The sequence below is a fragment of the Prosthecobacter sp. genome, from assembly GCF_046154365.1.
Lineage (GTDB): Bacteria > Verrucomicrobiota > Verrucomicrobiia > Verrucomicrobiales > Verrucomicrobiaceae > Prosthecobacter.
The window spans coordinates 1-42,466 of the sequence record NZ_JBJXFV010000089.1; the positions used below are offsets into that span (position 1 = coordinate 1).

At 60.4% G+C, this 42,466-nt stretch carries 35 protein-coding genes; 16 read left to right on the forward strand and 19 right to left on the reverse strand.

From position 1 onward, the window contains the following. The 3 genes from ACKVY0_RS11455 to ACKVY0_RS11465 all read right to left on the reverse strand — a co-directional run. Positions 1 to 1,291, reverse strand: a 1,291-nt coding sequence (locus ACKVY0_RS11455; RefSeq protein ID WP_409214952.1) for a DUF1552 domain-containing protein, incomplete at its 3' end; no start/stop codon positions are given. Between the two features lie 52 nt (positions 1,292 to 1,343). Continuing rightward, positions 1,344 to 2,279, reverse strand: a complete 936-nt coding sequence (locus ACKVY0_RS11460; protein ID WP_409214953.1) for a DUF6807 family protein — start codon at positions 2,277 to 2,279, stop codon at positions 1,344 to 1,346. Then, on the reverse strand, positions 2,276 to 3,694 hold the full coding sequence (locus tag ACKVY0_RS11465; RefSeq protein ID WP_409214954.1) for a DUF1501 domain-containing protein: 1,419 nt from the start codon (positions 3,692 to 3,694) through the stop codon (positions 2,276 to 2,278). The genes ACKVY0_RS11460 and ACKVY0_RS11465 overlap by 4 nt, the downstream gene beginning before the upstream one ends. Before the next feature lie 57 nt (positions 3,695 to 3,751). Here ACKVY0_RS11465 and ACKVY0_RS11470 point away from each other — a divergent pair, with 57 nt between their 5' ends. Then, positions 3,752 to 4,093 (forward strand): hypothetical protein, encoded by a 342-nt coding sequence (locus ACKVY0_RS11470; RefSeq protein WP_409214956.1) that lies wholly within the window; start codon positions 3,752 to 3,754, stop codon positions 4,091 to 4,093. After that, on the forward strand, positions 4,090 to 4,554 hold the full coding sequence (locus ACKVY0_RS11475) for a type II toxin-antitoxin system VapC family toxin (RefSeq protein WP_409214957.1): 465 nt from the start codon (positions 4,090 to 4,092) through the stop codon (positions 4,552 to 4,554). The genes ACKVY0_RS11470 and ACKVY0_RS11475 overlap by 4 nt, the downstream gene beginning before the upstream one ends. A gap of 67 nt (positions 4,555 to 4,621) precedes the next feature. Here the strand turns inward: ACKVY0_RS11475 and ACKVY0_RS11480 are convergent, their stop codons facing one another. The 5 genes from ACKVY0_RS11480 to ACKVY0_RS11500 all read right to left on the reverse strand — a co-directional run bounded on the left by ACKVY0_RS11480 (position 4,622) and on the right by ACKVY0_RS11500 (position 14,511). Then, positions 4,622 to 7,684: a PSD1 and planctomycete cytochrome C domain-containing protein gene (locus ACKVY0_RS11480; RefSeq protein WP_409214958.1), complete on the reverse strand. Its 3,063-nt coding sequence runs from the start codon at positions 7,682 to 7,684 to the stop codon at positions 4,622 to 4,624. A 75-nt stretch (positions 7,685 to 7,759) separates the two neighbouring features. Next, on the reverse strand, positions 7,760 to 8,845 hold the full coding sequence (locus ACKVY0_RS11485; protein WP_409214959.1) for a serine hydrolase domain-containing protein: 1,086 nt from the start codon (positions 8,843 to 8,845) through the stop codon (positions 7,760 to 7,762). Between the two features lie 6 nt (positions 8,846 to 8,851). Further along, positions 8,852 to 12,214: a PSD1 and planctomycete cytochrome C domain-containing protein gene (locus tag ACKVY0_RS11490; protein ID WP_409214960.1), complete on the reverse strand. Its 3,363-nt coding sequence runs from the start codon at positions 12,212 to 12,214 to the stop codon at positions 8,852 to 8,854. Beyond that, positions 12,189 to 12,974 carry a GxxExxY protein gene (locus ACKVY0_RS11495; RefSeq protein WP_409214961.1) on the reverse strand — a complete coding sequence of 262 codons (786 nt, stop codon included), beginning with the start codon at positions 12,972 to 12,974 and terminating at the stop codon, positions 12,189 to 12,191. Before ACKVY0_RS11495 ends, ACKVY0_RS11490 begins: the two co-directional genes overlap by 26 nt. Before the next feature lie 76 nt (positions 12,975 to 13,050). Then, positions 13,051 to 14,511, reverse strand: a complete 1,461-nt coding sequence (locus ACKVY0_RS11500) for a DUF1501 domain-containing protein (RefSeq protein ID WP_409214962.1) — start codon at positions 14,509 to 14,511, stop codon at positions 13,051 to 13,053. A 100-nt stretch (positions 14,512 to 14,611) separates the two neighbouring features. Between ACKVY0_RS11500 and ACKVY0_RS11505 the strand changes: the two genes are divergently transcribed. After that, positions 14,612 to 15,301 carry a LysR family transcriptional regulator substrate-binding protein gene (locus tag ACKVY0_RS11505; RefSeq protein WP_409214987.1) on the forward strand — a complete coding sequence of 230 codons (690 nt, stop codon included), beginning with the start codon at positions 14,612 to 14,614 and terminating at the stop codon, positions 15,299 to 15,301. Between the two features lie 9 nt (positions 15,302 to 15,310). On the opposite strand, the gene ACKVY0_RS11510 is transcribed toward ACKVY0_RS11505, so the two are convergent. Continuing rightward, positions 15,311 to 17,212, reverse strand: a complete 1,902-nt coding sequence (locus ACKVY0_RS11510; protein ID WP_409214963.1) for an MBL fold metallo-hydrolase — start codon at positions 17,210 to 17,212, stop codon at positions 15,311 to 15,313. 172 nt (positions 17,213 to 17,384) lie between these two features. Between ACKVY0_RS11510 and ACKVY0_RS11515 the strand changes: the two genes are divergently transcribed. Together ACKVY0_RS11515 and ACKVY0_RS11520 are read left to right on the forward strand one after the other, a co-directional pair. After that, on the forward strand, positions 17,385 to 17,606 hold the full coding sequence (locus ACKVY0_RS11515) for a hypothetical protein (RefSeq protein WP_409214964.1): 222 nt from the start codon (positions 17,385 to 17,387) through the stop codon (positions 17,604 to 17,606). Positions 17,607 to 17,610: 4 nt separating this feature from the next. Continuing rightward, positions 17,611 to 18,030, forward strand: coding sequence for an HNH endonuclease (locus ACKVY0_RS11520; protein ID WP_409214965.1), 420 nt, complete (start codon positions 17,611 to 17,613; stop codon positions 18,028 to 18,030). Between the two features lie 47 nt (positions 18,031 to 18,077). Here ACKVY0_RS11520 and ACKVY0_RS11525 read toward each other — a convergent pair whose 3' ends face one another. From ACKVY0_RS11525 to ACKVY0_RS11535, 3 genes are read right to left on the reverse strand one after another with little or no spacing between them, the layout of a single operon-like run. Then, on the reverse strand, positions 18,078 to 19,400 hold the full coding sequence (locus ACKVY0_RS11525; protein WP_409214966.1) for a M20 family metallopeptidase: 1,323 nt from the start codon (positions 19,398 to 19,400) through the stop codon (positions 18,078 to 18,080). Then, positions 19,397 to 20,104, reverse strand: a complete 708-nt coding sequence (locus ACKVY0_RS11530; RefSeq protein WP_409214967.1) for a cation:proton antiporter regulatory subunit — start codon at positions 20,102 to 20,104, stop codon at positions 19,397 to 19,399. Before ACKVY0_RS11530 ends, ACKVY0_RS11525 begins: the two co-directional genes overlap by 4 nt. A gap of 52 nt (positions 20,105 to 20,156) precedes the next feature. Next, the gene (locus ACKVY0_RS11535; RefSeq protein ID WP_409214968.1) at positions 20,157 to 20,534 is read right to left on the reverse strand and encodes a toxin-antitoxin system YwqK family antitoxin; all 378 of its coding nucleotides are present in this window, start codon (positions 20,532 to 20,534) and stop codon (positions 20,157 to 20,159) included. 225 nt (positions 20,535 to 20,759) lie between these two features. Here ACKVY0_RS11535 and ACKVY0_RS11540 point away from each other — a divergent pair, with 225 nt between their 5' ends. Beyond that, a complete protein-coding gene (locus ACKVY0_RS11540; RefSeq protein WP_409214969.1) occupies positions 20,760 to 22,829 on the forward strand; it encodes a hypothetical protein in 2,070 nt (689 codons plus the stop codon). Between the two features lie 228 nt (positions 22,830 to 23,057). Here ACKVY0_RS11540 and ACKVY0_RS11545 read toward each other — a convergent pair whose 3' ends face one another. Further along, positions 23,058 to 23,843: a hypothetical protein gene (locus ACKVY0_RS11545; protein WP_409214970.1), complete on the reverse strand. Its 786-nt coding sequence runs from the start codon at positions 23,841 to 23,843 to the stop codon at positions 23,058 to 23,060. Between the two features lie 313 nt (positions 23,844 to 24,156). Between ACKVY0_RS11545 and ACKVY0_RS11550 the strand changes: the two genes are divergently transcribed. The 4 genes from ACKVY0_RS11550 to ACKVY0_RS11565 all read left to right on the forward strand — a co-directional run bounded on the left by ACKVY0_RS11550 (position 24,157) and on the right by ACKVY0_RS11565 (position 31,028). Next, positions 24,157 to 24,933, forward strand: a complete 777-nt coding sequence (locus ACKVY0_RS11550) for an SDR family oxidoreductase (protein WP_409214971.1) — start codon at positions 24,157 to 24,159, stop codon at positions 24,931 to 24,933. 274 nt (positions 24,934 to 25,207) lie between these two features. Further along, complete coding sequence (locus ACKVY0_RS11555) at positions 25,208 to 25,918, forward strand: FadR/GntR family transcriptional regulator (protein ID WP_409214972.1); 711 nt, start codon at positions 25,208 to 25,210, stop codon at positions 25,916 to 25,918. A gap of 221 nt (positions 25,919 to 26,139) precedes the next feature. Continuing rightward, the gene (locus ACKVY0_RS11560; protein ID WP_409214973.1) at positions 26,140 to 29,568 is read left to right on the forward strand and encodes a DUF1553 domain-containing protein; all 3,429 of its coding nucleotides are present in this window, start codon (positions 26,140 to 26,142) and stop codon (positions 29,566 to 29,568) included. 8 nt (positions 29,569 to 29,576) lie between these two features. Then, positions 29,577 to 31,028: a DUF1501 domain-containing protein gene (locus ACKVY0_RS11565; protein ID WP_409214974.1), complete on the forward strand. Its 1,452-nt coding sequence runs from the start codon at positions 29,577 to 29,579 to the stop codon at positions 31,026 to 31,028. 4 nt (positions 31,029 to 31,032) lie between these two features. Here ACKVY0_RS11565 and ACKVY0_RS11570 read toward each other — a convergent pair whose 3' ends face one another. Then, positions 31,033 to 31,653 carry a response regulator gene (locus tag ACKVY0_RS11570; protein WP_409214975.1) on the reverse strand — a complete coding sequence of 207 codons (621 nt, stop codon included), beginning with the start codon at positions 31,651 to 31,653 and terminating at the stop codon, positions 31,033 to 31,035. After that, positions 31,632 to 33,416 (reverse strand): sensor histidine kinase, encoded by a 1,785-nt coding sequence (locus tag ACKVY0_RS11575; protein WP_409214976.1) that lies wholly within the window; start codon positions 33,414 to 33,416, stop codon positions 31,632 to 31,634. The genes ACKVY0_RS11570 and ACKVY0_RS11575 overlap by 22 nt, the downstream gene beginning before the upstream one ends. A 153-nt stretch (positions 33,417 to 33,569) precedes the next feature. On the opposite strand from ACKVY0_RS11575, the gene ACKVY0_RS11580 reads away from it, so the two are divergent. The 4 genes from ACKVY0_RS11580 (at position 33,570) to ACKVY0_RS11595 (ending at position 38,016) form a co-directional block, all read left to right on the forward strand. Beyond that, on the forward strand, positions 33,570 to 35,888 hold the full coding sequence (locus tag ACKVY0_RS11580; protein ID WP_409214977.1) for a DUF1800 family protein: 2,319 nt from the start codon (positions 33,570 to 33,572) through the stop codon (positions 35,886 to 35,888). 48 nt (positions 35,889 to 35,936) lie between these two features. Continuing rightward, positions 35,937 to 37,298 carry a DUF1501 domain-containing protein gene (locus ACKVY0_RS11585; protein ID WP_409214978.1) on the forward strand — a complete coding sequence of 454 codons (1,362 nt, stop codon included), beginning with the start codon at positions 35,937 to 35,939 and terminating at the stop codon, positions 37,296 to 37,298. Between the two features lie 163 nt (positions 37,299 to 37,461). Then, positions 37,462 to 37,713, forward strand: a complete 252-nt coding sequence (gene rpsP / locus ACKVY0_RS11590) for a 30S ribosomal protein S16 (protein ID WP_409214979.1) — start codon at positions 37,462 to 37,464, stop codon at positions 37,711 to 37,713. Positions 37,714 to 37,719: 6 nt separating this feature from the next. Then, a complete protein-coding gene (locus ACKVY0_RS11595; protein WP_409214980.1) occupies positions 37,720 to 38,016 on the forward strand; it encodes a KH domain-containing protein in 297 nt (98 codons plus the stop codon). Between the two features lie 60 nt (positions 38,017 to 38,076). Here ACKVY0_RS11595 and crcB read toward each other — a convergent pair whose 3' ends face one another. The 3 genes from crcB to ACKVY0_RS11610 are packed head-to-tail and all read right to left on the reverse strand — an operon-like array spanning position 38,077 to position 40,305. Beyond that, complete coding sequence (gene crcB, locus ACKVY0_RS11600) at positions 38,077 to 38,454, reverse strand: fluoride efflux transporter CrcB (protein WP_409214981.1); 378 nt, start codon at positions 38,452 to 38,454, stop codon at positions 38,077 to 38,079. 7 nt (positions 38,455 to 38,461) lie between these two features. Continuing rightward, positions 38,462 to 39,034 (reverse strand): hypothetical protein, encoded by a 573-nt coding sequence (locus tag ACKVY0_RS11605; RefSeq protein ID WP_409214982.1) that lies wholly within the window; start codon positions 39,032 to 39,034, stop codon positions 38,462 to 38,464. Further along, positions 39,028 to 40,305, reverse strand: a complete 1,278-nt coding sequence (locus tag ACKVY0_RS11610) for an AI-2E family transporter (protein WP_409214983.1) — start codon at positions 40,303 to 40,305, stop codon at positions 39,028 to 39,030. The genes ACKVY0_RS11605 and ACKVY0_RS11610 overlap by 7 nt, the downstream gene beginning before the upstream one ends. 83 nt (positions 40,306 to 40,388) lie before the next feature. Between ACKVY0_RS11610 and ACKVY0_RS11615 the strand changes: the two genes are divergently transcribed. Next, positions 40,389 to 40,835 carry a pyridoxamine 5'-phosphate oxidase family protein gene (locus tag ACKVY0_RS11615; RefSeq protein WP_409214984.1) on the forward strand — a complete coding sequence of 149 codons (447 nt, stop codon included), beginning with the start codon at positions 40,389 to 40,391 and terminating at the stop codon, positions 40,833 to 40,835. Positions 40,836 to 40,925: 90 nt separating this feature from the next. On the opposite strand, the gene ACKVY0_RS11620 is transcribed toward ACKVY0_RS11615, so the two are convergent. After that, entirely contained in the window at positions 40,926 to 41,234 is a 309-nt protein-coding gene (locus ACKVY0_RS11620; RefSeq protein WP_409214985.1) for a hypothetical protein, read from the reverse strand. Positions 41,235 to 41,457: 223 nt separating this feature from the next. Between ACKVY0_RS11620 and ACKVY0_RS11625 the strand changes: the two genes are divergently transcribed. Beyond that, positions 41,458 to 42,466, forward strand: a 1,009-nt coding sequence (locus tag ACKVY0_RS11625; RefSeq protein WP_409214986.1) for a serine/threonine-protein kinase, incomplete at its 3' end; no start/stop codon positions are given.

Consider the following 42,466-nt stretch of genomic DNA (forward strand, 5'->3'; position numbering starts at 1 on the left):
TGCCGGCGTCGAACTTCGCCGCCATCTTGTCGCTCAGGTTAAAGCGGTCGCACGGCACGCCGGAAACATTCAGCAGCGTCGAGTAGAGCGCATTGATCGGACGTTTGCCATCGAGCTGGGTGAAGCAGCCAGTTTTGAAAATGCCGCCGCAGTTGCCGAGCAGCATCACCGGCCAGGTCGCGCCGGCGGTGTGTTGTTTGTCGGCGTTGTTGCTGGTGTAAACGATGAGCGTGTTGTCCATCATCGTGCCGCTGCCTTCGGGCACGCTTTCCAACTGCTCCATCAGCTTCACGAGCATGCGGCTGTTGTATTGGCGGATTTTGATCCAGATCGGATTATCCGGCTGCTCCATGTGCCCCAGATTGTGTCCTTGCTCCTCGACGCCGAGCCCTTTCCACGAACCAAAGATCTCGCCGCGGCCTGAGCCGATAGTGAGCACGCTGGTGATGCCAGATTTGAGCGCTGAGATGCCGAGATCCAGCAGCACGTCGTGCCAGTCGGTCTCGAACTGCGGCTTGGTGTAACGATCATCCACTTTCGGCGCAAACTTCCGCAGATGCTCGGAAACGCCGCCGAGACGCCCACGCAGATCATTGATGTCGTGGAAACCCTTCACGTATTGCTCGTAGCGCTGCTGGTCCGCCATCGGCAGGCTTTTGCCATCTGCGGCGGCGAGTTGCTCGATGCGGTCGAACATGCTCGAGCGAGCCTCATGCTGCTTGCGGATGTCCCCATCCGAGATGCCGCCGTAAAGCATCTGGTAGAGGTGATTCGGGTTGGACTGCATGAAGATCGGCTGCCCGGCTCCACTGGCCGACAGGTTCGCGACCGTGGGCTTGGCCTTCATGTTCTCCATCGAGTCCATGCCGATGCAAAGATGAGGCATGAGCGTCTGAGGAAGCACTTTGCTCAATTCATAATCAATCGTGGGTCCGAGGGGCGGCGCACCATCGTCGCCGCGATACCCGCCAAGCGCGCCGAAAAAGGCACTGTGCGACGGGCTGGTGTGGAGACCATGGAGGCCGTTGATGATGTGCAGGCGCTCCTTGAAGGGTTCCAGTGCCTCAATGGGCTCCGGCAGCTTCGCCTTGGCCAGCGAACCGCTGCTCTTCATGCCGGCCGGGATGCAGGTCCTCGGATCAAAGCCCTGATTCTGGAGGAAAAAGATCACCCGCTTCGGCCCACCGGACACCCTGGCAGCCGCCTGGCTGATCCCAGGAAACAACGGTGATCCCAACGCAGCACCCGCCGTGGCCGCGAACTGACGGAGGAGATTTCGACGATTCATCATAGTGGCCCGTAAACGTGGCAAGGTCGGGCATATTTCATCGCAGTGGGTGCTCTCACTTCTTCGGCTTCGCGGCTTTACGTTCGGAGGCGTTGATGCTGACGGCGGGAGTCGGGTCGTTTTTGCCAGCGAAGGCATTCCATGCCTGCTGAAACACGGCGGCATCACGCACGTCACCTTCGGCGATGAGCCACTGGTAGCGGAGTTTGAAGGGAGCTTCAGCGGTGGCTTTGCCTTTCGGAAACATGCCGAAGCGGCCGTAATCGCGGTAGGCGGAGGTGGCGGTGTCCTTTGGGTTGTCGGGATGATTGAGAATCACCACGGTGAAGGTCTTGCCTTCGATGGTGAAGACCTCAGCAACCCAAGGCAGATCTTTGGCTTTGTGGGCGTCGATTTTTTCGCCGGGAAGGATGTAGGTCGTGCTTTGCGTGTCCACGAGTTCACTGGGGCGGAACTGGGCACCAGCGTGCTCGGGATCGCCGCTGATCTCGGCTTCGCCGTTGGCCGTTATGATCGCGCTGTTCATCTCGATGCCGAGGTAGAAGGGCTTTGCGGGAGTGGTGAAGGTGAAACGGCGCTCCTCCGTGAGAAAGGGTGCGGCGGTGTCGCCCTGCCAGTCGATGTGCGCGGTGAAAGTGTTGTCGCCAGGCGAGACCTTCGTCACGACCTGATCGCCGCCCTTCATGTGCCAGCGGTCATACGATTTGCCGGCGTAGGCGATTTTGCTGAAGCCGAGGAAGATGCCGCGATGGTGCGTGAAGCTGAAGCCCGGGCCTTTGGTGAGCCGCGTGGAGCCATCGGCACTGAAGACGTGCAGATACGGCTTGTAGGTGTCGTGGTGCTTCTCCGGCGTGCTGAGGTCATTCGCCATCATGAGCTTGGCGACGACTTTGCCGCCATGGGCAACAGCTACGTGGTCTTTTTCAGCGACTGTGATGTCAAAGGCGAAGGTGGGAAAGGCGAGGGCGAGGAATAGGAGGGTGTTTTTCATGAGAGGATTTTTTTGATGACCTTCGCTCCTTCGACGCCGGTGAGCTTGGCATCAAGTCCTTGGAACTTGAAACTGAAGGCGTCGTGCTGGATGCCGAGTTGATGCAGCATGGTGGCGTGGAGGTCGTGGACGGTGGTGATGTTTTCTTGTGCGGCATAGCCGAGGTCGTCGGTGGCACCGTAGGTGATGCCGCGCTGGATGCCGGCTCCGGCGAGCCACATGGACATGGCTTTGTTGTGATGATCGCGACCAATGGGGCCTTTGTTGCCCTGTGCCATCGGTGTGCGGCCGAATTCGCCGCTGAAGACGATGAGCGTGTCGTCGAACATACCACGCTGTTTGAGATCGGTGATGAGGGCCATGCAGGCGCGATCCACTTCTTTGGCGCGGAGCGGCAGTTCTTCCTTCAACAGGCTGTGGTGGTCCCAATCGCGATGGTAGAGCTGGATGAAGCGTGTGCCGCGTTCGGCAAGACGACGCGCGAGCAGGCAGTTGGATGCGAAGGAGCCGTCGCCGGGCGTGCAGCCGTAGAGTTCGAGCGTTTTGGTACCTTCGGCGCTCACGTCCATCAAATCGGGCACGCTGGCCTGCATCTGGAAGGCCATCTCATACTGCGCGATGCGTGTGGCGATTTCAGGATCGTCGCAGAGTGAGGCATGTTGTTTGTTGAGCGCATTGATCGCGGTCACATCCGCGCCTTGTCGCTCGCGTGTCACGCCATTGGGACTTGTGAGATACAAGACGGGATCGCCCTGCGAGCGGAGCTGCACACCTTGGAACTTCGATGGCAAAAAGCCGCTGCTCCACTGTCGCGCGGAGATGGGCTGCGGGTTGCGGCCTTTGCCGGTGGAGTTGAGCACGACGAAGCCGGGCAGATCCTCCGCCTCGCTGCCGAGGCCATAGGTCACCCATGATCCCATGCTGGGCCGTCCGGCGATTTGTGTGCCGGTGTTCATGAACATGTGCGCAGGATCGTGATTGATCGCGTCCGTGGTCATCGAGCGCACGAGGCAGATGTCGTCCGCGACGCTGCCGATGTGCGGCAGCAACTCGGAAAGCTCCATCTGGCACTTCCCATACTTCTGGAAGCGAAACATCGGCCCTTTGCACACGAGTTTCTGTCCCTGAAGCTGCGCGAGCTGTTGCCCCTTCGTGAACGACTCTGGCATCGGTTTGCCATCCATCTCCGCGAGCTTCGGCTTGTAATCAAACAGCTCCAACTGTGACGGCCCGCCCGCCATCGTGAGCCAGATGACGCGTTTGGCTTTCTGCGGGAACGGCAAGGTACCAAGCACTCCGCGTGATGCTGCGCGAAGAATCCCTGGGTTCAGAAGCGATGCCAGTGCGACTCTGCCCAGCCCCTGTGAGGCACGACCGAGGAAGACGCGGCGGGTGTGGGCGGTGCACGAGTTCATAGCGCGAGGTGGAATTGAAACTTGCCTTGGAAAACGATGTCAGCCATGATGATTGACATGAAAGCCAAAGCCGCAGCCAAGAAAGCCTCCCGACGCCCGGCTGCCAAAGTCGCGGCTCCCCGCCGTGTCTTCACCGTGCGTGACCTCAACCGCCAGCCACAGGCCGTTCTGAATGCCGCACGCAAGTCTGGAGGTGTACACGTGCATTCGCGCAGCGGTGAGAGGTTCATCTTGAAGCTAGATCCAGCGGCCAAATCTGCGGTTTCAGATGTCGAACATCGCCGTGCCTTCCACGAACGGCTCAAGCTTTTGCATGCTCGGATGCGTGAGGCCGGGAGTTCCGGCATCACGGAGGAAGGATGGGGCACATTCAGCAAGATGATTGCCGGAGAATCATGATCTACGCGGACACCAACTTTTTCACGACGCTCTACTGCCCAGGCCCGAGAGCGTCCGAGGCTGCGCAGTTGAATGAACAGGCTGCCGAAAGCGGAGCTGGGGCTTATCCGGTGACTTTGCTCTGCCGATTGGAATTTGTGAATGCACTTCAGCAGGCCGTGTTTGCCACTCGTCACGGTGTGCCCTGCTTCCATATCACTCCTGAACATGCGCTGGTTTTGGAGGCAGAATTCTACGAGCAACTTGCCGACGGAAAGTTGATGTATCATGCGACTCCATCTGAGCACGGGCTTGAACAACAATTTCATACTTTGGTTCACCGCCACACCGCCAAGGAGGGCTTCCGCACCTATGACGTCCTGCATGTCTCGTCCGCGCTGGTGCTGGGATGTGATACGTTTTGGAGCTTCGATGCGAAGGCGAAGAAGCTCGCGAAGCTGGAAGGCTTGGCGGTGAATTAAGTAGATTCGAGTGGCACTCGAATGCTCTGAGGACGCACGGCTTCGATTACCAATCGACGCTACGCAATCAGCTTCGTGTGATGGTTTCATGGAGATTCAGCAATACGCGGGCGACGTGCGTCCAGGCGGCGAGTTCGCTCTTGTTCAGATTCGCGGGCGTTGGCGCTGCGCCGGTTTGGAGCAGAGTTTCTGCGGCGGCTGTGTCCTTTTGATAATCGGCGAGGTGCCTCTCGAACAAGGCGGAGATCGTTTTCATCTCGTCAGCACTCGGCTGGCGCTGCAAGGCCTGCTGGCAGGCCCAGGTGATGCGTTTCGCAGCATCTCCTTCGGTTTGAAGGATGCGGGCGGCGAAGGCGCGGGCGGCTTCGACATAGGTTGGGTCATTCAGCAGCACCAAGGCCTGTTGTGGGATATTGGAGCGGTTGCGCTCGGCGGTGCATTCTTCGCGGCTGGGGGCGTCGAAGGCGACCATCGACGGATGCAGGAAGCTGCGCTGCCACCAGGTGTACATGCCGCGACGATACAGGCTCTCGCCGCTGTCGTTCTGCCATTCGCGAACGGGGAAGTTGAGGTTCTCCCAGTATTTGGCGGGCTGGTAGGGCTTCACGCTGGGGCCGCCGATCTTCGACACCAGCAAGCCGGAAATGGCGAGGGCGTTGTCCCTCACGATTTCGGCGTCCAGGCGGAAGGCGCTCTGGCGGGCGCACTCTCTATTATATGGATCGGCCTGATCCGTCTGATCAGACGGATGGCTGGTCTGTTTGTATGTCTCGCTGCTCACGATGACGCGCACCATGTGCTGGAAGTCCCAGCCGCTGTCCATGAACTCACAGGCGAGCCAGTCGAGCAGCGCGGGATTCACGGGTGGCTCGCCCTGCGCGCCGAGGTCATCGAGAACCTTGCTCAAACCTGTGCCGAAGAGCTGTTTCCACAGGCGGTTCATGACGGTGCGGGCGGTGAGCGGGTTGTCTTTGGAGACAAGCCACTGCGCGAGATCGAGACGTGTGAGATCGCGGCCTTCGATCTTCGGTTTCGGCAAGTAACTGGGCAGCGCGGCCTTCACGACTTCGCCGCTTTCATTCATCCAATCACCCCGCGGCAAGATGCGCACGGTGCGCTTGGCCGTGTCGCTTACGGAGACGATGCACTTGGGCGAGGCGGCCTCGAAGTCGGCTTTTTCTTTCTCGGTGGTGGCGAGCTGGGTGCGGAGGGCGGCGAGTTCGGGCGCGATCTGCTTGTAGGCGGCTTCGAGTTTCTGCTTCTGCGCTGGCGCACGTTTCTCCGGCGTGACTTTGAGGATGTCGGCGATGTCTTTGGCGGGTAGCGAAGTGTTTGGAGCGCGAAGCGGCTTCGGAGAGGTCGTGGTGTTGAGGCGGAGATTGGCGATCTCGTGATTTTCGCCATACGCAAAAGTAAGCGTGAAGGTCACCGACGTGTCGGCGTCCGTAATCGGCTCCGCAAGTTCGAGGTAGAGCGACTGATCCGCGCCCGAGCCGCCGAGCACACCCCAGCCGTTGTCCTTCTTATTCGCGATGCCGTCGATGACACTCGCTGCGGCAAGTTTCGGCTGCGCAAACGTGGCGCTGGCATGTGAGACGGCGAGCTTGGCCGGCTTGTTCTTTCCGCCGGTGGAAAGCGCGACTTCGCTGAGCACGAAATTGCCATTCGAGGCGAGACCGATGCCGGCAGACTTGTCCTTTAGTGCATCAATGCGGAAGCCCGTGACGCCTTGCGGCATCTTGGCCGTGATCGTGTAGGTTTCGGTGCCGTCGTTCTGTTTTCGCTCCGTGCGCTTCGCATCGACGGTGCCGCGCACGATGCCGTCCTTGTCGGCTTTGAGGACGATGTTCTTCTTCGCCGATGTGGCGGTCGCTGGCTTCAAAGGCTGCCATAATCCGCTGGTGACCACGGCTTCTAGCGCCTGCTTTTCCCACACGAGCTGCGCCGGAGCGAGTTCGGGGCGTGGCTTGGCAAAGTCAGCCTGCAAGGCTGCGAGACGCTTCGCGATGTCCGCCTGCTTCTTCTCGCCATCAGCATCAAGCACCGTCATGCCGGCCTCGCGGCGGCCGATGAGCGGTTCCTTGATGTCGGCGAAGAAGGCGCCGAGTTGGTAAAAGTCACGGGAGGTGATGGGATCAAACTTGTGATCGTGGCACTGCGCGCAGCCAGTCGTTTGGCCCATCCACGCGTTGCCGATGGCGCGGACGCGGTCGGTGAGCATGCGCTGCTCGTAGTCCTTCGCCTGTGCGCCGCCTTCCTCGGTGGTGAGGATCAGCCGGTTGAAGGCGGAGCCGACTTTTGTCTCTTGATTCGCGTCCGGCATCAAATCTCCGGCGATTTGCTCGATGGTGAAGCGGTCGAAGCGCTTGTTGGTGTTGAAGGATTTGATGACGTAGTCGCGGTAAGGCCAGACGTTGTGCGAATTGTCGCTGTGGTAGCCGATGGTGTCCGCGAAGCGCACCACATCGAGCCAGGCGATGGCCATGCGCTCGCCGTAGTGCGGGTTTTGGAGGATGCGATCTACCAGGGAGGAATAGGACTCAGAGGACCTATTCGACTTATGGGACTCATGATCGAAGGCGGCGACTTCATCGGGTGTGGGAGGCAGCCCCAAGAGGTCAAAGTAGATCCTGCGGATCAGCGTGCGTGCATCGGCCTGCGGCGCTGGTTTTAGGCCTATCTCCGCGAGACGCTTCTGCACCAACACATCCACCCCATTCTTGCCTGCCGGGATCACCGCTTTGATCGGCTTTTCATACGCCCAGTGCTGCTGATAGCCCGCGCCCTGTTCGATCCACTTTTTCAGAATGTCTTTCTGCCGCTGCGTGAGCTTCTTGTGCGTGTCCGGCGGCGGCATGAGGTCATCCTCATCATCGGTCAGGATGCGTGCCACGAGTTCGCTCTCTTTCACCTTGCCCGGCACGAAAGCCTTCGCCGTGATCGCTTCTTCACGAATATCGAGCCTCAAATCAGCTTCGCGATGCTTGGGGTCGTTGCCGTGGCAGTAGAAGCAGTTGTCGCTCAAAATGGGCCGCACATCGCGATTGAACTCGATTTTGGCCGGGACGGGCGGTTCGGCGGCGCTGACGCTGATAGTGGTGAAAGCCGTGATGAGGAGGGTTTTGTTCATAAAATCCGGGGGCCAAGAATACGAAGGAACTGCCGGTGATATTCTCACAATGGACATGGCATATCCAGCAGTGGCTTAAATGGCCGAAACCACATCCGCAACCGGCTGCAGAACCGTGTCTCCCGACACCCGTGCTGGCAGCGAAGTCAGAATGACGCAGGTCGTGTCTGACTCAGGATCGGCCCAGGCGAGCGTGCCGGTCGATCCATTGTGCCCGAAGGACTTCATCGAGCAGCTTTTGCCAAAAAATTTCGGTCCAAGCGCGAAACCGATGCCGCGACGAGCCTCGAGGCCTTCGGTGTGATTTTGGATCATCAGCCGTGCCGTTTCCTCGCGCAGCACCTTGCCCTCGGGATGCAAAAAACTGCCAAGAAAACGCGCCACATCGCCCGCAGAACCGTGCGCACCGCCCCATGGTGCGGCGAGGTTTCGCCAATAAGTGCTGTTCCAGTCCCACGCGGCAGCCTTGGGATCACCCGCGCCAGATTCAGGCGCGGCGTGCTCGGTTTGGCAGCGGATCGTGTCTTCGAGCTTGAACTTGCCGAGACCGAGGGTGCTGCTCGTCATGCCGAGCGGCGCGAATACTTCTTTGGCGAGAAAATCCGGCAGCTGGGTCTTCGTGAGGCGCTCCACGATCTCCGCCGCCAGCAGGATGCCCATGCTTTGATAGTGATACTCCGTTCCCGGAGTGAACAGCAGCGGTGTGCGGATGGCTCCGCGAATAAAGTCAGCCAGCGGCGCGTGATTCGAGCGCAGTTCGGTGTTGTTCTTGAGCTGGTCGGGCAAGCCGGAGGTGTGCGTGAGCAGTTGCTCGACGGTGATGTCCTTCCGTGCGCCTTCAGAGAAATCGGGAATGAATTTCATCGCCTTGTCGCTCAATCGCAGCTCCCCGCGATCCGCCAGCACCATCACGCCCGCCGCCGTCATCGTCTTCGTGATCGAGGCGAGCAGGAAGATGGCGTCCGCATCCTTGGCGCGGCCAAAGGCTTGTTGAAACGTGTCCTGGCCACGTCGCACATGCAGCACCGCAGATTCGAGCACTCCGGCATCGACTTGTTTCTGGATGATCTGGGCGGCGGTTTGCATGCGGTCGGTGTTCGCGCTGTGGGTTCTCATCGCAGCGAGGCTGGCGAGCAAGGTCATGAGTGAGCGGCGGTTCATGGCACGTCACTCCATCACCGCAAACTCTGGCGAGAGCAACAACGCCTGGCACAACTCCTCCCAGGCGGTGAGTGGCTTGGCGGGCGCGTTGGGATTGGCGAAATCGACGCGGGCGTCCCAGCGCTGATTCATGCCGGGCATCGCGGGCATGTCGGCGGTGGGCATGGTGATGCTGGGGCTCCATTGGTAGGGGCCGGCATCCTTGTCGGTCTGGCTGCTGACGATGAAGTCGAGGGTGTCGCCCTTTTTGACCGGCACCTTCGCGAGGTCGGTGCAGAGAGATTGCGCTTTGGCTTTCCATTCGCCGAGTTCGCCGCTGCGGCTGCTGATGATTCTTGCGATGACGCCTTCGGTCTTCGCGTCGGTATGCGTGAGTTCGGCGGTGATGTTGATCTCGCCATCGAGCGGCGCGATCCAGCGGCGGATGCTGCTCATGGAGGTGGTGAGGCCGGAATCGCCGCCCATGGCATCGACTTTGACTTCGCTGGGTTTGCCGTCGGTGGTTTTGAGCGTGCCTTTGAAGGCTTTGCCATCGAAGGCCGTGAGACTGGCGAACTTCGCGGTCTGCTTCGAGGCGGCATCAAACGTGCCGTAGCCGTATTGCCAATCCTGCGACTCGGGATGCACGAGATCGTTCTTCGGATAGGCGGCGAGGTAGTCGTGCGCGCGCTGCATTTCCTTGTCCGTGGGCTGACGCTGGAACACACGGCGATACAGGTCCTCGATGCGGCTGTTGTCGTCCGGAAGGTCTTTGGTGAGCGAGGCGGCGAGTTGTTTGGCGCTGTCTGTGAGTAGCGGACTGTTCATCAAAATGAGCGCACGCGGTGTCAGCGCGGTGCGGCTGCGTTTCGGCGCGCTGAAGTTCGGATCGGGAAAATCAAAGCTGCGGTAAATCGAGGGCAGTGTTTTGCGATCGACGAAGGCATACACGGTGCGGCGTGTGGTGTCGGCGATCTTCTCGGGCTTGCCGCCGAGATCGGGTTTCAGGCGGCCTGTGACGGCGAGCAAGGTGTCGCGGAAGGGCTCGAGATCGAGCGGGCGTATGGGGAAATCGGCGCGCTGATAGGCTGTGGTGAGCATGAGGTGCTTGTGCAGCTTCTTGAAACTCCAGCCATTCTCCATGAACCACGCAGCGAGGTGATCAAGCAGCGGTTGGTTCGTGGGTTTGTCGCCACGGAAGCCGAAGTCGCTCGGTGTGCCGACGATGGCCTCGCCAAAGTGCCAGCCCCAGACGCGGTTCACGATGACGCGGGCGGTGAGCGGATTGCTTTTGTTCGCAATCGCCTGCGCAAGCTGAAGGCGTCCGCTTTTGTCTTTCGGGAAGGGTTCCGGCGAGATGTGTTTCAGCGCGGTGAGGAACTGGCGTGGTGCTTCGGGGCCTGGCGTCTGCGGATTGCCACGGATGAAGACCTTGCCGTCATACATCTTGTCGGCATCGACAAAGGTCATGGCACGCGCAGGTGCGCCGGGATGGTTTTGCAGTTCGGTGAGTGCCTTGGTGACGTTGCGGCGCAGGCCTTCGGCGACATCACGGTTGGCATAGAGTTTGTTGGAGATGAAGTCTTTGCCAGGGAAGTAAAAGGGCGAACTTTCCTCAGTGAAGATGGCTCGCAGGCTCTGCGCTTCGGCCTCTGGCAGCGGCTTATCTTTCTCCACGGCGCTGAGGCGGTCGATGGCATTGTATTCGAGTTCTTTGAGCGGCAAGCCGAGTTCATTTGCGCTCGGAACACAGGCAGCTTTGAGCTGCTCGCGCCATTTCTCGGCCCACAGGACATCGACCTCGTTTGTGTAGAGATGATTGTAGATGTCGGCGACTTCGCGGAGGTTTTTCGGGGTGGCTTTGGCAAAGCTGCGGGCGACGGCGGGGTGCAGTTTTTTGTCGGCGTTCTTCGCGAAGGTTTCGCACAAGGGTTTGGCCTGCGTGGCGAACTCAGCCTCGGGCAGCGCGGCGAGCTTGATCCATGGCGTGAAGAACTCGGGATGGGTCGGCACCCACTTCTGCCACTTCTGCACGAGTCGATTGTGCACGCCCGTGCTCAGTGAGCGGGGAATGAGGATGTCAGGTCCGACGTTTTTGTCTTCGTAAATGGTCTTCAATTTCGCCTCCTGCGCGGCCTGCAAGTAGTCGCCCACGCGGCACCGCAACGCGGCGAGGGAGCGATCCGCCTCGAAGGCGATGACGCGGATGTATTCGGTGCGGGCCGCTTTGTTTTTCTCGGCGTATTCGCGCACCTGCGGGCTGTCAGGCTGTGGCAGCGCGGGCTGGACGTCAGGCTCCTTGCTGCTCTTGAGCACGGCGATGAGACCGTAGTAATCCTTGGTCGTGATCGGCTCCAGCTTGTGGTCGTGGCAGCGCGCGCAGCCGATGCTCAGGCCCATGAGGCCGCGTCCGATGACATCAAGGGTGTCATCCAAAGTGTCGTCATCCAGCCTGCGATCCTTGCGCCGCCCGAGGCCGAGGAAACCCATGCCGGCGAGCGTGCGCGTGTCCTTCGCGGTGTCGAGTTGATCAGCGGCGATTTGTTCGAGGATGAAGCGGTCGTAGGGCTTGTCGTCGTTGAACGCCTTGATGACATAGTCGCGATAAGTGAAGCCGTTCGGATAGCTGTCATCGCCATTGAAGATGGCTCCCATGTTGTCGGCATAGCGAGCGACATCGAGCCAGTGGCGGCCCCAGCGCTCGCCATAGCGCGGGTCGGTGAGGAGCATGTCGATGAGCTTTTCAAAAGCCTGGGGTGAGTTATCGGCGACAAAGGCATTCACCTCCGCATACGTCGGCGCGATGCCGATGAGGTCGAGGTAGGCGCGGCGGATGAGCGTGCGCTTGTCGGCGAATGGTTTGCCCTTGGTTCCAATCAAATCATCAAGGGACGCAGGCTTTGGAGCGACGACGGGCTGGAAGGACCAGTGCTTCTTCGAGCCTTCGAGGTGCTGCTCGATCTTCGTCAGCGTGCGAGGGCCGCTGCGGGGATCGGGAGCGCCTGCTTTGATCCATGATTCGAGATCGGCGATTTGGGAGTCGCTGAGTTTCTTCTTCGGCGGCATTTGGAGGTCTTTGTCCTCCCACTTCACGGCTTGGAGAAGAAGGGATTTCGATGGATCGCCGGGGGCGATGGCGGGGCCAGTGTCGCCGCCTTTGAGCGTGGCGTCTTTGGTGTCGAGGAGGAGGTTGCCCTTCTGCTTTTTGTCTGCGGAATGGCACTCGTAGCAGTGTTCAACGAGGATGGGGCGGATTTTGGATTCGAAGAGGTCTTCGGAGGGGCCGGCAAAAAGATGGGCGGTGAAAGATAAGAGGATCAGAGTTCCCCATCTTTTACCGCACATCTTTTTGCCGTTTAGAACCTCAGCGGATGGTCGTGAAGGTGACATGCTTGTGAGTGATGTTGGCCCAATGAATGGCTTTGAGATTGGTGTGCTGAAGAAGGCGGCGTGCATGCACCTCGAAAGCCTCCAGCCGGTCAGGGAAGGCAGTGAGCTTGAAGGCCACATCAGGAGCCAACATGCGCATTTTTTGATCATGCAGATGTCCTTTGGCTCCCATCACTGGCACGGGCAGAAGAACATGCTCCTCGCCACCAAGAGAGTGCGTTAGCGCCTCTTCGTAAAGCCCCGTCTCAAGGCCAGAACCCCAGTCGTGAATCATGCTGATCAGTTGGTCATGGAAGAAGTCCGCTGCTGCAACGGTAGGATCAAAATGCGTCGTCTCCACGGATGGATTTCGCAGCTCTTCCAGCCGCAGGTGGCAATTCACAAATTCATCACCGACTCGCTCGGGCCGGACATTGATGATCTTGCCGTGCGGGAGGTCAAAGAGGAGCAGGTAGTTGATGGTTTGACCCCGATGGCGTGGGACGATGGCCTCGGCTGCTTTGAATTCGAAAATGCCGCGTTTGTGGGCGAGGACGTCGAGTTTGTAGAGCTTCGAGAAGGTGCCATGGGAGACAGTCACGGGTAACTCTAACTCCATGCCGGGGATGCGGTCGGCGAGTTCGCGCTTATAAACGGCTTCGTCAAAGAAACGACCAAACTCGTTGTGGATGTCATAGACGCAGTTCATCACGTCATAGGCGATCTGACCGAACTCAGACTGAGTCGGGCGGATGGTTTCGGTGGTTCGGATGATGGGCATAAGCTTGCAGTTGGAAGGCAAAAAGATGGACAGGCAAAAAATGAAAACCATTTTTCTGCCTGAACATCTTTTTGCCTTAACTCAGGACTCCTTTCACGATATGCCCATACACATCGGTCAGCCTGAAATCCCGCCCCGCATACCGATACGTCAGCTTCTCATGATCAAAGCCCAGTAGGTGCAGAATCGTCGCGTGCAGGTCATGCACATCGACTTTATTCTCGACTGCCAGCGCTCCAAAGTCATCCGTGGAGCCGTAAACGGTGCCCGGTTTCGAGCCGCCACCGGCCATCCACATGGTGAAGCCTCCAGCGTTGTGATCGCGACCGATGCCTTTTTTCTTCGCCACGTCGTTGTTGTCACTCGTTGGCGTGCGGCCAAACTCACCGCCCCAGAGGATCAGCGTGTCCTTGAGCATGTCGCGCTGCTTGAGATCGGTGAGCAGCGCATGCAGGGGTTGATCGGCGGCGGAGCAGAGTTCGCGATGACGTTCGTCATTCAAATCATGCGTGTCCCAGTTGTTGTGATAAACCTGCACGAAGCGCACGCCGCGCTCGACGAGACGCCGCGCGAGCATGAGTTGGCGGCCCATTTCGGTATCGCCGTAGAGATCGCGCATGGTTTTCGGCTCGCGGGTGAGATCAAAGGCATCGGTGGCCTCCACCTGCATGCGGAAGGCAGTTTCGAAAGCACTCACGCGACCTTCGAGCAGTGCATCGCCCGGATGCTTCTGCGCAAAGTCCTCGTGCATCTGGCGCATGAGATCGAGTTGGCGGCGTTGCTCACGAAGTGAGGTGGTGCCGCTGCGGATGTGTTCGATCATCTTTGTCACAGATGGGTCTTTGGTCGGAATGCCGGTGCCGCCGCACCACGCGGGCAGGAAGGCATTGCTCCACTGCTTGTCCCCGCTGCTCGTCGTGCCGTTCGGCGACAGCGACACGAACCCCGGCAGGTTTTGATTTTCTGTGCCAAGGCCATACACAGCCCACGATCCCATGCTGGGCCGCACGCTGGCAAACTCGCCGGTGTTCATCACGAGCTGCGCTGGCTCATGCACGCTCGTCTTCGTGTGCATGGAGCGGATCACGCAAAGCTCATCGGCATGCGTTGCCAGCTTCGGGAACAGCTCGCTGATCTCCATGCCGCTCTGGCCGTGCTTCGCGAACTTGAAGGCCGAGCGCTGCAGCTTCCCGCTGAGCCGTCCCATGCCGCTCGCGACTTCACCTGCCGCTTTTTGGTAATCCTTCATCACGTCATCGGCCATTTTGCCGTGATATTTCTCCAGCGCGGGCTTCGGATCAAAGGTGTCCACCTGCGACGGCCCGCCCTCACAGAAGATGTGGATGACGCGCTTCGCCTTGGCCGCGAAAGGCGGCTGCTTCGGTGCCAGCGGAGACAAAGCCGGAGCCTCCGCCGCCATGCCGAGTTCCTGCATCAGCGACGCCAAACCAAGCCCGCCCAGGCCAAAGGCGCTGCGCGTGAGAAAATCACGCCGCGTGGTGATGGGGCGGGTGCTGGAGCAAAGACTGGGATTCATGATCGAACCATACGCGGCGGCGGCCTCTGATTTTCGTGACCTTGTGCCAAAACTTCCTAAAGTGCTTTAGTCTCAGCCACTCGTCGAAAGCTTCGACCGCATCCGCGCACTCTTTGCCGATCAAAACCAAAAACTCGCCCGCCGCATCACCGTGGCCACTACGGCGAGCCTGCTGCTACACGAGCTGCAAAAGCCGCTCGAACTCTACCGCAAGCGCCATCCTGATGTGCAGCTCTCCTTCATCGACCGCCCTTCCGCGATGGCGCGCAAGCACCTCGAAGATGGTGAGGCCGATGTGGCGATTGTCGGTCAGATCGATGCGTTAAAGCATCCACGCATCGAGGTCACACCCGTCACCGCCTATCCCTTCGTGCTCGTGTGTCCTGTGGGGCATCCGTTGCTCAAAGCGAAGACCTTGAAGCTCCCTGACCTCATCAAGCAGCCCCTCGTGCTTCCAGGTCCAGGCGCCAACTCACGCCGCCATGTGCAAGACGTCTTCGAAGCGGCCGCTTTGTGGCAAAAGGCCAACGTCGCGCTCACCGCGAGCACCTTCGACATCGTGGTCGGCTACGTGCGCATGGGCTTCGGCATCAGCGTGACCTCGGTAAGCCCGATGATTCTCAAAGAAGCCACCCAGGGCCACAGCAGTTACCGTGGCGTGGCTTTCCGCGATCTTTCGAAGCTCTTTGGCCGTGAGGAGGTCGTGGTGCTCCATCGCAAAGCGAAGGTCGAGCTGCCGCATCACGTCGCGTTCCGCGAGATCGTGGTGAAGGCGCTGCGCGATGATTGATTCATCAGGTCACTCTCGTGCTTGGATGATGAAATCAAAGATCTGGCCGTAGCGTTTGCCGTCGAGCGTGATGTCCATGGGGACCATCTGCACACCTGTGGGCAGTTTGTCGGCATTAGGGATGAGTTTGACCTTGAAGCTCTGGCGCGATTTCGGGCCGACGGTGCCTTCGAGTACGGCGGGATTGGCTTTGAGGCCGGGCGGAAGTTGGAGAGCGACTCGATGCTGTTGCGGCGTGTCGCGGAAGTTGCGCACGGTGATGTTGACCTCGGCTGGCTGCGCGACATCGACACGATACGGGTAAGCGCTAACCCAATAGGGATCGTAGCCGTATTCATAGTTCGCGTCGGGCAGCAGGGCCTTGTATTTGCGGATCGCTCGGAGCGCCCAGTCATGAAAGCGATCCACAAAGGCGGCAGGCTCGGTCATGAGCACGCCGTGCGCGCCCATGATGATGTCGGGCTGGAGTTTTTGCAGGCACTTTGCCGCCACGAGGTAGCCTTCCTCGATGATGGCGCTGTTGCGGGCGTTGACGCATTCGTGGCCGTTCTGCGCAGGATCGCTGGGATCGCCGAAGAGGTTGTCGCCGGTGAAGACGATCTTCTTGCCGTCGAGTTCGAGCCAGAGCGCGTTTCCAAACTCAGTCTGGCCGGGCATCCAGTCGATGTGCAGCTTGTAGCCTTCCCATTCGATCACGTCGCCCGCTTTGAGGATGCGGTCGATCTTTGCCTTCTCGAAACCGGCGTTGTAAGCGCCGATCATCGCTGGGTAGTCGTAGAAGCGCGGGTTCTCGCATTTGTCGGCGATGGTGTCCATCGTCCAGAACTTCACACCGTGATCTTTGAGCGCGGGGAAGAGCGTGAAGTGATCGCCATGCGAGTGCGAGATCCAGCACGCGTCGATTTGCTTCAGGCCGAGGTGCTCCTTCATGTCGCTGATGATGCGCTCCAGCACGAGCTTTGGGAACAGGCCGCAGTCCAGCAGCAATCCGTGGCCGCTGTCCGCGATGATCATGGCAAAATTCTTCCCTGCCATCTCCGGGCCGAACATGTAAAGGTGCGGCGTCACCTGCACGATGTAGTGCGCCTTGGTCGGTTGCGTGGCCGGATGCGGGCCGCGTTTGGACAATGTATCGACTGGATAGCCGCGAATGTAATCGGGACGAAAACTCACAAGCTTCTGGTGATAGGTCTCCAACTGCTTCGTGGCATCGAGAATGACCGGTCCCTGCGATGGAAGAGCTGTCTCAATGCCCAATGCAGCAAGCTTTTGCACCGATGCGGTGAGCGCATCGAGGCCCTTGGCGAAGCCGTAGTCCCACTCGGTGTCGAACCAGTTCGTCATCTTCGCGCCGTCATGCATCACACCGCCGGTGCAGGCCAGCGTTCGGCCATCGTGTTTGATGACAAAGCTCATGCCGCCGGGGGAATGTCCCGGCGTGCTCACGCAGGTGATGTCGAAGCCGTTCCAGGTGAACACCTCGCCATCCGCAAGCACGCGGTCGATCTTCACCGGCACGGCAGGTGGGCGCACATAGCTCGCGCCATGTACACTGAACTTGTCGCCGAGACGCGGATGCCATTTGCGAAACGAGAGCGGGCTTTCGAGCACTTCCTTCTCATCCGCCGAAGCCGCGACCTTCGTGACCGTACGATCCAGCTTCGGTGCTCCCTGGCACAGTTCGCGATGATGATCCGTGAGCAGCACCCACTCGACTCGCTTCACGCCAATCTCGGTCAGGTGCTTCAAAACGCTACCGTCGCCCAGATTGATGACCAGCGCGGCGTCCTCGTGCTTCAGCACATAGACATTGCAGGTGTCCTGCCAGAGCTGCACGCCCGGCACCGGTTGCTGGAACTCGGCGAGTGCGAGGCTTTGCAGGATGAGGAGTGTAGTGATGAGGCGAATCATGCAGCTACCAACGTCGCGAATGGGTGATTCGCTTCAATCTCACTCCATCACCGCAAACTCTGACGAGAACCGCACGGTCTGGCAGAGTGATCACGGCGATGGGCGGTCATCCGTGAGCGGCTTTCATGAACTTCTTGCCGCCGTGTTGGCGATGGGCTAGCCTCGTTTCATCATGAGCCAGACTGTTCAACTCACCGTGCCAATGCCTGCCAGGCTGGCGAAGCTGCGTTTCCCGAAGGCGCTGGATGACCGGCTGCATCACCTGCTGTATGAGCAGGGACGCAAAGGCCGGCTGACCGCAGCCGAACGCAAAGAGGCCGAGGGGTTGGCGCAGATGGCGAGCATGCTCTCCATCCTGAAACTGGGAGCGCAGGTGAAGGCCGGGAAGGTGTAGCGCCATGGCTGTGCCCGCCAGTCTCCGCCGACGCGTGACGGTGCGTGCGAAGCACCGCTGCGAATACTGCGGTCTCTCACAGTTCGGACAGGCGGCGACCTTTCATCTGGATCATGTGGTGCCCGTCGTTGCCGGAGGTGCGGCGGTGTTGGACAACCTCGCGCTGGCCTGCATCCACTGCTCGCTGAGAAAGGGAGCGCGACAAGTGGCGCTCGATCCCAAGACTGGCCGGACAGTGCGCTTGTTTCATCCACGCGAGCAGCAGTGGAATCATCATTTTCGATGGGCTGGCAATGAACTGGTGGGCATCACCGCCATCGGCAGGGCCACGTTGGAGACGCTGGCGCTCAACAGCCCGGAGCATCGGATCATTCGTTCCTTTGAAAGCCTGCTCGGGAGGCATCCGCCGCCGGGGCATGTGTGAGAGGCCGACTATTACTCCGTTCATGCCACAGAGGCGTCACGATAGCGTCATCGCCTGAGTTCACTCATCACCGCCAGCGTCATCGCTTTGACGCCAAAGGTGATGGAGGGCGCGGCTTCGGGGCGATAGAACGGCGAGTGCAGACTGGGGAGGATTTCGCCGGTCGTCTTGGCCTTCTCGACTTTCTCGGGGGCGACGGTGCCGAGCCAGGCGAGGAACACGGGGATCTTGTCGGGCGTCATCGTGTAGCGGGAGAAGTCTTCGCCGGCCATGGTGGTCTTGCGTTCGATGATGCTGGCCTTGCCAAACGCATCCGCCCAGACTTGGCTCACGCGTGCGGTGAGTGTCGGATCATTGAACAACGATGGTGTGCCGGGGCCGGACAGTGTGATCTCAGGCAGCAGGTTTTCCGGCAGACCGGCGGCGATGCCGAGGCCGCGGCAGATGCGCTTGATTGACGCCAGCACCTTCTCGCGCGTCGCGGCGCTGGTGGTGCGCACGGTGAGGCCGAGTTCGACCTTGTCCGGGATGATGTTGTGCTTGGTGCCGCCGTTGAACTTCCCGACGGTGATCACGACGGGCTCCACGGGCGGCAACTCGCGACTGTCGATGGTTTGCAGCGCCAGTACAATCTGCGATGCGAGCACGATGGGGGCTTTGGTCGTGTCCGGCATCGCGCCATGACCGCCGACGCCTTTCACCACGATGTCCACCGTGTCCGTGCTCGCGGTGGCCGGACCGCTGGTGACACCGAACGTGCCGACCGTCAGCCCCGCATCACAATGCAGCGCCAGACACACGTCGGGCTTCGGGAAGCGCTCGAACAAACCGTCCTTGATCATCGCCAGCGCACCCATGCCGCGCTCCTCGGCGGGTTGCGCGATGAAGACCAGCGTGCCCTGCCACTTGTCCTTCGAAGCTGCGAGCGCCCGCGCCGCGCCGAGCCAGCAGGTCATGTGCATGTCGTGTCCGCACGCGTGCATCACGGAGACATCGTTGCCTGCATCGTCCTTGGTGGTCGTCTTGCTAATGTAAGGCACTGAGCCGATCTCGCGCACTGGCAGACCATCCAAATCCGTGCGCACAAGCACCGTTCTGCCTGGGCCGTTCTGCAACACGGCCACGACGCCAAAGCCGCCGACTTTCTCCGTGACTTCAAAGCCTGCCGCGCGGATCTCCTGCGCCATGCGTGCGCTCGTCTGCTCTTCATGAAACGACAGCTCCGGGTTCGCATGCAGATGCTCGTAGAGTTGAATCAACGACGGCCGCTGTCCTTCGATGAAGGTGTCGATGGGATCTGCGGCATGCAGGCTGACGGTGGCGAGGAGGGCAAGGGCGAGCGGCTTGAGGCGGAGATGGTGAACGTTCATGGTGCTTCGTTCTTGGTTCCTGGTTCTAGCGGCTGCGTCATGGCCTGGAGGGCGGTTTCTTTGCCGTAGGCGGTGACGACATCGCCTGCTTTGATCAAATCATCGCGGCTGGGGATGCCGGGGTGCGTTTCGCCGTCGCGTTTGATGGCGAGGATGACGACACCGCGATCCCATGGGCGAGATTCGCGCAAGGAGCGTCCGGCAAGGAAGGTGTCCGGCAGGATTTCGATCTCGGAGACGACGTAGCCGTGCTGGATGCGCAGCAGCAGCTCGTAATCGAGGGCGCGTACCATGCCTGTGCGTTCCAGCGTGTGCTGGATGACGTGATCGAGCACTTTTTGAAACCAGCTCAGGCGTGAAACGAACAGCAGCAGCAGCAAGCCGCCGATGAGCCAGGCGAGCATGAGCATCGTGTCGCCGCCGGAGCCGCTTTGCAGCAGGGTGACGATGAGCGTGGCAAGCGCGGAGGTGAGGCCGACGTTGCCGGCGAGAATGAGATCGCGGATGATGCGGCGGCGCACCGGGTGGTTCACGACGAGTTCGGCTTCCTTCGTGGTGAAGCCGACGCCGAAGAACGCGGAGTAGGCCTGGAAGCTGGCCGTGTCCCAACTGATGCCGGTCATCATCAGCGCCGTCGATCCCACGCGTACCGCAAGCAACGAGACGAGGGCGATGACGAGCAGGGCGATGACGGGAGCGACCATGAACTTGAGTTTAAAGTTTCAGGTTCAATGTTCAAAGTTCAGCGTTCAATGTTCAAAGATGCTTCTCGCTGATGGATTTGTCGTGGTCGTAGATCTGTTCCTTGGTCTGCTTGCCCTTCATATCCCAGTAGCGGTTGAGGCCGTGACGCTGACCGTGGTCGAAGTTGGTTTCAGCGGACTGCTGGCCGTTGTCCCACCATTCCTTCATCACGCCGTGCATCTTGCCGTTCTGGTAAGGGTATTCGCCCGCCGTCTTGCCGTTGGAGTGCTTGTTGCGCACGAGGCCGGTGTAGGGTTTGCCTTTGTAGTTCGCTTCTTTGCCGTCATTGAGCATCTCGACATCCTTGTCGGCGAAATCGACTTCGGCGGGTTGTTTTTCGCAGGCGGAGAGGCAGAGCGCGCAGAGTAGGAGAGTTAGGAGGTGCTTCATGAGTGCAGCTTGGAGGTGGAGAAGGAGATTTCAACACTGGCACAAAGCACAATGATATACTTTGCCCCCAGCGCATTTTTTCGAGGAGGGCTTCGCTGAAGCCCTCGGCGCGGCAGCCGATGACAGGAGTCTTGCAACAGGTGGATTTGCCCCAGGTTGTTGACACGACAAAGCAGCATTCTGTTATTGCTCAAACAGAGCCTGACATGGCAGCATCAGGGAATGATGAAACGCCTCTCCACGATTCTCGTCCTGACATTGATTTCATGCAGTTCGCTGCTTCACGGCCAGGAGGCGGCAAAGCCGGGTGACTGGTCGGTTCATGTTTATCGCTATCCTGCGACGGGGCTTATAGGTGGCTTTGTCTCCAGCGAGCATGGACAGCTCACTCCACCCTCGCTGACTGACGCCAACGCCAAGGAGGCAGACATCATCGCCTTCATGAAGCGTTCGCACTTTGTACTGGATCAGCATTTGAAGGCCGCAGGCATCACTCTGCCTCCAGGATCACTCGCCGTGTTTGATCCAAAGAACAAAACCCTCGCTTTGCGCAGCACACGTCTGGCACACGAACGCATGGCGGCCCTCGCAGCACAGGCGGAACGCAGCATGCCACGCCATGTGAACTGTGGTGTTCAGATCATTGAGGCCGACGTTTCGTCTGTCCGCGAAGCGGTTAAAAAAATCACTACACAGACCGATCATGCCGCCGCATTGACACTGCTCGAAGCGCTGGCAACGCAAGGAAAGGCCACTCATGTCGGCAGCCTGCGTCTGGAAACCAAGAGCGGCACACGAGCCACGGTGCATCGCGGTGAAGGGCGGCTGTACTTCTCCGAAGTCGATGTGGACGAAGCGAAACGCTCCAACACGGCGATGGAAGAACGCCGTGCTGGCACCATTCTGGAACTTGAACCCGTCATCGGTGCCGATGGCGAAACTTTGGAGCTGACGGTGTCTCTGGAGCATCACCATGGCCCACCGCTGGAGCATTGGGACAAGATCAGCGCCACTGGCGACCGCTTGGTGGAGACACCCAACATCGACTTCCATCTCGCTCATGTGACCACTGGCGTCACGATGCTCAGCGGCATGACCAAGCTGCTCGGCATCTGGCGACCCGAAGGCAACAAAGAGCCGGAGCGTGCGAACCATCTGCAAGCAGCATTCCTCACGGCTCACATCGTCACGCTGCTGCCTGCGCTTGATGCACGCGTGGAGCAGTTGCTCAAACAGCATGGCGAGCAGGTCGAGAAAACGCCCGCGGCACCACCACCAGAGCCGCCGGGTGCCACGAAAGGCATCATCACCCGCAGCTTCCACATCACGGAAGATTTGTTGACGATGCGTAGCGCTGAGCCGGCAGCTCCATCGGATCCGTTTGCCGCTGGCGGTGCCCCCGCACCGATGGCGAATGAATCACGCCTGACCATGCGCATCACCGCGCTGGAGATTTTGAAATCCAAGGGCATTCCCTTCCCCGAAGGCTCCTCCGCCAACTACACGCCGAGCACGGGCGAGTTGCTGGTGCGCAACACTGCGGAAAACATGAAGCTGGTGGAAGCATTCATCGCCTCCATCAAACAGTATGCGCCACGCAATGTCATGATGACCGTTCACGTCATCGAGGCGGACGCCTCAACCATCCGTAAATTGGAGCAAAGCACCGCCGCCACCACGGACCACACGGCAGCATGGCAGGCCATTGAACAAGATGCGGCCCAGAACAAAGTCAAAATACTGCGCTCCGCCTTGATCGAGACCAAATCGGGAACGCGCTGCCAGTTCGTCACCGGCCGTGAGTTTATCTATGTGACGGGTGCGGAAACCGGCACCCTGGAAAACAAGTCCACCAACACTGCCGCGGCCAACGGCAGCGACAAGGATGCCAAAACCACCCATGTCACCAACATCATGGTTGCGAACGGTGGCACCGCGCACTTTTCACCGGCGATGGAAATGCGTCAGGTCGGCCTGCGCTTCGAGATCGAACCAACCTTTAACCATGATGTGTCAACCGTTGAGCTGACCTACAGCCTCGAATACGACTATGCCGAGCCAGTCGTTAATGAAGCCGCCCCGCAGCCGGATGCGAAGACGATTCGCCCGCTGAACCGCAATCTTCAGTTTCATCAGGCCCAGCTGACCACCGCCACCACCATGGCCGATGGCACCAGCCGCTTGCTCGGCATCTGGAAACCCGAAGGCCCCGCCGAACTCGACAAGGCGGATGTCCTGCAAGCCGCGTTTCTGAGCCTCGACGTCGTGCCCGTGGAGCGTTCAAAGAAGCCGTGACAAGCGTGTTGAGCGTCGCACGAGAAGCGTAGGCCGGATGTGTTCGGCGCGTTGCGGCTTATGCACGCATGCAGCTTCCTTCGCCGAACTATCCGGCTGGTTGGGAGACGCGGGAGTCCGCCCACCTCGAAGCCGCCGGATAGTTTGGCGAAGGTAGCCTGGGAGCATGCCGGCCTTCATCCGCCAAACACATCCGGCCAACGGAGCCTTGGTCCGAGCGCTCCTACCTCACATCGCCCCCGGCAGCGGCTCTTGTTCTGGCAGCGTGATCGTTCCAGTCGGAGCCGTGCCGACACCTTTGCCCAGACGACCGCTGTAGAGGTCGATGGCGCGTTTGGCGATGATGTCGATCACCGCCGGTTGCAGCGTGCGGGCGGCGACGTTGGAGACGGCCATGCTGGCCCACATGATGGGGGATTTGAAACGCAGCACTTGCCACACGGGCAGCAGGCGCTTGTACCACTTGTTCGCGGTCTGCATCTTCTCATGCGTGGCGATCTTGTGGGTCATCTCCCACGTTTTGATCGCCGTGCTGGCGCTGACATCGACGAGGCGGCCAATCGAGCGTGTCTGCAAAAAATCCGTCACATCCATCGCCGCGAGATGCACGGCACGCGAGAACTGGCTCAGGCCCGGCGCGAGCAGCGCCTCCTGTTTTCCCGGATGATAGATCGCCGCAATCTCCCGCACGAGCCGCGGCACCTCATCGACCAGCGGCGGCATCCATTCGGGATTGAGGTTCTTCTGCCAGCGCAGGCGTTTTTTGCACTCCTCCACGGCGGCATGCGCTTTTTCATCGGCGATGCCGCATTCGGGAAACACGTAGCTGGCCAGCGCATGCCGTGCGGCGCGCAGATCGGCCACGAAGCGCAGCATCTTCCACAGCACCAGCGTCGCTGCACCGACGAGGATTCCGGCGAGAAAAGTCAGGATGTAGCTCCAAGGCATGCAGACACCGGAGAGCACCGCAGGCGGAGTGTCAAGACAACGAACGGTGAGAACGCACGCACTCATATGTCGATGACCTTGGCCCACCCCTCACCCAGCCTCTCCCCGAAGCATGCTGATGAGCAATGAGAGCATGGGGCGGGGAGAGGAGGAACATCGTGAGGCGGCCTGAAATCGTTATTGAAAGCGAAAGCGCTTCTCCTCTCCCCGTCGAGGACATGGATTGTTTCAGTCGTAGTCTTCGGGGAGAGGCCGGGTGAGGGGCAACGCCCAACGCCGTGACTCGACATCATGGATACAACCGTCCTGAAACTGTGAAACTTGGCGGGAGAGGCGGCTTGCAGCAGCGGAATGACACGCCATAGATGCGCCCCTCACCATGTCCTCCATTTTCGAACTCTTTTCTCTCCAAGGCAAAACCGCCGTCGTCATCGGCGGCACGGGCGAACTCTGTGGCGCGGTCGCGGAAGGCTTTGCCTCCGCCGGCGCGGAAGTCGTGCTCGTCGGCCGTGATCAATCGAAGGCGGACAAACGGCTCGAAACCATCCAAGCCGCCGGTGGACAGGCGTATTTCGTTTCCGCCGATGCGAGCCGCAAAGCCGACTTGCAAATCCTGCTCGATCAGGTGCTGGAGCGTTCCGGCGGCTGCCACATCCTCGTCAACGGTGCCGGCGTGAACTCCGCCACGCCGTTCCTCGACATTGCTGAAGATGAGTACGACCGGATCATGAACATCAACACCAAGGCCGTGTTTCTGGCCTGCCAGGTGTTCGGCAAACATTTCGTCGAGGAGAAAGTCGCCGCTTCCATCATCAATCTCGGCTCCATGTCTGGTCTGCTGCCGCTGAGCCGCGTGTTCACCTACTCGATGAGCAAGGGAGCCGTCCACAATCTCAGCAAGAACCTCGCCCGCGAATGGGCACCGCTCGGCATCCGTGTGAACACGCTCGTTCCGGGCTTCTTCCCCGCCGAGCAGAACAAGAAAGTGCTCACACCTGACCGCGTTGCCAAAATCATGGGCCACACGCCGATGAATCGCTTTGGCGAAGCCAAGGAACTCGTCGCCGCGGCGCTGCTGCTCGCAGGCGCTGGTGGCTCGTTCATCACCGGCCATGAGATGGTCGTGGATGGCGGGTATTCGTCGATGACGATCTGAGGCATGCTTCGCGGAGCCAGGCGCTTCGGTGGAGTTGAAAATGACGAAAACCGAATCACGAATGAAGAAAGAATGACCAAGTTCGAATGACGAACTCGTTCCGCAAAGCGAGCACTTCGGACTTAGGCATTGGGATTTAATTCGTCATTCGGATTTCTGCATTCGTCATTCTGGCCTCCAAACGCTCACTCAGACGATTTCGCGTTTCTTCAGTCCACGACGATAAAAAGCCCCCACGTCGCCCGTTCAGGCCAGTGGTAAGACCTCTAACCACATGACTTTTTCAGCCATCAAGCCGCAGCGCAGCCTCGTCGAGGAGGTGTGTGCGCGCATCGCTGCGGAAATCCGCGATGAGATCACGGTGGGCGACGGCTGGCTGCCGCCGGAGCGTGATCTGGCACTCAAGCTCGGTGTGAGCCGTCCGGTGGTGCGCGAGGCGACGAAGCGGCTGGAACTCCAAGGACTGCTCGAAGTGAAGCACGGCGTGGGCACCAAGGTCGTGGACAAGCTGCACAAGCCGCTGAACGGCTCGCTGGCGCTGCTGATTCCCGATGACAAGGAGCGGCTGCGTCAGCTCATCCAAGTGCGTTTCATGCTGGAGCCGGAAAATGCACGCCTCGCTGCTGAGAACGCCAGTGCGGTGCAGATTCGCAAGCTGCGCACGGCGTTGAAGCAGCTTGAGGACGCAGTTGATTTTGAAACGGCTGTGGCGGCTGACATGACGTTTCATCGCGTGCTGGCGGCGGCCTCGGGCAATCAAATCGCCACGCTGCTGCTGCATTCGCTCTCTGAATTGATTCAAACGAGCCTCAGTCGTGGCTACAGCCGCACTTCGACGGCGAATGCGGTGCGCCAGCATGCCGCTGTGCTCAGCGCCATTGAGAAGCGTGATCCCGCTGCCGCCGCGAAGGCCATGCGCGAGCATTTGATCACCGCCGAGGCCGATCTAGCGCTGCCGAAGCCTAAACAAGCATCCCGAGCATGAATACGTTCCATCACAGCTTTTCCGTTGGCCCCTCACCCCTGCCCTCTCCCCGAATGAGAGCTAGGATGATAACGAATCGCTGTGTCGGGGAGAGGGAGATCAGATTCGAGCCGCCGCTCAGCGGAACTCCTCTCCCCGTCACTGATAAGACTGCGAGCAAGGTTTACTTCGGGGAGAGGTTGGGTGAGGGGGCGGGCCGCAGCCGCAATCTAGGATCGAATGTGCTCGTTCTCTCCTCACTTCTGCTCGCAACCACCAGCACGTTTGCCGTCGAATCCGATGCCTCAAAGCTGTTTCACGAGCAGGTGGCGCCGATCTTGGTGAAGAACTGCATCGAGTGCCACAACGACGTGACGACCAAGGGCAGCCTGAACATGGAGACGCTGGCCGAGGTGCTCAAAGGCGGCGAAGACGGCCCCGCCATCGTTCCAGGCAAGGCGCAGGAGTCGCCGTTGTATTTGATGATCGTGCCGGAATCCCCCGGTGATAAACCGGAGATGCCGAAGAAGAAAGCCGCACTGACCTCTGCTGAAACGGATCTCATCAAACGCTGGATCGACATGGGCGCTGCGTGGCCGCAGGAGATCGTGCTCAAGGAGAAACCGAAGGGTGGCATCACGCACTGGTCGCTTCAGCCGCTCAAGGCGTCGAAGCATGGCTCCATCGACGCATTTATTGCCGAGAAGCTCAAAGTGAAGGGTCTTGCGATGAATCCGCCTGCGGATGCGCGGACTTTCATTCGTCGGGCGAGCTTTGATTTGATCGGACTGCCGCCGACGCCGGAGGAGGTGCGGGAGTTTGTGGGAGAATGTGAGCGGGAGACTCAAGTGCTCAGTGCTCAGTTCTCAGTGCTCAGAAAAGACACCGGAAGCACAGTTGATAAAACTGAGCACTCGGCACTTAGCACTGAGCACTTTCCTCCGACGGCCCCAACCGCAGTCGAACGTCTGATCAACAGACTGCTGGACAGTCCGCGCTACGGCGAGCGCTGGGCGCGGCATTGGCTGGACGTGGTGCGGTTTGCGGAGAGCCACGGCTTTGAAATGAACCGGGCGCGGGCGAATGCGTGGCCGTATCGGGATTATGTCATTCGTTCGCTCAATGCGGACAAGCCGTATGACCAGTTCGTGCGGGAGCAGATTGCCGGAGATCAGCTTGGCGCGGACGAGGGCACGGGATTCCTCGTGGCGGGGGCGTGGGATCAGGTGAAGGGCCAGGACCCGGCGTTGCGGGCAAATCAACGGGCGGATGAGATGCATGATCTCGTGAGCACGACCGGCAGCACGTTTCTCGGACTCACGATTGGCTGTGCCCGCTGTCATGATCACAAGTTCGATCCGGTGTTGCAGACGGATTACTACCGTGTGAGGGCCATCTTTGAGGGCGTGCAGCATGCGGAGCGTGAACTCCGACCGACGGATGCGGAGGAACGGCAAAAGAAGGCGGACGGCGTGAGATTGGAGATCGCAGCGATTGATGCGACGCTGGCGCGATTCCAACCAAAGACGCAGCTCACGAAACGTGTGCTGGTGGACGATGATCTGCCGCCACCGACGAAACCGGACGCGATTGGCTGCGTGCAGATCGAGCAGCCGACGAATGGAAAGCCGATTGAGTATTCGCCGGGCGCGGAGTTCGGGCAGGCATCTGATGCGGGCGACTCGACGCGATTGCCGAATCTCGGCGAGAGCTATCGCTACTGGAAGGCGGAGAAGGATGAAGCGGAGAAGGATTTCTTTTCGTGGAATCCGCGTGTTGTTGGGAAACAACGCCTCTGGCTGTCCTGGGGTGCGTGGACGACGCATGCGAAGGATGCGCGCTACATTCTCGACTTGGATGGCGACGCGAACACGAAGGACGATCAACAGGAGATCGCCGTGGTGGATCAGAGCAAGTTCGCGGATGGTAGCGGAGCGATTCCAGAGCAAAAGCGCTGGAGCGGCTTCAAGTATGCGGGAACGCATGCGCTGGCGGCGGAATCCATCGTCATCCTGCGCAGCGGCAAGCTCGGCGGGCCGACGGTGGCGGATGCGGTGCTGTTTGAGGCAGCGGATGAGGCCAAACCGGCTTCACAGCCGCATTTGCGCGCGCCGGTGACGCATCTGGCGAATCGCGAGAGCTTTGATGCGGTGAATGCGAAGTTCGTGCGCTTCACGATCCACGCGACGATTGGCGGACAGCCGTGCATTGATGAGCTGGAGGTCTTTGCTGGCGGCAAGAACGTCGCGCTGTCGAGTCACGGAGCCAAGGTGACGGCTTCGGATGTTTTTGCCGATGGTGCGAACTCGATTCACCAGATCGCGCACGCGAATGACGGTCTGTATGGCAACGCGAAGAGCTGGATCGCGAGAGGAGCCAAGGGCTGGCTGCAACTCGAACTGCCGCGTGAGGAGATGATCAGCAGCGTGGTTTGGAGCCGAGATCGCGCCGAAAAGGGCAAGGCTTATCAAGATCGTATCCCCACGGATTATCTGGTCGAGGTTTCGATGGATGGGAAAGCATGGCAGGCGGTGGCTTCGTCGGCGGATCGGCTGACGGCGGATTATCGAGAGCGCATTCGTGATGTTCCGACCTTGAGCGGTGTGTCCGGCGACAATGCGGCTGAGGTGAGAAAGCACAGCGAGCGGCGTGCAGTGCTGCAACGTGAGATGAAGGGGTTGACGAGCTTTCCCATGGCTTATCTCGGCAAGTTTGAGCAGCCGGGGGCGACGTTTCGTCTGCATCGCGGCGATCCGATGACGCCGAAGGAGGAGATTGCGCCGGGAGCGCTGTCGCAGCTCGGTGCGAAGCTCGATTTGGCAAAAGACACGCCTGAATCGGAGCGGCGCATGGCGTTGGCGAAGTGGCTGACAGATCCGCAGAATCTGCTGACGGCGCGGGTGATGGTGAATCGTGTCTGGCACTATCATTTCGGCACGGGCATCGTCGATACGCCGAGCGATCTCGGCTTCAATGGCGGCAAGCCGTCGCATCCCGAGCTGCTGGACTGGCTGGCGGCGGAGTTTATGAAGCGCGACTGGAGTTTGAAGGAGATGCATCGGCTCATCATGAACTCGGCGGCGTATCGGCAGTCGAGCACGGCGAATGAGGCCGGGATGAAGGCGGATTCGGGTGCGCGGCTGCTGTGGCGCTTTCCGACGCGGCGCATCGAGGCGGAGCCGTTGCGGGACACGATTCTGGCGGTGAGCGGTGTGCTGGATCTGACGATGGGTGGGCCGGGATTCGATCTGTTTGATGCGAATGACAATTATGTGAAGGTGTACCAGTCGAAGCAGGAGTTCGGCACGGACACGTTCCGGCGCATGATTTATCAGAGCAAGCCACGCGTGCAGCTCGATGACACGTTTGGTGCGTTTGATGTGCCGGACGCGGGTCAGATCGCCCCACGGCGCACGTCGAGCACGACACCGCTGCAGGCGTTGAATTTTCTAAACAGCACGTTTGCGATGCAGCAGGCTGGTTTGTTCGCACAACGGCTCGGAAAAGAGGCGGGGGCGGCGGCGCAAGTGCGGCGGGCGTTTCAACTGGCCTACCAGCGTGAGCCGCGTGCAGATGAGCTGAGCGCGTCCACGAAACTGATTGCCGAGCACGGACTGGCGATGTTTTGCCGGGCGCTGTTCAACACGAGCGAGTTCATGACCCTTTACTGATTCCTGCCATGCAAAATCATCTTCTCTCACGTCGCACTTTTTTGAATCAAAGCGTCAGCGGGCTGGGCAGCATCGCTTTGACCTCGTTGCTGGCGCAGAAGGGGCTGCTGGCGAATGATTCGATTCGTCCGCTGATCGATCCGGCACGGCCGTATGCGCCGCGACCGCCGCATTTTGCGCCACGGGCGAAGAATGTGATCATGGTGTTCTGCTCGGGCGCGATCAGCCATGTGGACACGTTTGATTACAAGCCGGAGCTGGTGAAGCGGCATGGCATGCCGCTGCCGGGCGCGGCGGATTTGATCACGTTTCAAGGAGCGCAGGGGAATCTGGTGAAGCCGTTGTGGGAGTTCAAGCCGCGCGGGCAAAGCGGCAAGATGATCAGCGATTTGGTGCCGAACATTGCCGAGATGGCGGATGAGATGTGTTTCATCCATTCGATGACGGCGAAGTCGAACACGCATGGTCCGGCGGAGAATCAGATGAGCACCGGGTTCATCCTCGATGGCTTTCCGGGCATCGGCTCGTGGGTGACGTATGCGCTGGGCTCGGAGTGCGATGACATGCCGGCGTTTGTGGCGATCCCTGATCCGCGTGGCGTGCCGCAGAGCGGTTCGCGGCATTGGAACTCGGCGTTTTTGCCGGCGGTGTTTCAAGGCACGGCGTTCAATGCGAGCAAGCCGATCCCGAATTTGCTGCGGCCGACGAGCGTGAGTGAAGCGGCGGATCGTGGCACGCGTGATCTCGTGAATCTGCTCAATCGTCGGCAGGCGGAGGAGCATCCGGGCGACAGCGATCTGGCGGCACGCATTGCGTCGTATGAACTGGCAGCGCGGATGCAGATCGCCGCGTCGGAAGTCGGCAACATGTCGAACGAGAGCAAGGCGACGCTGGATCTTTACGGCGTGAACGACAGCAACGAGACCAAGGCCGGGTTTGCGAAGAACTGCCTGCTGGCGCGGCGCTTGATCGAGCGCGGGGTGCGGTTTGTGCAGCTTTTTAACGGCTCCTACGCGATGGGCGAGGGCGTGGGCAACTGGGACGGGCACAAGACGATCGAGAAACAGTATGCGGTGCATGCGCCGATCCTTGACCAGCCGGTGGCGGGACTGCTGCGTGATTTAAAAGCGCGTGGATTGATGCAGGACACGCTGGTGGCGTTTGTGACGGAGTTTGGCCGCATGCCGACGTTTCAGAAGGGCGCGAATGGGCGTGATCACAATCCAAAGGGTTTTACCGTTTGGCTGGCGGGCGCAGGCGTGAAAAAGGCGTTCAGCTATGGGGCGACGGATGAATTTGGCTATCAGGCCGCCGAGAATGTGAGCACGATTTACGATCTGCATGCGACGATTTTGCACCTACTGGGCATCGACCACGAGCGGCTGAGCTACTACAACAACGGCATCGAACGGCGGCTGACGGACGTGCATGGGCACGTGATCAAGGACGTGCTGGGGTGAGTGCTCATGCGGCGCTGAGGGCCTCGCGCGCCACGAGCATGGCGCTGGAGCGGTTTTCGACGCCGAGTTTTTCAAAGATGTGCTGGGCGTGCTTTTTGATGTTGGCCACGCTGGTGTCGAGGATGGTGGCGATTTCGGCGTTGCCTTTGCCTTGTGCGAGCCACAGCATCACTTCGGCTTCTCTGGGCGTGAGGCCGAGGCGCTCCAGGGGTTTGGCGGAATCAAACACGGGCTGGGTGATACTTTGCAGCTCACGCACGCGACGGAGCCGGGTCTCGATGGCGCAGAGCAGCTCCTGCACGGTGAAGGGCTTCGGCAGGTAATCGTCCGCGCCGAGATTCATGCCGGTGCGGATGTCTTCGGCGCTGCCGCGGGCGGTGAGGAAGATGAAGGGTGCGGCGGCGGTGGCGGGATCGCTGCGCAGGCTGCTCAACACGCCATGGCCATTCATGCCGGGCATGGAGACGTCACAGAGAATGATGGTGGGGCGGTGCAGACGCGCTTGGGCGAGACCTTCGGTGCCGTTGGCCGCTTCGAGGACGTGGTAGCCTTTGAGCCGCAGAGCGGTGACGATGCTGCGGCGCATCTGGGCTTCGTCTTCAATCACGAGGAGGGTGGTGAGCATGGAGTGGTGAGGGGGAGGTAGAAGGGAATGCGGCAGACAAATGCAGCGCCGCCCTGGGGCAGATTGTTCACGGTGATGGTGCCACCGAGCGCGTCTGCGCAGCGCTTGACGATGGCGAGGCCGAGGCCGGTGCCAGGGATGCCCTCCGTGCCTGCACCACGATGGAAGGAGGTGAAGAGGCGAGGAAGGTCGTCCGGGTGAATGCCGGGGCCTTCGTCACTGACGGTGAAGATGATGCTGCTACCGTCGCGTGAGAGCTGGAGCGTGACGTGTGAGCCTGCGGGCGAGTATTTCACGGCGTTGCCGAGCAGATTGGTGAGGACGGTGCGCAGCATTAGCTCATCGCTGGTGCCTTGCGTTGCGTCGGCGATATTGTGAAGGCTGATGGTGCAGCGGTGGGCGGTGGCAGAGAGGACTTCATGGATGATGCGGCGGCAGAACATCTCAGCATCGAGCGCAGCAGGGCGGGGACTGGCGGTTTCAGCACGGCCGAGGCTGAGAGCCTGCTCGACGAGGTCATTCATGCGGCCGACGGCGTCGCTGATGGCACGGAGCTGCTCAGCGCGCTCGGCGGGCTGCATTTCCTGCTCAAGGGACTCCAGCATGCTGGCGGAGAAGAGGATCATGCCTAGCGGGGTGCGGAACTCATGGGAGATCATGTTCACGAAGCTGCTCTTGAGGCTGTTGAGTTCACGCTCGTGGTCCAGGGCGGTGCGGAGCTGCTGCTCTAGCGCTGTGAGCGTGGTGAGCGCGTCCCGCAGCTCCTGGGTGCGCTCACGGATGCGCTGCTCGAGTGAGGCGTTCGCCAGCATGATGTCTGCCTGTGCCTGCTCCGCGGTGACACGGGCACGGGCCTGCGCCAGCACGAGCAGGGAGAGCAGGCTGCTGATGATGCCACCGGTGATGAGTGTGATGCCGGAGGTTTTAATGTCTTCGTCAAAAAAGGTGGGCAAGGGGGTGACGGTAAAGCGCCAGCGTAGGCCGGCGCCTTGGATTTCCAGCGGCTCGTACAGCGACTCTTGCGGCGGGAGGGGGACGTCTTCATCGAGCGGTGTGATGCGCACTTGCACCGGTGCCGCCGCGTCACGCACACCTTGCCAAAAACGCTCCTCATGAATGATGGCAGTGAACAACCGATGCCCGTTGTGCGGCCAGGCACTGCCCTGGGGCCAGGAGGCCGCGTTGTTGCTTTCAGGGAGGCTAAAGAGAAAGCGTGTGGGGCCGGGAGAGTTCGGCAGAGGGCGCAGATTCCGCACGGAGGTGATGACACCTTCACGAAGGGTGCGCTGGAGCGCGGCGGACACGCCAGGCAGTGTCAGGGCGTTGATGGTCGGCGTTTCGCCAAAGCCGAGTTCTGGCACAGACGAATTCACGAGTCGCAACTGCGGTGCGCCGGCGGCGTTCGTTTCGCTGAGCACATCCAACCAGCCAAGTGAGGCTACTGATCCAGCCGGAGTGGAGCGGCGGAACTCATTGAGCGTCTCGACGAGATGACGCGAATTGTCCGGTGACTTTTCCAGCAGGATGCGACTGAAGCGGACAGCCTGATCGAGCCGCTGGCTCTCACGCAGCACGGCATCGTGCGCCCGATTGACCTGCGAGGAAAAACGGGTGTCGAGCAGCCAGCGCTCGTCACTTCGATTGAGCAGCCAGAGTGCCAGTGTGGCCAGCAGCGACACCACGAGAGTCCCGCCTGCCATGTAAGCAGGCGGGAGGGCAGCGAAGCGCGTGTGGCGTTTGGCCTGGTTGGTTAGCGGCGGCATGACACACGCGGAAGATGACCGTGCATGGCGCATGCTACAAGCCTGTAGCCCGCCGCATTCTCCCAAAGTGGAAAACCAAGTGCGTGCGTGCGGAGGTCGGCAATGAGAGAACTGCGGGGCTTTCGATACAACCAACAACCCACGAGCATTCACATGAGGACAACGCATTGGAAACACATCACGGCTGGACTTGCGGTCTGGCTTGGAATCGCGGCGCAAACGCTGCCGCTCATGGCGCAAACTGTGACGATCACGGTGACGCCCACGACTTCATCCCAACCTGTCGGTGGCGGGCGCACCCTCACGGCGCAGGTCACCGGAGCCACCAATCCTGCCGTCGCTTGGTCGATCAAAGGCGGGCAGCAGTATGGCATCGGCAGCATCTCGGTCGTGGGAGCCAATAGCTGCGTGTATTGGGCACCGCTGGCCATTCCGGCAGGCGGCACGGTGACGGTGACGGCCACGAGCGTCGAAAGTCCCGCCGTGTCAGCGAGTTGCGTCGTTTCGATACGCAATCAAATCCCCTGGCTCACGGCAGTGACGCCGAATCCCATCACCGCCGGACCGGTGACGCTGACGGTGACGGGCAGCCGCTTTGTGACCGGCGCGGTGGTGTCACTCAATGGTAAGGCGCTGACCACGACCTTTGTCTCGGCCACGCAACTGACCGCGCAAGGCAATGCGACGGCGGCGGATGCCATCAATGGGTCCATCACCGTGGCCAATCCGGGGCCGAGTGCGGTATCAACGCCGTTCAAGCTCACTTCCGCGGTGAACGTGACGGTGAGCCTCACGCCAACGTCCACGACGCTGCAAGCTGGCGGCTCGGCGCAGTTTCAGGGCAGTGCTGCGGGTGCGGCGGACACTTCGGTCACCTATTCAATCGTCGGAGCGACGGATGGATCGCTGGGGACGATCTCGGCAGCGGGTCTTTATACAGCGCCGTCGATTCTGCCGCTGGCTGGAGCGGTGACGGTGCAGGCGACCGCGGTGGCCGATCCAGCGAAGAGTGCGAAGGCGGTGATCAGCTTCCAAGACCCCGAGGCGGTCAAGATCGGCCGCTTTCTGGAGCAGACGAGCACCGCACCCACGCCGCAGACCATCGCGGCGGTGAAGCAGGCGGGCCTGGAGGCTTACCTCGACCAGCAGTTGAGCATGCCTGAGTCCACCTGGGGTGACGCAGCCACTGCCACGCGGCAGAGCGTGACAGCGACGTATTTCTACAACCTGACGAACGGTCAGGACCAGCTCCGCCAGCGCACGCTGTATGCCCTCACGCAGATCTATGTCTGCTCGATGGTGAAAAACACCAACGGCGACCAATGGGTGCCGTGGCTGCAACTGCTGAGCCGCAATGCCTTTGGCAACTTCCGCACGCTCATCAAGGAAGTCACGCTCAGTCCCACCATGGCCATCATGCTCGACCTTGCCAACAGCTCGAAGCAGACCGCCACGAACGCGCCGAATGAAAACTATGCACGCGAACTCATGCAGCTCTTCACCATCGGCCTCGTCATGCTCAATGAGGACGGCACCGTGAAGCTGGATGCACAGGGCCAGACGATCCCGACCTACGACCAGACCACCGTGCGCGAGATGGCACGAGCGTTGACCGGCTGGACCTACCCCACACCGCCCGGCGGCCCGTACAAGCTGATGAATCCGAGCTACTATCCCGGCGTGTTGGAGCCACGCCCCACGCTGCATGACACCGGAGCCAAGACTCTCGTCAACGATGTCGCGGTGCCCGCAGGTCAGAGCACGGAGCAGGACCTGGAGTCCGTGGTGGACGCGGTGTTTCTCCATCCGAACACGCCGCCCTTCATCTGCCAGCGTCTCATCCGCTCCCTCGTCATGAGCCATCCCAGCCCGGCGTATGTGAGTGACATCGTGCAGGTCTTCAAGAATGACGGCAGCGGCACGCGTGGCAACCTGAAGGCCGTCATTCGCGCCATCATCATGCATCCCGCAGCCCGCAATGACAGCTCCCAGGAAGTCACGCAGGGCCGTCTGCGCACACCGGTGCAGCATTGGTTTGGCTTTATGCGCACGCTCGGCTTCCCGCTCGCCACGAACAATGTCTATGGCTACGAGTTTATCGGTATGGGCGAGGCCGCACTCGCGCCGCCCTCGGTCTTCGGCAATTATGCGCAGCTCTACCGCCTGCCTGGCACCGGCATCACTGCGCCGGAGTTCCAAATTTGCAGCGCTGCGGAGATCGTGAACCGCGCGAACAGCCTCTACCAGTTCCTCAACAACTATAACAACGACATCAGTGCCTGGGTCAATCTTGCCGCCGATCCAGCGACGCTCGTCGGTGCGGTGGATCGCACGCTGCTCTTTGGCCGCATGTCGCCAGAACTCCGGGGGACCGTCTTGGAGGCAGTGCAAAAGACTGCTGACCTGCGCACCCGTGCCATCACCGCACTCTACCTCACGCTCATGGATGGCGAATTTCTCATCCAACGCTGAACTCACCCACCGCAGATACTTTTGAACTCAACTTTTACTCACACTGCCATGAACAAACCATTCACACTCAACCGCCGCAGCTTCACCGGCTTCGGCATGTCTGCAGGCGCAGGCTGGCTCGCCGGACTGGGCAACACCACTCGTGCCCACGCCGCCGCCGGAGACTACAAGGCGCTCGTCTGCATCTACCTTGCCGGCGGCAATGATCCGCACAACACCGTGGTGCCGCTGGAAACGACCCAGCGCCAAGCCTACGCCGCCGCACGTCCCGGCCTGGCCATGCCCAGCACCAATGCCGGTGAGCCGCTGGAGATCCAAGCGCTCGGAGGTGCCAAATACGGCCTGCACACCAGCCTGCCCTATGTGCAGCAGCTCTTCCTCGACAAACACGCCGCCATCGTCGCCAACATGGGTGTGCTGCCTGCGCCGCTCACGCGTGTGCAGTATCAAAGCAAGAGCGGTGTGCTGCCGGAGAACCTCATGTCCCATGCCGATCAGTATGTGCAAATCCAGAGCGCACTCACCAGCAGCCCCGACGGCTCCGGCTGGGGCGGACGCCTCTCTGACGCGATGAAAGCGGTCAACAACTCCAAGCCGCTCTCGTCACTGACCTGGGTGAACAACGCGGTCTTCACCACCGGCAGTGCCGTGCCTGCCACCCGCATGCAGAGCGGCAATCACTTCAGCCAATACGCACACTCCTTTCTGCCCACGACTGATCCACGCTGGATGGCGCAGAAGACGCTGGCCAACCTGCCATCCGGATTAACTCTCGTGGACGCAGCGAACAAATCGATGCGTGAGGCCTTGAACCTCGAAGCGGTCTTCTCAGCGCTGGCGGGAACACCGCCTTACAACGTGGCGTCCTTCCCAGGCTCCAGCATTGGCAAGCAACTCGCTGATGTCGCCAAGATCATCAACATGCGCGGCACGCTAGGCCTGACCCGGCAGGTCTTCTTCGTCGAGCATGCTGGCTTTGACACGCATGGCGGCCAGGACTGGGGCCACATGACGCTGCTCAAAGACCTCAATGCCGCCATCGCCGCCTTTTATCAGGCCACCAAGGACATGGGACTCGAAAGTGGCGTCACCACCTTCACCATGTCCGAGTTCGGCCGCACGCTGCAACCCAGCGGCACCGGCAGCGATCACGGCTGGGGCGGGCATCAGTTCGTCCTCGGCGGTGCGGTGAAAGGCGGTGACGTGTATGGCACCTTCCCCGACCTCAATCTCGCCGATCCGGCCAACCCACACTTCGCTGACAAACGCGGCGTGCTACTCCCCAGCACGTCCATCTCTCAATTCGGGGCCACACTGGCGAAATGGTTCGGCGCAGGCCAGTCCGACCTCGCCACCATCTTCCCCACGCTCGGGAACTTTGCCGTGCAGGATCTCGCCTTCATGGCCTGATCCCGAAACTCATGCCGCAGCATCGCTTGGCATCAGCCGGGGATGCTGCGGCCCGTGGGTGGGTTCGCCGGCGTGATCTTGGCCTGAAAATTCAGTTTGATTTCCTTCCCAGAGTCTCCACCATGCGCCTCCCCAAAACCTGACCCTACACCGTACCTGAATCATGGCAGTTGTTATCCGTCTCCGTCAAGAGGGCGCCAAAGGCCGCCCCGTCTTCCGTATTGTTGCGGCTGACCAACGCTTCCCCAAAGAAGGCCGTTTCCTCGAAATCCTCGGCACCTACGATCCTCAAAAGGGCATCAAAAGTGCTACCTTGAAGCTTGATCGCGTCAATGCCTGGATCGCCCAGGGGGCCAAGCCCTCCGACACGGTCGCCAGCATCATCAAGCACGCTCCAGTCACGGCCACGGCCTAAACCGCCATGGACGCGCCGGAAGCCCTCCGCGAGTTCCTTTCGTATGTGGTGGCGAATCTGATCGACCACCCGCAGCAGGCGACCATTGCCATCGGCACCAATGTGAACGGTGCCGTCACGTACCGGGTGCAGCTTGCCCAGGAAGACGTGCGGCATGTCATCGGCAAAAATGGCATGACCATCAGTGCCATCCGTTCGCTGTTAAACACAGCAGCGGAGAAGCACGGCATCAAGATCTCGCTCAAAGTGGGATCGGCCCGCGAAGAAGATGCGGAAGCCGGCGAGTTGATAGTGAATGGTTGATAGCCTGAGCGTTTTTCCGTTTCAGGCCATCAACTATCAACTCCAGACCATCAACCTTCATCACGCACACTTGCTGCCTGCCCACCAGCCCAAGGCGGCAGCGGTGACGCCAAGTGCGATGCTGCCGAAGGCGTTCAACAACGCGAGCCAGGAATGCTGGTTCACCAACAGCAGCCAGGAGTCGTTCGAGAGCGTGGAAAAGGTGGTGTAACCGCCGAGCACGCCGGTGGCGGCGAACAGCCACGGGCCGCTGCCTTTTTCCTTCATCACGGGCAGGGCGAACAGGAAGCCGAGAATGAAACTGCCGACGAGGTTCGCGGTAAAGACACCCCAAGGGAACACCGCACGCGGACATAGCCGCGCCATGCCAATAACCGTGGCGTAACGCAGCACCGAACCGATGCCACCGCCGAGGAAGACCAGGAGGACGTTGCGCATGATGAACTCAGACGGTGGTTTCGGCGTCAGCCGTGTCATCAACCTCAGGGGTGCCAGGTATCTGGGGCAAAACGGGCAGTTCAACGATCACGAGGTGTGGGAAATGCGGCAAAATCTGCCGCTCTAACGCCTCGACGAAGTCCTCTGACATCTCACGGCTCATGCCATCGTCCGTGACCAGCCAGCGATTGGCAAACCAGCCACGCTTGAGAACGATGTGAACCTGAAAACAGCCGCGCTTCATGCGCGCACCTACCTGCGCCACCTGGGGCCAGGAATAGTACGCCACGCCATAACGAATGCCGCCCTCGCTGATCGAAAGCTTGCAGGAATAGCCGGTGATGAAAGAAAAAAACCACGTCGTGCCCAAATAGAAGAACAGACAGCCCACCGCCGAAAGGCCGGCGGCAATTTGCACATTTTCCTCCGTGACCTCATTGCCTCGAAACAGACGAATGAGCACCCACAACATGATGACGCTGGCAGCGCAGGACATCATGAAGCCCAACACGCCGTGCGCGGGCTTGTAGGTGTGGTAACCGGAGAGAATCACACCCGGATTGCGTGAGGTGGTCAGCATGAGACCACCTCCTCACGTCTGGCTCCACCGACTGTCTGCGGCGCGATGCGCGCGCGCCAGACATAGCGTTGAAACAGTACTTTCACCGAGGCAGTGAGCGGCACAGCCAGGATGGCACCAAGCAAGCCGCCCAGCAGCAGCGCCCACACCAGCACGGACGCGATCACCGTGAGCGGATGCAGGCCCACGGCCTCACCCACGATGCGCGGCGTGATGAGCAGCGCGTCGATCTGCTGCACGAGAGCGAACACACCGGTCACGACGAGCGGCATGACCCACCATGGATCACCCGGCACGAGGGCGCTGCCGCCCTGCACCGCCGCGATGATCACCGCCGGCACCCAGCACAAGGCGATGCCAAGATACGGAATGATGCCCGCCACACACAACGCCAGCCCGATGAGCAGGCCGAAATCCAGTCCCACGATCACGAGGCCGATGCCAGTGGCGATGCCGTTGATGACGCTGACGAAAAGCTGGCCGCGAAAGAAGGCCACGAGGTAGCTGTTGATCTCGTTCAGGCAGCTTACGACCTCATCTTTGAAGGCTGAGGCACGCAGCGGCAGGTAGTCCGACCACTGCTGCTGAATCTTGGCGCTCTCGATCAGGAAATAATACAAGTAGAGCGGCACAATGATGAACGAGAGCAGGAAACCGAAGATGCCGAGGAAGCCGCCCACGCTCGATTTGACGAAGGTCCAGGCCATGCCGGGGAGTTTCGGCAGCGTGGTCTTCACCCAGTCACCGCTCAGGAATGCCTGGAGGTCAAAGTCGAAGCCGTCGGCGCTGGCGGTGGTCGCTGCCGCAGGCTGTTCCGGCGTGCTGGTGACAGCGTGTGTCGGCAGTGTGATGCCGTATTCTTTTTCGATCTTGGTGGTGAAGTCGATCACGGCCAGCCTTGCCTTCGTGTAGTAAACCGGCACGCGCTCGGCGAGGTGCCGCGTCGGATCATCCAGCTTCACCACAATCCACCAGCCGAGGCCACCAATGGCGAGCGTGAACACCGCAAACGTCAGCAGCACCGCACGCTGCCGATTCAGTCCGCGCCGCTCCAGCCATTCCACCCCCGGCTCCAGCAGGTAGGCCAGCACCCCGGCCACCGCGAACGGCACCAAGATCGGTTGCAGGAAGGCGATCACCTGCGTCAGCAGGTAGATCAGCCCGATTGCCAGCGCCCCGATGACCGTGATCGACAAGGCGGTCACGGCGGTCCATAGCGCATTGCGCTGGAAGGCGGTTGGCAGATTCTTCATCGGGAGGAAGTCGCGCATCCTAGCGGGTTGCGGCGGTTTGGGAACTGCAAAGATGCCGAAGTGATCGACACCTTTCCTCCGGTTCGTATCATCTCCAAATCATGTCCAAACCGCAGCCCCAGCCCGTCGATCCCGCCGAACTTCCGCAGCTCGCGCAGACCACCATGCGTGCCGCCAAATTTCCCATGCTCGCCACGGTGGATGGCGATCAGCCGCGTCTGCGCCCCGTGTCACCCGTGCGCACGGATGGCTTCACCATTTATGTCGCCAATCTGCGCCGCTACGGCAAGACGCATGAGCTTGCCACCAATCCCAAGGCCGAACTCTGCTACACCGACGACCAGCACAACCAGGTGCGCATCACCGCCAGTGCCGAGCTCGTCACCGAGCGCCCGCTGCTAGAGAAAATCTGGGCCACGAACCCGCTGCTGCGCGCCTACCTCGGCAGCATCGACAATCCCGAACTCATCCTCTACCGCTTCGTCCCCAACCGAGTGCGCTACATGCGCGAGTGGGCGCTGGAGTATTTTGAGGTGCCGTTGAGTTAAACTTGGCGGCATCAAGATGGGTGATTTTGCCGCAGATTCAGGGAAGCCACAGATTGTTTTTGTCTGGTAGAGCCTCTTGCAAAACCTCAGTCAGACTTGATGCAGGATATTTTTGCCTGCCCATGTTTTTGCCTTCCATTCTGGCGCAAGCCGCCGCCAAGCTTGGGATCGGGAGGCATTGAAGGCAAAAAGATGGACAGGCAAAAACATGCAGACTGCGCTTGGAAGAGGTTTTGCAAGAGGCTCAGGTAATCCGCGGTTTTCCTGAATCAGCGGCCAATCGTCCGTTTCACAAAATGTGATGACGCGCAGTATATACTTGGAGTCATCAGCTTTTGTGACAATGCACCGCAAGATTAAAATGGCGCAAGAGTTCCATTCGGTGACCTCTTGCTCCATTCTAATCTCTTGCGGTGATAAGCATGGATTCACAAAACCTGGTGACGCGGAGTATAAGCACACCACGCAAATTCCACGCTTACCATTCCCCACCGCTTTTCGTAAAAAGCAGGCCGCATGGCTGACGCCCCCTCCCGCTTCTCCTACACCTGACACTCCGCCGCCCCGCACCACGGGAGGCGGCTTCCGCTGGGAGCCGCCGACGCCTGAAGAACTCCAGGCCATGATGCCCGGCTATACGATTGAAAAAATCCTCGGTCGTGGCGGCATGGGCGCGGTGTATAAAGGCGTGCAGCAAAACCTCGACCGCACCGTCGCCATCAAGGTGCTGCCACCCGGCGTGGAAAAAGAAGACCCCAGCTTCGCCGAGCGCTTCAAGAGCGAGGCCAAGCTCATGGCCAAGCTCAATCATCCCGCCGTCGTCGCCGTGTATGACTTCGGCACCACCCTTGGCGGCCAGTTGTACTTCGCCATGGAGTATGTGGACGGCAGCGATGTCTCGCAGATGATCCGCACGCAGGGCAAGCTGCCGCCGGACCACGCCCTCGCCATCACAGCGCATGTGTGTGATGCGCTCGCCGCCGCGCACGAGCTGGGCATCGTCCACCGCGACATCAAACCGGCCAACATGCTCCTCAACATGAAGGGTCAGGTCAAAGTGGCCGACTTCGGACTCGCCAAGGTCGAGGAGCCCGGCCAGCACGGCCTCACCAAGACCGGCTACGCCATGGGCACGCCCGACTTCGTCGCCCCCGAGGTGCTCATGCTCGGCTCCAGCATCGATGGCCGCGCCGATCTCTATGCCGTCGGTGTCATGCTCTACCAGATGCTCACGGGCGAGATTCCACGCGGAGCCTTCAAGCCCGCCACCGCGCGCATCCCCGGCCTCGACCGCCGCTATGATCCCATCATCATGAAGGCCATGCAGAGCGACCGCGAGGAGCGCTATCAAAGCAGCGCCGAACTCCGCCGTGACCTCGACGTCATCCTCACCGTGCCTTTGGTGCAGCAAAACGCGCCCGAGAGCGCCGCCATCCCGGTTTCCCAAGTCGCGCAGATGCCCGCGCAACGCAGCGCCGCGCAGAAGCCTGTGGCAAAGGCTCCTGGTAGCCACGTTCGCCAGAACGTGGACGCGCGTCCCCAAGCCCACGCTCTGGCGAGCGCGGCCACCAGCGCTCCACCGGCGAAATCCAAAGCCCCGCTCTTTATCGGCATCGCAGCCGCTGCCGTCC

Excerpts from the sequence above, each read along its gene's own strand:
- ACKVY0_RS11460 (WP_409214953.1), bottom strand. The coding sequence starts at position 2,279 with ATGAAAAACACCCTCCTATTCCTCGCCCTCGCCTTTCCCACCTTCGCC.
- ACKVY0_RS11465 (WP_409214954.1), bottom strand. The coding sequence starts at position 3,694 with ATGAACTCGTGCACCGCCCACACCCGCCGCGTCTTCCTCGGTCGTGCC.
- ACKVY0_RS11470 (WP_409214956.1), top strand. The coding sequence starts at position 3,752 with ATGAAAGCCAAAGCCGCAGCCAAGAAAGCCTCCCGACGCCCGGCTGCC.
- ACKVY0_RS11475 (WP_409214957.1), top strand. The coding sequence starts at position 4,090 with ATGATCTACGCGGACACCAACTTTTTCACGACGCTCTACTGCCCAGGC.
- ACKVY0_RS11480 (WP_409214958.1), bottom strand. The coding sequence starts at position 7,684 with ATGAACAAAACCCTCCTCATCACGGCTTTCACCACTATCAGCGTCAGC.
- ACKVY0_RS11485 (WP_409214959.1), bottom strand. The coding sequence starts at position 8,845 with ATGAACCGCCGCTCACTCATGACCTTGCTCGCCAGCCTCGCTGCGATG.
- ACKVY0_RS11490 (WP_409214960.1), bottom strand. The coding sequence starts at position 12,214 with ATGTCACCTTCACGACCATCCGCTGAGGTTCTAAACGGCAAAAAGATG.
- ACKVY0_RS11495 (WP_409214961.1), bottom strand. The coding sequence starts at position 12,974 with ATGCCCATCATCCGAACCACCGAAACCATCCGCCCGACTCAGTCTGAG.
- ACKVY0_RS11500 (WP_409214962.1), bottom strand. The coding sequence starts at position 14,511 with ATGAATCCCAGTCTTTGCTCCAGCACCCGCCCCATCACCACGCGGCGT.
- ACKVY0_RS11510 (WP_409214963.1), bottom strand. The coding sequence starts at position 17,212 with ATGATTCGCCTCATCACTACACTCCTCATCCTGCAAAGCCTCGCACTC.
- ACKVY0_RS11515 (WP_409214964.1), top strand. The coding sequence starts at position 17,385 with ATGAGCCAGACTGTTCAACTCACCGTGCCAATGCCTGCCAGGCTGGCG.
- ACKVY0_RS11520 (WP_409214965.1), top strand. The coding sequence starts at position 17,611 with ATGGCTGTGCCCGCCAGTCTCCGCCGACGCGTGACGGTGCGTGCGAAG.
- ACKVY0_RS11525 (WP_409214966.1), bottom strand. The coding sequence starts at position 19,400 with ATGAACGTTCACCATCTCCGCCTCAAGCCGCTCGCCCTTGCCCTCCTC.
- ACKVY0_RS11530 (WP_409214967.1), bottom strand. The coding sequence starts at position 20,104 with ATGGTCGCTCCCGTCATCGCCCTGCTCGTCATCGCCCTCGTCTCGTTG.
- ACKVY0_RS11535 (WP_409214968.1), bottom strand. The coding sequence starts at position 20,534 with ATGAAGCACCTCCTAACTCTCCTACTCTGCGCGCTCTGCCTCTCCGCC.
- ACKVY0_RS11540 (WP_409214969.1), top strand. The coding sequence starts at position 20,760 with ATGAAACGCCTCTCCACGATTCTCGTCCTGACATTGATTTCATGCAGT.
- ACKVY0_RS11545 (WP_409214970.1), bottom strand. The coding sequence starts at position 23,843 with ATGAGTGCGTGCGTTCTCACCGTTCGTTGTCTTGACACTCCGCCTGCG.
- ACKVY0_RS11550 (WP_409214971.1), top strand. The coding sequence starts at position 24,157 with ATGTCCTCCATTTTCGAACTCTTTTCTCTCCAAGGCAAAACCGCCGTC.
- ACKVY0_RS11555 (WP_409214972.1), top strand. The coding sequence starts at position 25,208 with ATGACTTTTTCAGCCATCAAGCCGCAGCGCAGCCTCGTCGAGGAGGTG.
- ACKVY0_RS11565 (WP_409214974.1), top strand. The coding sequence starts at position 29,577 with ATGCAAAATCATCTTCTCTCACGTCGCACTTTTTTGAATCAAAGCGTC.
- ACKVY0_RS11570 (WP_409214975.1), bottom strand. The coding sequence starts at position 31,653 with ATGCTCACCACCCTCCTCGTGATTGAAGACGAAGCCCAGATGCGCCGC.
- ACKVY0_RS11575 (WP_409214976.1), bottom strand. The coding sequence starts at position 33,416 with ATGCCGCCGCTAACCAACCAGGCCAAACGCCACACGCGCTTCGCTGCC.
- ACKVY0_RS11580 (WP_409214977.1), top strand. The coding sequence starts at position 33,570 with ATGAGGACAACGCATTGGAAACACATCACGGCTGGACTTGCGGTCTGG.
- ACKVY0_RS11585 (WP_409214978.1), top strand. The coding sequence starts at position 35,937 with ATGAACAAACCATTCACACTCAACCGCCGCAGCTTCACCGGCTTCGGC.
- rpsP (WP_409214979.1), top strand. The coding sequence starts at position 37,462 with ATGGCAGTTGTTATCCGTCTCCGTCAAGAGGGCGCCAAAGGCCGCCCC.
- ACKVY0_RS11595 (WP_409214980.1), top strand. The coding sequence starts at position 37,720 with ATGGACGCGCCGGAAGCCCTCCGCGAGTTCCTTTCGTATGTGGTGGCG.
- crcB (WP_409214981.1), bottom strand. The coding sequence starts at position 38,454 with ATGCGCAACGTCCTCCTGGTCTTCCTCGGCGGTGGCATCGGTTCGGTG.
- ACKVY0_RS11605 (WP_409214982.1), bottom strand. The coding sequence starts at position 39,034 with ATGCTGACCACCTCACGCAATCCGGGTGTGATTCTCTCCGGTTACCAC.
- ACKVY0_RS11610 (WP_409214983.1), bottom strand. The coding sequence starts at position 40,305 with ATGCGCGACTTCCTCCCGATGAAGAATCTGCCAACCGCCTTCCAGCGC.
- ACKVY0_RS11615 (WP_409214984.1), top strand. The coding sequence starts at position 40,389 with ATGTCCAAACCGCAGCCCCAGCCCGTCGATCCCGCCGAACTTCCGCAG.
- ACKVY0_RS11620 (WP_409214985.1), bottom strand. The coding sequence starts at position 41,234 with ATGGAGCAAGAGGTCACCGAATGGAACTCTTGCGCCATTTTAATCTTG.